39 protein-coding genes are annotated in these 49291 nt (G+C 46.8%); 1 reads left to right on the top strand and 38 read right to left on the bottom strand.

Annotation, left to right across the window (positions count from 1 at the left end):
* Positions 1-337: 337 nt before the first annotated feature.
* From ETC05_RS15595 to ETC05_RS15585, 3 genes are read right to left on the bottom strand one after another with little or no spacing between them, the layout of a single operon-like run.
* On the bottom strand, positions 338-1876 hold the full coding sequence (locus ETC05_RS15595) for a cellulase family glycosylhydrolase (RefSeq protein ID WP_202807095.1): 1539 nt from the start codon (positions 1874-1876) through the stop codon (positions 338-340).
* A gap of 8 nt (positions 1877-1884) precedes the next feature.
* Entirely contained in the window at positions 1885-2547 is a 663-nt protein-coding gene (locus ETC05_RS15590; RefSeq protein ID WP_031409246.1) for an SGNH/GDSL hydrolase family protein, read from the bottom strand.
* 21 nt (positions 2548-2568) lie between these two features.
* The gene (locus ETC05_RS15585; protein ID WP_031409244.1) at positions 2569-3363 is read right to left on the bottom strand and encodes a Nif3-like dinuclear metal center hexameric protein; all 795 of its coding nucleotides are present in this window, start codon (positions 3361-3363) and stop codon (positions 2569-2571) included.
* A gap of 566 nt (positions 3364-3929) precedes the next feature.
* Between ETC05_RS15585 and ETC05_RS15580 the strand changes: the two genes are divergently transcribed.
* On the top strand, positions 3930-5153 hold the full coding sequence (locus ETC05_RS15580; RefSeq protein ID WP_171661384.1) for an endo-1,4-beta-xylanase: 1224 nt from the start codon (positions 3930-3932) through the stop codon (positions 5151-5153).
* Positions 5154-5521: 368 nt separating this feature from the next.
* Here the strand turns inward: ETC05_RS15580 and ETC05_RS15575 are convergent, their stop codons facing one another.
* From ETC05_RS15575 to mmsA, 35 genes are all read right to left on the bottom strand, one after another.
* Positions 5522-6163, bottom strand: a complete 642-nt coding sequence (locus tag ETC05_RS15575; protein WP_033012676.1) for a YesL family protein — start codon at positions 6161-6163, stop codon at positions 5522-5524.
* An 80-nt stretch (positions 6164-6243) separates the two neighbouring features.
* Positions 6244-7089 carry an SDR family oxidoreductase gene (locus ETC05_RS15570; RefSeq protein ID WP_031409238.1) on the bottom strand — a complete coding sequence of 282 codons (846 nt, stop codon included), beginning with the start codon at positions 7087-7089 and terminating at the stop codon, positions 6244-6246.
* A complete protein-coding gene (gene uxuA, locus ETC05_RS15565) occupies positions 7065-8180 on the bottom strand; it encodes a mannonate dehydratase (RefSeq protein ID WP_031409236.1) in 1116 nt (371 codons plus the stop codon). The genes ETC05_RS15570 and uxuA overlap by 25 nt, the downstream gene beginning before the upstream one ends.
* Positions 8181-8199: 19 nt before the next feature.
* Positions 8200-9603 carry a glucuronate isomerase gene (gene uxaC / locus ETC05_RS15560; protein WP_171661383.1) on the bottom strand — a complete coding sequence of 468 codons (1404 nt, stop codon included), beginning with the start codon at positions 9601-9603 and terminating at the stop codon, positions 8200-8202.
* 400 nt (positions 9604-10003) lie between these two features.
* Positions 10004-10702, bottom strand: coding sequence for a GntR family transcriptional regulator (locus ETC05_RS15555; RefSeq protein ID WP_031409232.1), 699 nt, complete (start codon positions 10700-10702; stop codon positions 10004-10006).
* Positions 10703-10795: 93 nt separating this feature from the next.
* Positions 10796-11470 carry a bifunctional 4-hydroxy-2-oxoglutarate aldolase/2-dehydro-3-deoxy-phosphogluconate aldolase gene (locus ETC05_RS15550; RefSeq protein WP_033012552.1) on the bottom strand — a complete coding sequence of 225 codons (675 nt, stop codon included), beginning with the start codon at positions 11468-11470 and terminating at the stop codon, positions 10796-10798.
* A gap of 23 nt (positions 11471-11493) precedes the next feature.
* Complete coding sequence (locus ETC05_RS15545) at positions 11494-12447, bottom strand: sugar kinase (protein WP_171661382.1); 954 nt, start codon at positions 12445-12447, stop codon at positions 11494-11496.
* Positions 12448-12476: 29 nt separating this feature from the next.
* The gene (locus ETC05_RS15540) at positions 12477-13991 is read right to left on the bottom strand and encodes a GH39 family glycosyl hydrolase (protein WP_171661381.1); all 1515 of its coding nucleotides are present in this window, start codon (positions 13989-13991) and stop codon (positions 12477-12479) included.
* 14 nt (positions 13992-14005) lie between these two features.
* Positions 14006-16060, bottom strand: a complete 2055-nt coding sequence (locus ETC05_RS15535; RefSeq protein WP_044743641.1) for an alpha-glucuronidase family glycosyl hydrolase — start codon at positions 16058-16060, stop codon at positions 14006-14008.
* A 15-nt stretch (positions 16061-16075) separates the two neighbouring features.
* On the bottom strand, positions 16076-16966 hold the full coding sequence (locus tag ETC05_RS15530; RefSeq protein WP_031409223.1) for a carbohydrate ABC transporter permease: 891 nt from the start codon (positions 16964-16966) through the stop codon (positions 16076-16078).
* A 14-nt stretch (positions 16967-16980) separates the two neighbouring features.
* Positions 16981-17928 (bottom strand): ABC transporter permease, encoded by a 948-nt coding sequence (locus ETC05_RS15525; RefSeq protein WP_171661380.1) that lies wholly within the window; start codon positions 17926-17928, stop codon positions 16981-16983.
* Between the two features lie 106 nt (positions 17929-18034).
* Positions 18035-19678, bottom strand: coding sequence for an extracellular solute-binding protein (locus tag ETC05_RS15520; RefSeq protein WP_171661379.1), 1644 nt, complete (start codon positions 19676-19678; stop codon positions 18035-18037).
* Positions 19679-20539: 861 nt separating this feature from the next.
* Positions 20540-21535: an endo-1,4-beta-xylanase gene (locus ETC05_RS15515; protein WP_031409217.1), complete on the bottom strand. Its 996-nt coding sequence runs from the start codon at positions 21533-21535 to the stop codon at positions 20540-20542.
* Positions 21536-21537: 2 nt separating this feature from the next.
* On the bottom strand, positions 21538-23655 hold the full coding sequence (locus ETC05_RS15510; protein WP_031409215.1) for a glycoside hydrolase family 52 protein: 2118 nt from the start codon (positions 23653-23655) through the stop codon (positions 21538-21540).
* A 49-nt stretch (positions 23656-23704) separates the two neighbouring features.
* A complete protein-coding gene (locus tag ETC05_RS15505) occupies positions 23705-24319 on the bottom strand; it encodes a polysaccharide deacetylase family protein (RefSeq protein ID WP_084177502.1) in 615 nt (204 codons plus the stop codon).
* Positions 24320-24350: 31 nt separating this feature from the next.
* Positions 24351-25400, bottom strand: coding sequence for an aldose epimerase family protein (locus tag ETC05_RS15500; RefSeq protein WP_031409211.1), 1050 nt, complete (start codon positions 25398-25400; stop codon positions 24351-24353).
* Between the two features lie 265 nt (positions 25401-25665).
* Positions 25666-26532, bottom strand: a complete 867-nt coding sequence (locus tag ETC05_RS15495; RefSeq protein WP_031409209.1) for a carbohydrate ABC transporter permease — start codon at positions 26530-26532, stop codon at positions 25666-25668.
* A gap of 14 nt (positions 26533-26546) precedes the next feature.
* Complete coding sequence (locus ETC05_RS15490) at positions 26547-27416, bottom strand: carbohydrate ABC transporter permease (protein WP_031409207.1); 870 nt, start codon at positions 27414-27416, stop codon at positions 26547-26549.
* 70 nt (positions 27417-27486) lie between these two features.
* Positions 27487-28812, bottom strand: a complete 1326-nt coding sequence (locus ETC05_RS15485; protein ID WP_031409205.1) for an extracellular solute-binding protein — start codon at positions 28810-28812, stop codon at positions 27487-27489.
* Between the two features lie 104 nt (positions 28813-28916).
* Entirely contained in the window at positions 28917-29696 is a 780-nt protein-coding gene (locus tag ETC05_RS15480; RefSeq protein WP_031409204.1) for a response regulator transcription factor, read from the bottom strand.
* A complete protein-coding gene (locus ETC05_RS15475; RefSeq protein WP_171661378.1) occupies positions 29689-31425 on the bottom strand; it encodes a sensor histidine kinase in 1737 nt (578 codons plus the stop codon). The genes ETC05_RS15480 and ETC05_RS15475 overlap by 8 nt, the downstream gene beginning before the upstream one ends.
* 158 nt (positions 31426-31583) lie before the next feature.
* Positions 31584-32798: a sn-glycerol-1-phosphate dehydrogenase gene (locus ETC05_RS15470; RefSeq protein ID WP_031409200.1), complete on the bottom strand. Its 1215-nt coding sequence runs from the start codon at positions 32796-32798 to the stop codon at positions 31584-31586.
* Entirely contained in the window at positions 32795-33595 is an 801-nt protein-coding gene (locus ETC05_RS15465; RefSeq protein ID WP_031409198.1) for an HAD-IIA family hydrolase, read from the bottom strand. The genes ETC05_RS15470 and ETC05_RS15465 overlap by 4 nt, the downstream gene beginning before the upstream one ends.
* A gap of 25 nt (positions 33596-33620) precedes the next feature.
* Complete coding sequence (locus tag ETC05_RS15460; RefSeq protein WP_171661377.1) at positions 33621-34673, bottom strand: aldose epimerase family protein; 1053 nt, start codon at positions 34671-34673, stop codon at positions 33621-33623.
* Positions 34674-34688: 15 nt separating this feature from the next.
* Positions 34689-35684, bottom strand: coding sequence for a Gfo/Idh/MocA family protein (locus tag ETC05_RS15455; protein ID WP_171661376.1), 996 nt, complete (start codon positions 35682-35684; stop codon positions 34689-34691).
* Between the two features lie 62 nt (positions 35685-35746).
* Positions 35747-37255: an arabinosylfuranosidase ArfA gene (gene arfA / locus ETC05_RS15450; protein ID WP_031409191.1), complete on the bottom strand. Its 1509-nt coding sequence runs from the start codon at positions 37253-37255 to the stop codon at positions 35747-35749.
* Between the two features lie 27 nt (positions 37256-37282).
* Entirely contained in the window at positions 37283-38128 is an 846-nt protein-coding gene (locus ETC05_RS15445; protein ID WP_031409189.1) for a carbohydrate ABC transporter permease, read from the bottom strand.
* Between the two features lie 3 nt (positions 38129-38131).
* The gene (locus tag ETC05_RS15440) at positions 38132-39040 is read right to left on the bottom strand and encodes a carbohydrate ABC transporter permease (protein ID WP_031409187.1); all 909 of its coding nucleotides are present in this window, start codon (positions 39038-39040) and stop codon (positions 38132-38134) included.
* A gap of 147 nt (positions 39041-39187) precedes the next feature.
* Complete coding sequence (locus ETC05_RS15435; protein ID WP_171661375.1) at positions 39188-40498, bottom strand: ABC transporter substrate-binding protein; 1311 nt, start codon at positions 40496-40498, stop codon at positions 39188-39190.
* A gap of 456 nt (positions 40499-40954) precedes the next feature.
* Complete coding sequence (gene araA / locus ETC05_RS15430) at positions 40955-42445, bottom strand: L-arabinose isomerase (RefSeq protein ID WP_031409180.1); 1491 nt, start codon at positions 42443-42445, stop codon at positions 40955-40957.
* A gap of 16 nt (positions 42446-42461) precedes the next feature.
* The gene (locus tag ETC05_RS15425; protein WP_031409179.1) at positions 42462-44156 is read right to left on the bottom strand and encodes a ribulokinase; all 1695 of its coding nucleotides are present in this window, start codon (positions 44154-44156) and stop codon (positions 42462-42464) included.
* A gap of 15 nt (positions 44157-44171) precedes the next feature.
* Entirely contained in the window at positions 44172-44858 is a 687-nt protein-coding gene (gene araD / locus ETC05_RS15420; protein WP_031409177.1) for an L-ribulose-5-phosphate 4-epimerase, read from the bottom strand.
* Between the two features lie 92 nt (positions 44859-44950).
* The gene (locus tag ETC05_RS15415) at positions 44951-46045 is read right to left on the bottom strand and encodes a GntR family transcriptional regulator (protein ID WP_031409175.1); all 1095 of its coding nucleotides are present in this window, start codon (positions 46043-46045) and stop codon (positions 44951-44953) included.
* Positions 46046-46347: 302 nt separating this feature from the next.
* The gene (mmsB, locus tag ETC05_RS15410) at positions 46348-47571 is read right to left on the bottom strand and encodes a multiple monosaccharide ABC transporter permease (protein ID WP_031409173.1); all 1224 of its coding nucleotides are present in this window, start codon (positions 47569-47571) and stop codon (positions 46348-46350) included.
* 1 nt (position 47572) lies between these two features.
* Positions 47573-49114: a multiple monosaccharide ABC transporter ATP-binding protein gene (mmsA, locus tag ETC05_RS15405; protein ID WP_031409171.1), complete on the bottom strand. Its 1542-nt coding sequence runs from the start codon at positions 49112-49114 to the stop codon at positions 47573-47575.
* Between the last annotated feature and the right edge of the window lie 177 nt (positions 49115-49291).

Genomic DNA, 49291 nt, shown 5'->3' with positions numbered 1-49291 from the left:
AATAATGTGCAAATGTTCGGAAATAATCTGCAAAACCTGGAATAATTCGCAAAGATTTTGCACATTATTTCCGAATCCGTCCGAAATAATTTGAAAAAGGGATTCTGAAATAATGTGCTAATTTACAGCCATCACCCCCCGTCAGAGCCCCTCTCACCGAACATCTTACAAGGATTCAAACTAATCTTGTTTTCTAAGAGGCTGGTGATTTAAGGGGAAATACTGCTCTCCAACAATGTTTCTCAAACTAAAAAACCTTGCAACGTCATCATTTCATTCCTTGTGATTTCTCACCAATCGAGAGAATCTGTTGTTTTTCACCGGCCTTCTAAGTTATTTATGAATGAGAAACAGAGCGACTAGTGTACTTCGTTAATACCTGTAATAAACCCTCGTTGACCTTGCAGTTTTTAAATGCAAATGACTGCATAATCTCGTCAATTTTTTCCTCCGATAAACCTTTAAAAAGTTTGGCGTACGCCGGCTGAATCAATGCCCCGGTATACACTGTTAAAACGGCTTGAGAGAGGCAAGCAACGTTATGACTATGCACAATATCAGGGTCTCCAATCACTTCTTCTAGATGGGACGCCAATTCTTCAACCGCCTTTCTTGCTTTAAAGCCCGGAAGCCAAACCATCCAATCATCCGTATTTAATGCATGCTTCAGCTTAATAATCGGAGCGATCCGTTGCATATACTCTGATTCCGGATCAAGAGTGACGAGTCCCATTACCCCGACATCTTTATATGTCCATGTCGTCCAATGCGCTCCAAACTCTTCGAAAATACTAATTTGGTCGTCCATGGCCCGCAAACGGTCAGGAATTTCATTGGCCGGCCCATTATACACGGAACCAAACTCCCCTATCCAAAGCGGAACATGGTATTTTTCAGCAAACTTTGTGCCTTGGTGATTTTTAAACTCCTGCCTTTGTACTTCTTTATCCCAATATTTTCCTCCTGTGACACGGGCATTTTTTGCATCCGCCACCCCTGGATACGGCCCTGGCCCAAATCCTGCCGCCGTATAATTATGGCTACTATAAACGAGATTATCCGTAAACGGTGCTTCCAATCCCTCGAATAAAGTAGAATATCTATCACCTTCAAGAAAAATAATATGGTCTGGATCGATATTGCGCACAGCCTCGACTGCCCGCCGGTAAATACGGTTGATCCTGTCCCAATCTGGCTTGTAATTGTTAAAAAAAGTATGCGGATAATCCCCGTGGGGCGTATTCACGCAAGGTTCATTCATCAAGTTATAACCAGCAATCACCGCTCTTCCCCGATAACGGCGTGCGAACTCCTCCCATAATGCGACAAACCGGTCTTGGTACGTTCGGTCATGCCAAAACAGACTATGGCGAATATCATTATCTGAATGCCAGTGGGTATTTTGATATCCTTGAACAGCATGGAGATCTAAAATCACATATAACTCATGCTTCTCACACAAGTTGATGATGTGATCCAAACGTTCAAATCCGCTTTCCTTGTAAGTAAACGGGCGTTCGTCATCCTCAAAATGCCGATAATTCAATGGCAGACGAATAACATTGGCCCCCCAGCTCTTAATAAACCGGATATCGTCTTCTCCAAAGAAGTAGTGTTGCATTCTCTCAAACAAAAATTCAGCCTTCCCTTTTCCAATGACTTCAGCAACCGTATAGCGCAATGCATGCTCTGAACCGGTATAGCCATTAATAAAATCCTCCATATTCATCCAACCGCCGATACAAGTACCTCTTAATTGCACAGGATTTCCTTTTTGATCAGTAATCTTATTTTTAGTAACCTTAAGCATTTCCATATGTACCCCATCCTTTCTTCCACTTTTGCTTATTTTTTCATCGGACTGGTGTTCATCCAACCTTCATTTCATCCATTGGATCTGTTCCAATCAAAATCGACGGCCTTCAAAAACGCTCTTGCTAGAATCATATGTCCCGCAACAGACGGGTGAACGCGATCCCAAGCCAATGCCGCCGGATAAAGAGTCTTTAATACCTCGTTAAAAGCAGCCTGGGTATCGACGAATATACTGTTTGTCTCTTCGGCAATTTGTTTGACAACGAGACCGTACTCGTCCATGGTCCGGCGCATCGGATCGTGCTCATTCCCTTCGATATAAAACGGGGTCATAAGGATGATTCCCGTAACGTGCGGCTTCGTCTCCATCACAAGGCTGCGGAGCGTTTCTTCGTACTCATCCACGTACACATGTTTTTCTTTAATGAATGGTAAATCGTACTGCCGCCAAACATCGTTAATCCCAATCATGATTGATACCCAGTCCGGCTTTTGGGCAATCACATCCTCCTGCCATCTTGCTTTCAAATCCCGAACCGTATTGCCGCTGATTCCTTTATTGACAACCCGAATCCCAAGTTCCGGATAAACGGCTTGCAAAAGACCGTTGACATAGGATACATATCCTGTGCCTAACGCGCCGAATAATCCCTCCCCCTCTGGCTTGGCGCGATCGCAGTCCGTTATCGAGTCGCCAATAAACAACAGCTTCTGCCCTTTGCCAAGGATCATGTTTCTTTCCTCCTTCAATGATTACAAAAAATGAAAAATTGGTTTTTCCGAGAGAAAATACACAGGAATGGCCGGAAACATGGCCCTTAGCTTCTCAGCCAAGTATCTCATACCAGGCTCCTCGCTTTCTGCATGCCCTAACACTACCAATACGTGTTGCCTCCCTTGCTGTACGGCGTCTCGAACGTATTCCGGCGTTTCCCATTCAGGTCCTTCACCATAAATAATCGCGTCAAGCTTCTCTTTTTCAAACAACGGAATCGCCAACGATCCGTGGCCACGATAGCCGGCCAGCAGCGCGACACGCGTACATAAGGCCGAGATGTCCCCCGCAACCCTTATGAATGAAATGCCTAATCTTTCCTTTATTGTGCTGACCATCTCCGTAGCCGCCATCCTAGGAATTGTCAACATCGCAGCCGTCGGTTCGTATTTAGAAACATACGACTCCCACCCCAAAGCCCGGACTAAACCATCCACGATCCCGTCAGGCTGGTAGCGATGCCAGTAGTCGTGAAAACGATAAATCGCGATGCCTGACTCACGGATTAGGCGAACTTTTTCTTGATACACCGGGTCGTTTTTTACCGTTTCATCATGGTCAAGGTGACTATAAAACAACCCTTCATGAGTAATGAGAAGATTGGCTCCCATTCGGACAGCTTGCTCAATGACGCGATACGTAGGCATGAAACTGACGGCGATCCCCCTCACTTCCGTGCCCGGATCCCCATATTTAAGCGTATCTACTGTAGAGGAAAGGCGCTCTGCACCGGCTGTCAATCGTTCTATCACCGTTTGAACCGTAACAGTCATCGCTCTATTCCTTTCTGAAATTTGAATTCCTTCAATCGCTTGGGTTCGCTAAGTATGTTTACCCTATAAACTAATTTTATAAAGAATTTTTCAAACTTTCAAGCGTCTTTCTGCTACAGGAGGAACATCAATCCTTATTCCTGTCAGAATCCAGCTTTCCACACCATCGACGTCATGGTTCATATTCCTCTTCCTTCAAAGGTTGATGGCTGAATAAGCGAGCCCCACCGTCTTGATTTCTTTCTGAAAAACCTTCCTAGTAGGTCCTGCTCTTCCTCCCTGGCGTGAAGCGGTGAATCAACAGAGCGGATTTACCCAGACATGAAAATGACCGCTTCCGTTTTGACAATAATAAAAAAACTTAGTATATTTAATGTATAAACCAAGTTGGTGTTGTTAAAATAAAATCAGGTCAACCTCTCGACAACCATCGATCTTCTCGCGCAATCCGGCACTTATCTCGCTACGTTGACCACTAACAAAGAAAGGGAGTGGTAAGCGCTTTCTGTTTGTTCATGTCGTTTTGCGATGAATACTATAGAAAAAGTTAAGGAGGAGACCTGATCGTGTGGAAACCATCACGGAAAGCGATGATCGTTGGATTCTCGTTTATGCTGCTGCTTCCTTTGGGGATGACGAATGTATTGGCAAAAACGGAACCATCATACGCTAAAACGCCGCGAATCAGCGCATTGCACGCCCCTCAATTGGATCAGCGCTACAAAGATTCCTTCACTATTGGGGCGGCCGTTGAACCTTATCAGTTGCAAAACGAAAAAGACGTCCAAATGCTGAAACGCCATTTTAACAGCATTGTCGCTGAGAACGTTATGAAACCGATCAACATCCAACCCGAAGAAGGAAAATTCAATTTTGCTGAGGCGGATCAAATCGTCCGATTTGCTAAAAAACATCATATGGATATCCGCTTCCACACCCTCGTTTGGCATAGCCAAGTACCGCAATGGTTCTTTCTTGACAAGGAAGGCAAGCCGATGGTCAATGAAACGGACCCGGCAAAGCGCGAACAAAATAAACAGCTGTTACTGAAACGGCTCGAAACCCATATTAAAACGATTGTCGAACGGTATAAAGACGACATCAAATATTGGGATGTCGTGAACGAGGTAGTCGGGGATGATGGAAAATTGCGCAATTCCCCGTGGTATCAAATCGCCGGCATCGATTATATCAAGGTAGCATTCCAAACGGCGAGAACATATGGCGGCAACAAGATTAAACTGTACATCAACGATTACAATACCGAAGTGGAACCGAAGCGAAGCGCTCTTTATAACTTAGTGAAACAATTAAAAGAAGAAGGCGTTCCCATTGACGGGATTGGCCACCAGTCCCACATCCAAATTGGCTGGCCTTCTGAAGAAGAAATCGAAAAAACGATCAACATGTTTGCCGATCTAGGGTTAGACAATCAAATTACGGAGCTGGATGTGAGCATGTACGGCTGGCCGCCGCGCGCCTACCCGTCGTATGACGCCATTCCGGAACAAAAGTTTTTGGACCAAGCGGCTCGCTATGACCGATTGTTTAAGCTGTATGAAAAACTTGGCGATAAAATCAGCAACGTCACCTTCTGGGGCATCGCCGACAACCATACGTGGCTCGATAGTCGAGCAGATGTTTACTATGACGCTGACGGCAATGTGGTGGTAGACCCGAAAGCCCCGTACACGAGCGTGGAAAAAGGGAAAGGAAAAGACGCGCCGTTTCTGTTCGACCCCGAATACCACGTAAAACCTGCGTATTGGGCCATTATCGATCATAAGTGAGACTGATCGAAAAGGAAAGAGAGGGAGGTCGAAAGTAACGATCCCCTCTCTGTTTCTGTTTCAAGAAAGGTAGTATCTTTATTCCCTTAGCTCTTCGCTAAAAATTGTACTTGACAAGAAAATGAAAACCACATTCTTCTTTTTCACCAATTAATTCCTCACGCAATATGATGAGGTTTGTCTTTACAAGCCAAGTACATCCTTTGGCGAAACCATTCCCCTGTAAAAAAATCGACCTTTCTCCAAATCGGATTTTCATACGTGTCAAACCGGTTCGTTATGGCAACGCGCATTTCACCGACGGATGAGGTGAGTTTCCTCCTTTTCGCTGCAGGTCGCCTTGATCTGCCCATTTCACACGCATCATTTTATTTTCCTTGTTGCCACATTTCCTGCTTTTCCTCCATTTTTCGAAATACGCGCAATGCAGTGCCCATCACGACCAAAGCCATCGTGCTGATGCTGAAAAACGGAATCAGCCCAGGAATATACATGAGGACGAACAACAGAATTCCGAGGCCAATCAACATGACAAGTGTCATAAGCGGATTGGCCATTCCGATCAACAAAGCATACTTCATATATTGCCAGAAACGCAATTCGTAATGGACATAAAGCGGAAACACATACAACAATACAACGGTATAAAAAAGAAAAACGACGAGCAAGGCTACAGAAAATGGAAATTTCCATTCCGGCGAAACATGAGCGAGATAAAGCATATCAACGTAAAAAATATACCCCATTGCCAAAAGAAACAAACCGATCCGATTGGCTCGCCAAAATTCGCGCTTATACGTGCGGGCGAACGTTTTCAACACAGGAATCTCTGTATCGTGAAAAAATATCCATTTCCTTATAACGGTAAATAGCGCCACTGTCGCAGGAGCAATCCCGAAGATCACCAGCCCGATAATAGTAAAAAAAATCCACAACAAGTTAACGTATGCGAGCCTTGTCACCCATTCGCACGCCCGATAAAGCTTCCCGTCCAACAGACCAGTGCGCATCATTCATCACCTTTAATTTTTTTGCTAAAATCAGTATAACATAAGACGAAAAAAGAAGGGAGACTTTGTTTATTCTCCCTTCAAACTCCGGCATAAGCTAAAAATCCTCCGTCAACTGGGATCACAGTGCCGGTGACGAACCCGCTTGTTTGATCATCGACAAGCCAAAGAAGCGTTCCTAACAAATCTTCTGGTCTACCTAGCCGCCCCATTGGCGTATGCGCCAAGATTTTTTTTGTCCGCTCGCTATACGATCCATCGGGCTGCTTGAGCAAATGTTCGTTTTGCTTCGTCAAAAAGAACCCGGGGGCAATGGCGTTGACGCGAACCCCGACTTCGGCCACGTGCACGGCGAGCCATTTGGTGAAGTTTTCAATCCCCGCTTTGGCTGCGCTGTACGCCGGCACTTTCGTCATCGGGCGCGGGGCGCTCATCGAAGAAATATTGATAATCGTTCCTCCCCTACCGACCATCTGTTTCAGAAATTGCTGCGTCGGAATGATCGTCCCAAGAATATTGACGTCAAAAACATAAGAAAACCCTTCCGTGGTTAAGTCAAAAAATGTTGTTACTTCTTGATTTTCAAGATCAGCCATCTCTAACGTTTCCTTTGTGGTGATCCCCTGTGGATGGTTGCCACCCGCTCCGTTAATTAAAACATCGCAAGGTCCGTATACTTCCGCTACCGTTTCCGCCGCCCGCCTAACACGTTCAACATCGAGTACGTCACACGAAATAGCCAACGCCTCTCCCCCTTGTTCAACAATCTCATTCTTGACTTTTTCCGCTTTCTCCAATGTTCGATTCAAGATCACTACTTTCATCCCTTGACGGGCCAGCTCTTTTGCCATGCAGCTGCATAACACTCCGCCTCCGCCTGTGACAACCGCCACTTTTCCCTTTAGACTTGGATGGATGGGGAGCATGCTTTCTCTCCTTCCCGCTTTCTTTTCTCATTTTCTAAACTGTCCCAAATCCCGAGCAAATACATAATGCCGAGTGCCCGGTCATACAACCCGTAGCCGGGACGCGCTTGTTCCCCCCAAATCATCCGGCCGTGATCGGGACGGATGTATCCTCGAAAATTCGCTTCATGCAACGCTTTGACGATCTCACATATATTTAATGAACCGTCACAGCTCCGATGGGACGTTTCCTCAAAATCGCCGTTTTCATGAATCTCGATATTGCGTACATGAGCAAACGGCACGCGATCCATACGTAAAAAGTAGCGGAAAATCTCGGAAACATCATTGTCCGGATTGGCTCCAAGCGAACCGGAGCATAACGTTAACCCATTCGCCGGGCTGTCGACCAAGCGAACAATCCGATCTAAATTTTCCTTATTCGTCGCAATCCGCGGCAGCCCGAACACCGACCATGGAGGATCATCGGGGTGAAGCGCCATTCGAACGCCGCATTCTTCCGCGACCGGAATAATGTGCTCCAAGAAGTAACGCAAATGATCAAACAAATCGTCCTCTGTCACTCCTTTATAGAGGGCAAAAAGCGGTTTAATCGTTTTCAACCGTTCTGGCTCCCATCCCGGAAGCAAAAATCCATTTGCTCCATTTTCGATGCGTCGGATCATCTCCTCCGGAGCAATTTGTTCAATTTTTCGCTTCTCGTAGGCGAGCACTGTCGATCCGTCAGGACGCCTTTTCGCCAAATCGGAACGCGTCCAATCGAAAATGGGCATAAAATTATAACAAATCACTTTCACCCCAGCTTTCGCCAAGTTGCGGATCGTTTGTTTATAGTTTTCGATATACCGCTGCCGCGAAGGCAGGCCGAGTTTAATATCTTCATGAACGTTGACACTCTCAATAACCTCAAGGTGAAAGCCTTTTTCGTTCACTTGCCGTTTCAATTCCACTATGTCTTCTAGCGGCCATACTTCCCCGACCGGGATGTGATACAACGCCCCGACAATCCCTTCGACTCCGGGAATCTGGCGAATATGATCTAATGAAACCGTATCATAATCCTTGCCGAACCAACGAAACGTCATTCTCATGACACGTTCGATCCCCCATTCACACCAAATCAAAGTATTGTTTCGCATTGAAATAACAAATGTCTTGAACGATTTTTCCTAAAAACTCGTAATCTTGCGGAACCTCCCCTTTTTCAATCCAAGCCCCGATCTCATTGCATAAAATCCGGCGAAAATATTCATGGCGCACATAAGATAGGAAGCTTCTTGAGTCGGTCAACATCCCAACGAATGTGCTGAATAGGCCGACATTCGCTAGATCGCGAAGATGGCGAATGATGCCATCCCGATGGTCGTTAAACCACCAAGCTGCCCCAAATTGGACGTTCCCTTTTATTCCTTCGGCGGGAAAGTTGCCAATCGTTGACGCGACAATATAGTTGTAAGCGGGGTTTAATGTATACAAAATCGTTTTCGGCAACTGCCCTTCATATTCCAATCGATTCAGAAAAGCATTTAACGGCCGGGCCAGGAAAAAGTCGTTAATTGAATCGTATCCTGTATTCGGCCCCAACTGTTGAAACCGCTTTTGGTTTGTATTCCGAATCGAGCCTATATGGAGCTGCATCACCCACCCAAGAGAATGATATAAACGCGCTAAGAAACATAACGTGAACGTTTGATATTTTTCGTTCTCTTCTTGACTGAGAGCAAACCCCTCTTTTCTTTTTTGAAAAATGGCACTCGCCTCATCCAAGGTACATTCAGCGTACGGCATCGATTCGAGACCGTGATCGGCTATCCGACACCCTGAATCATGAAAATAGTAAACCCGGTTTTCGAGTGCTTGCAATAGGTGGCCATAACTGTCGATCGCCAGCCCGGCCGCTTCCCCTAGCTTGCTTACGTAATCGAAGAAGGACGAACGGTTAATCTCAAACACAGCATCAGGCCGAAATGATGGCACAACTTTCACCGAAAACGACGGGTCTTGGGCGATTTTTCGATGATCCATTAGGTCATCGAGTGGATCATCCGTTGTTCCGATCCATTCCACATTCGATTGAAGAATGAAAGAACGGGCCGAATACCCTTCTTGCTGGAGCAATTCGTTGCAATGAGTCCATATGTCCTTCCACGTTCGCTCGCTAAGCAAGGCATCAACTTGGAAATAGCGTTTTAATTCTAAATGCGTCCAATGATAGAGCGGGTTTCCGATGCAATACGGCACCGTTTTCGCCCATGCCTGAAATTTCTCCTCAGGCGAAGTGCTTCCGGTAATGTATTTTTCCTCCACCCCGAGCGCGCGCATCGCTCGCCATTTGTAATGATCTCCCTCAAGCCAAAGCTCTGTCATGTCGTGAAATCGTCGGTCCTCGGCAATCTCCTTCGCGCTTAAATGGCAATGATAATCAATGATCGGCAACCTTTTGGCATAGTCATGGTACAACACTTCGGCATGTTTGTTTTGCAACAGAAAATGGTCGTGAATGAATGCTGCCAAGAATCCGTTCCTCCTTCCTGTCCCTATATGCTCGGCACCGCGTTCGATCATCAGGAGAAAGAGCGGCCGTATCGATCGTTCGCACGCAAGGAACATCCTGTTGTTGGCAGTCAGATGAAGCTGCTTTGTTCTCACGTCAATGGTTTCGTTTAAGGGAGTATGCCGCTTCCAGTATCATTTCTCAAAGAAAACAATCCTGTAGCATCGGCCCTTCGGTGCACGCGTTCCCCATCGTTCAAGGGAAGCAGCGGTTTTTCGTCAGCCCTTTAGAGGGGCGGTGATTTCGTACAAAATACTTCTATTCCACCTATTTCTCCGTTAGAAAAGACTGGCGAAATCAACCTTCTTTTTTGACGAAATGCCACTGATTTGCTCGTGGCAGGCGTTTTTCACCGGCCTTTTAGACAAAATAATGAGGGTATTGCCTTTTCAGCACGTCTTTTTCAATCTCGACAAGACGCAAATGCTCCTCCATTACCTGTCGCACTTTTTCCGCCTCTTTATCCGCAATCAGACGGTAAATTTGTTTATGATGAGAAATAATAATGCTCCAATCCAAATTCGCGGACAACCGCAGCACACGCAAACGATTAAAATGTCCGTTGAGACTTTGGACCATCTTCCATGAACGCGACATCCGACAACCATCATAAATGAGTTGGTGAAATCGCTCGTCAAGTTCAAACAGCTCGAGAGAATTTCCTTTCTCGGCGCATAGCTCTTGCATCGCAATGTTTTTTTCCAACTCGAACAACTGGTCTTGACGAAACGTTTGACACGCCAGAGCCGCCACTTCCTTTTCAACAATTTCTCGAATAAACCTGCCTTCTTCCACGTGCTCCAAATTGATGCGTGAAACAATGGTGCCGCTTTGCGGAATGATATCAAGCAATTCTTCTTGCGCCAACTTTAAAAACGCCTCTCTGACTGGAGTGCGGCTAATATGCAGTTGTTCTGCGATTTCTTTCTCCGAAATTTTCGTGCCCGGTTCAAGCTCGAGACGCAAAATTTTTTCCTTTAGCATTTCATACAACTGATCGCGGGCCGATCCTCTGATCGAGCTTTTAATCTGTTGACTTTGTTGGGCGGTAAACATCATCGTTTCATTCTCCTTTTTGATCCAATATCCTCGTATGTCAGTGATAGATAAAATCGATGATTTCATTTTTTACCTATAGTAGTAAAAAAATAATTACTTTCCAAGTTTCCCACTACTTCCTCCTTTAGCGTTCTTTCTTCTTTCTGTCTGCACGGCCGAAACCCACTGGGCAGCGCGGGCGGCCACTTCTTCCCATTGCTCTTCGCTTACGCCACCCTTAGAGGGGACCAACGCATTTCCGACCCCCACAGCATCCACTCCCGCGTTGATATACTCTACAACCGTTTTGAACTGAATCCCCCCTGTGGCTATCAAGGGAATATGGGCAAGCGGCTCTTTTAAGCTGCGAATATAGCTCGGTCCAAATACATGGGCAGGGAACACTTTTACCATATCAGCACCATGTTGAAAAGCCGTGACGATTTCAGTTGGGGTTAATCCGCCAGCAATCATGACAACGTGGTGTTGCTTTGCAACCTCTATAACATCAATCGTGAGAGAGGGGGAGACGATAAATTGCGCCCCAGCAGCAATGGCCTGCCGAGCTGTTTCGGCATCCAGCACCGTTCCTGCCCCGATGACCATTCCCTTGCATTCGTACACCGCTCTTTCTAGAGCCTCGAGCGCTCGATCGGTTTCCATCGTAATTTCCAGAATCGGAATCCCTCCTCGTTGCAGCGCAGAAGCGATCGGAAGAATCCGATCTGGTGTCGCACCGCGGACCACGGGAACGATGCCGATGTCTTTGATCATTGCCAATGCATTCATCGAGATTTGCTCCTCCTTCACTCCTACCGAATCACATCTTCCCCTTGTTGTCCCATTAATCGTTCTACCTCATCTCGTTCAGGCATGCCTTCCGCATCTCCTTCAACCATCGTTGCCAGTGCTCCAACGGCATTCGCCCGTCGAACCGCTTCGGTCAAGGGAAGACCATCAAGCAATCCTGATAACAAACCAGCCGCAAATCCATCCCCCGCGCCAACAGGATCCACCACCTGTCCCACAGGGAACCCTGGCACATATTCGTGGTAGGTGTTCGTAAAATAATGCGCCCCACTGGCTCCTAACTTGATGACCACAAGAGATGCACCCGCAGTCAACAGCTGGTTTCCCCACTCTTCCACCGATTGGTCGCCAAGCAAAAACGCAGCTTCGGCAGCCCCGGGGAGAATGATATCCGCTTGAGCGGCGAGCTGAAGAAGCACCTCTCGCGCTTCCTCCACTTTAGGCCACAGCTTCAACCGGACATTCGGGTCAAAGACAATGTTCACTCCGTGGCGGCGAGCCATGGCCATGGCCGCAACGATCGTTTCATAACAATCCCTGCTAAGCGCCGGAGTAATTCCGGTAATATGCAAATACTTCGCCTTCGCGATATATTCCTCATCCAAATCATTAGGGGTTAACCGGCTTGCCGCCGATCCTTGGCGATAGTAATACACCCTCGTATCGCCCGGACGCCTTTTTTCCTTAAAGTAAATACCGGTTGGCGCCTTCGGATCCGTTTTCACTCGGCTGACATCCACGCCTTCTCCTTGCAGGAAAGACAAAATCGCTTTCCCAAACTCATCGTCTCCCACTTTGCTCATCCAACCGACACGGTGGCCTAAGCGGGCAAGGCCGACGGCCACATTCGCTTCCGCACCGCCGATTCGTCGTGTAAAAGTGAGCGCCTGCCTCATAAATCCACCGCCGATCGGTGTAAATACGGCCATCGCTTCCCCCATCGTGACGACGTCCATCTGATCCCTCCATTGCAACGATTTGTATATTATTCGGAAGAGTACGCTGTCATTTCACTATCATCTAAACCGACATAGGTGCTTGTTTCATCGCGAACGTGTTCAATCTCAATTAACGTCACTTCATTTTTGGATAGAGCGATAGATAAGTGAATCATGCCATCCATTGCCTTTTTTTGCTCTGTCGAGACATGAGGACGCGCAACTTGTCGCAACGTTTCCACCGCTTGCCGGTTTGGAAAGCGAGGCCGTCCCATCTGCTTCCAAACCCTCCAAGGGTTTCCGTACTGCTCATTCACCGTTTGTTGTTTGACAAACGCTACGGAAAACGGAACGGGAATGACTAGCTGCATCTCTTCGACCCATTCCTCCCCTTTCTCCATGACTAAGTTCCATAGCACAGCAGCGATCGACCCGTCTTTTCGCTTTGTCACGATCATGTTCGAATCGCGATAAAGCAACTCTTCACCGAGAGCTTGAAAGAACGTGAATGCATGAAAGGTTGGTTTTGGAATCGAATGAAGCGCCACTAAACCGAATCCGCCGTGGAATAATGCTTTCGGCACATCCATCTCCTCAAACACATCGCTAAACGTCCAATACGAAAACGAGTCAACGTAATCTCCCCCTTCGCTCAAAATGCGAGCGATGTATGCGGCATTGAGCGCCGTGTCATGAATCGGGTTGATCGGACTGTATGACGTATTATATTCCGTAATATGCAAAGGCAAATGCGGAAAAGGAGACTGGCGAATCAGCTGGCGCACCGCTTTGAATTGCTCTAGCATATCTTCAGGCGGCTCCAACTCTTGATAGTAATACTCAAACGTTTTCTTATGCGGGGCTTTCGACGTATAAGCATGTCGGCTGACAAAATCCACCGGCACTTTCCGTTCAGCGCAGAAGCAAAGAAAGTCCGTAATCCATTCATCGCTTCCTCCACAAATGGCCGGTCCCCCTACTTGCAGATGTGGATCGACGCTTTTTACCGCTCTCGCTGTTATTTCATAAAGCTTGAAATACTCTTCCTTATCCGCATCCTTCCAAAAGTTTACCAAATTAGGCTCGTTCCATACTTCAAACGGCCATGTCCGTACTTCCTCAATTCCGTACCGCTCTACAAAATGGGAAACGACTGCCACAATGAGATCTCGCCATTTGTCATAATCTTTTGGTGGGGTAACATTGCCTTTCCAATAAAAAACGGTTTGGTCTCCTGACGCAAGCGCATAGGGCATAAATCCGAGCTCAACAAATGGACGAATGTTCAAAGCTAGATACGAATCGAAAATCCGATCGATATACGTAAAGTTATAAAACGGCCTCATTTCCCCGTCGATTTCGACTTCCCGGTAAATTCCGACATCATCGGAAAGCAGCCCGTGACCGCGGATGTATTGAAATCCGATCTTCTCTTGCACGAGCTTTAAATGATCGAGATACTCTTTTTGCAAGGCGAGGCCAAGCCGCCCAGTGCCAACGCAAAATTTCCAGTTCTTTTTAAACTGCTCTTTCCCGTTGGCAGGCACGTGGATCACTTTCATGAATTCTCCCCCATTCATCGATAAATTTTCCGGCCATATTGATCATCGATCCCTGACTTTCGATAAAAATACGTATTAATGACATCGCGCCACTCTTTGGCATGTTCCACTTGCATCGTCAACCGTTCCAATACATCTTGGTACCGTTTCGCGTCCATTTTCCCCTCCAGCTGTTCCCAACATTTCTTTAACTGTTCCGCCTGCTCAACCCCTTCAAAATGCGTATTGTAAATGTGTTGAATCACTGTTTCTCCAGAGTGCAGCCGATGCGTGTACGGAACGTGATGGAAAAATAAAAGCAGCTCATCAGGACACGTATCTAGCGATTCATACATCGCCGCATTCTCCGGAAAATATTGCGCCGTATATCCGGTCCCTGTCGCAACTGTCCGATCCACTCCGATTCCATCACGGTCAGCATAGTGGTACGTTCCCCAGTGCGAGTATTCATATCCGTCCACATTTGGCCCGTAATGGTGCCCCGGGTTCACCATCCAACCAACACCGAGCGGAGAGGTGTAATTTTCATAGATGTTCCAAGAAGCAAGAAGCATCCAACAGATCGTCGCAATCACGTCTGGATCGTCCCCAAACGTTTGCGCAATCCATTCGCGGGCAATCTCTTCGGCAGACAAATCCGGATTCCAAGCGAGCCGCCCAAATCCGTACAAGTTCGCTTGCGCCAATGTATGCCCGGTCCAGTTTGGGTCATTTCCAATATTGGACACTCCCGCCATCCCGCTATATTGATAGCCAAATAGTGAGCCGCCAATGACCTTTTTTACTTCCGATCCTTTTCCTTTCGCATACGTATCAAAATCGAGCACTTCTTTCCACTGCGGGATCAAGAAACATAAATGTTTTTGTTGCCCCGTGTATTCTTGAGTAATTTGCACTTCCATCATTTGATTCGTTTTCGGCATGGCCCCGAACAACGGAGAAACCGGCTCCCTTACTTGAAAATCCATGGGACCGTTCTTAATTTGCAAGACGACATTCTCACGAAACTGTCCATCGAGCGGTTTGAAGTGATCATACGCCGCTTTGGCCCGATCGGTCGTTCGATCACGCCAGTCTTGCTGACAGTTATATACGAAACATCTCCAAACAACGAGGCCGCCAAACGGCGCCAACGCCTCTGCCAACATATTGGCCCCTTCCGCATGACTGCGTCCATAGGTGAACGGGCCGGGGCGAAACTCGGAATCGGCCTTAACGACGAAGCCGCCAAAATCAGGGATGTAACGGTAAATCCGCGCCACCGTCTCCTTCCACCACCGCTGTACATCCCGATCAAGCGGATCCGCGGTCGAAAGCCCCCCAATTTCTACAGGGCTGGCATAGTTAATGCTCAAAAACAATTTGATGCCATACATTCGAAAAATATCAGCCACTTGCGCCACTTCCGGCAAAAACTCTTCCGTAATTAATTTGGTTTCCAGTTTGTGAACATTCACATTATTGATCGAAATGGCATTGATACCAACCGAGGCAAGCAACCGAGCATAGTCTTTGATCCGCTGTTTTTGTTTCACAAACTGACCGTCGACAAAGAAAATGGATTGTCCGGCATATCCGCGTTCAATGCTGCCGTCCATGTTGTCCCAATGATTGATCATGCGCAATTTATTGCTTGGCTGCTCGACGATCGATACATCGTCCACATTCTCTTTCATCTGCAATAGACGGAGGAAATGAAACACCGCATACAAAACACCTTTGTCTGTCCGCCCGACGATGTAGATGCGTGATTGCCCATTACGGACGTCGGAGCGGATGACATATCCTTCTGGATGAATAATCGTTGCCCTTTCCCTGTCGCGCGATTGATGTTTCAACTCCTCATCGTCAAATGTGCCAAGCCAAATGAAGCTTGTTTGTTTCGCCTCCCGCACCACTTGCGGCTCACAACCAAACATCGATATGATGCCAGTTCGTAACTCTTCGACTGCAGCACCGAAGATCGGAGACTCTCCTTTTGCTACGATCGTTGTAAACAGCGATTGATTATCTTCATACTGATCATTTTTCGCATATCTTAGCCAGCAAGGTTCGTATTCCGTTACCATGTTCACTTCCCCCTCTTATTCCTTTTCCGCCCCTAAGACAATCCCTTTGACGAAAAACTTTTGCACAAACGGATAAACGATCAGCATCGGCAACGCTGCGATAAAAATTTGCGCGGCTTTTACCGTCCGTTCAGACAAATTTTGCAACGTTTCTGCGTCAACACTCATTTTGGTAAAATCTTGTTGGACAATAATCGTTTGCAAGAAAGTCGACAACGGGTAATGCTTAACATCGGACATATAAATCATCCCGTCAAACCATGAATTCCAATGGAATACCATCGTAAACAGCGAAATCGTCGCAATCGCTGGAACAGAAATCGGTAAATAAATTTTCCAAAAAATCGTAAAGTGATTTGCTCCGTCCATCAAAGCAGCTTCCTCAAGCGATTTGGGCACTGAAGTACGGAAAAAATTCACAAGCAAGATTAAGTTGAACGAACTGACGGCAGACGGCAAAATAAGCGCCCAAATCGTATCCGTCAACCCAAGCTTTGTCACAACCATATAGGTCGGTACAAGCCCGCCATGGAACAGCATCGTAAAAACGAAAAACCACATATAAATTTTTCGTCCGCGAAATGCCTTGTCACTTTTGGACAACGGATAGGCTGCACACAACATAACGGCCATGGAAATGGCTGTCCCTAATACGACCCGTAAAAACGAATTCCAGAGAGAGCGCAAAAAGTTTTCGTTTCCAATCGTTTTTTCGTACGCATCTAGCGTAAAATCGACAGGCCAAAACCCGACCAAATTGGCCGTTGCTGCTGCGCTGCCGCTAAAAGAAACAGCTAAAATATGAATAAGAGGCAAAATACAAAGCAACGCAGCAACCGTTAAAAAGGTATAGTTAAAAATAGTAAATATTTTGTAGGACAAGCTTTTTTGATAATGATGATTCATATGCCTCCCCTCCCTTAAAAGATTTTATAGTTGGCATACTTATAAGCAAGGCGATATCCTATCACCACTAAAATAAAGCTAATGATCGATTTAAATAACCCAACGGCCGTCGCATAGCTAAAATCCCCGTTTAAAAGACCAACGCGGTAAACGTACGTGTCAATAATATCGCCCGTTTTGTAAACAAGGGGGTTATACAAGTTTAAAATTTGGTCAAACCCAGCATTTAAAATGTTTCCTAACGATAAAGTCCCCACAACGATAATAATCGGCAACATGGAAGGCAACGTAATGTAAATGGTTTGCTGCCAGCGATTCGCCCCATCCACAATGGCGGCTTCATACAACGACGGATTGATTGAAGTAAGAGCAGCTAAAAACACGATCGTATTGAATCCACATTCTTTCCAAATATCAGTCACGACAACGACTGTGCGAAACCAATCATTATCACCGAGAAAGAAAATCGGTTGTACACCAAACAAGGATAAAAAACGATTGACAATTCCCCCTTCAGGCGAAAGCATATCAATCAAAATTCCCCCAAGAATGACCCAGGATAAAAAATGTGGTAAATATACTATCGTTTGAACTGTTCGTTTAAACTTCATCATATACACTTCATTGAGCAGCAATGCAAAGGTCAGTGGCACCCCAAGATTAAAGATGATCTTAAGAGTAGAAATAACCAACGTATTCCATATGACTTGTCGGGCATCTTCATATTCGAACATGGTCTTAAAGTGTTCGAAGCCAACCCAAGGTGAATGTAAAAATCCGAGCCATGGCTCATAATCTTGAAACGCCATCACCAATCCAAACATTGGAATGTACTGAAAAATGAATACAATAGCAAGGGCTGGAAGCAACATCGCATGCAACTGCCACGTTCCTCTTCTTTTCGGCGTTTTTTGTACTTCAAGGGCGGCCGTTTGCTTTTTTACATTCACGGCGGACTGCATCGGTTCTCCCCCTTTCAACTTCTCAGCACCATCATTTGTGAAAAAGACAGGTGCGGACATCGGTGGTTTACGGTCTGTATTCCGTCCGCACCATGATCAAAAACAGTTACTTCGCCTTCTTTACTGATTGATACCATTCATTTACTTCTTTTGTAATCTCTTTACCGCCAGATTCTTCCCATTTTTTCACGAATTCGTCAAATGCACTAAGAGGAGCCCGACCATAAATAATGTTAGCGAACGTCTCCCGCTCCATTTTCGTCAAAAATTCCCCTCTTTTTTGCATCGTCTTCGTTGGAGGTCCTGTAAATTCATTTTCAATACGGTATTGATTTTGTTCATTGACAATTGTAGCCGCTTTCATAAATGATTCGCCTAGAGCTACAATGCGTGTATACTCATAGGCGTTTTTCGGTTGACGTTTCGTTGTATACAATTCTTCTACAAGATCATAAAGCATATACGGAACCGTCGGAATCGCCTCAGTGATGAAATAAGCACCCGGGTCTATCCTTCCACCTGGAATTTGTTTGTCGTCATAAACAGGTTTTCCATCCTTTAGAACATAATCGTATCCCTCAGCCAACCCATATTTAAAATATTTCGAGTCGTTGTACACATAAGCATAAGCTTCATCTAAGTATTGGAAAAATTTATCCATATGTTTAAAATCCTTACTAAACAAGAACATGCCGGTCACTAATCCCTCACCGCGTCGACCAATTTTTCCGTCCGGACCGCTCGGTAGCGGATACGGCTCAACTACGGCTCCCGGATTATTTTTCAATGCGTCCGTGATCGGCCAACCAGCTGCCCAAGGCGGAGCAGAAATAATCCCGGACTTCCCAGCAACAAAACTTTCAATGGCCGTTTGTTCATCTAAAATACCTACTTCTTTATCCAAGTACCCCTTTTTATACCATTCGTTCAATTTTTCTAGAGCCTTTTTCATAGACGGTTGAACGGAACCATAGACCAAAGAACCGTCTTCTCCTTTTGACCATGAGCCTGGCACATAATCGCCGTAAGCACCGAAAATAAAGCTGCCATCCGCCAGCCATGTCGCCAAGCCATTTTTGCTTGCCAACGTTAAGCCGATTGTATCCTTTTTTCCGTTTCCATCCGGGTCTTTGTTGACAAACGCATCCATAATTTTTTCAAGATCTTCAATCGTTTTTGGTGGCTGGAGTCCTAACTTATCAAGCCAATCTTTGCGAATCCAAAGCAAGGAGTCTGAACCATTTCCTCCAGAAAAACGCGGAATTCCATAACGTTTTCCGTCGACCGTAGCCGGATAAAACGCTTCGGGAAATTGCTCATAAATTTTCTTCAATCTCGGTGACGCATATTTCTCAATGGCCTCATCGACAGACATCACTTTTCCTGAACGAATTAAATCATTGATTAATTGTCCATCTGATACTTTGAATACATCAGGCAGTTTTTGACCGGAAGATAGGGCTAGGCGAATTTTATTGTGGTATTGCTCATCGTTCGGAGCTGTCCATAGTGTTTTCCATTTAATCCCTAGCTCTTTTTCCGACCACCGTGTAATCGGGTTGTTATTAAGATCTTCTCCGTCTCGAAATTTTGTATCATCTTTTAGCGTACGCACGGTTGTAATCGTGACTTTTCCATCTTTTGATTCACTAGATCCGCCGGATGAAGCGGATTCATTGTCTGTACATCCCGCAAGCATGCTAGCTGCCAACACAGTTGCCGTTAAAGTAGCAAACACCTTTTTTAACACCTTTCTCCCTCCAATCCCATTTTCTTGATCCCCCTTGCTCACAACCACCGTAAGGAAAGCAATCTCGGTCTCTCTTTAAATAAATCCCCCCTTTCAGGTCTGGAAGGTAAGCGATTTCAAATAAAAAATTTATAAATTTAGCCGAAACCTCTACTTTCCTGCGGTCTGTTTCAAATGGAGGAGGATAGCAGCCACTTTCCTTTTTGATGAATCGTACGCCCACCAAAAGAACCCTCGTTTTTCACTACTTTCTCTCTTTGGCTATACAAATTCGATTATCAATCATAAAATTACCATTCTAATATACTAGTTTGAAAATACTACGTTGCAATAAAGAATTCCTGATTGTTCGTTTCGGTTTTCATCCAAGTACAGGCTTGATCGGACCGAACGAGGCGGTTGATCAGTGGGATGAAAAACAAAATTTCAACTATATAGGTTGTAATAAAGAATTTCCGATCTCCATGTCCCGTCTTTATCACCTGACAAGCTGGCACGGTGACAAGAAGAGCGAACAATACCATGGAAAACAAAATGGCAACTTATATAGTTCAAAAAGCAAATGCACAATCTTACACGATATTTGCTTACTAGTAATACTAGTATACTAGTTTTTATCTTCATTATAAAGAAAACCCTTCCTATATTCAATACTTTTCTGAAAGTTTTTTATTATAATGGAAGAGGGGGAGAGCTAAGCTCTATTTTCCCCTCTTCACTATATGTTTAGGGGACAGGTGATTGACTCGCGCAACCGCTTCCCGGAATCGTTTCTCAAGTAGAAAAACCTTGGCAGCACCAGCCCCTATTTTCGTCCCTTCGCCCATCGATCAAGGAAAACAGCGGTTTTTCACCAACCTTTTACATATTCACCACCCGCCAAAAAGCCGGTTTGGGGTTGTGTTGTTCATCGAACAAAAGGGGCCAATTTTTTCTTCCTTGCACAGGGAAATGGTCAAGCCACGTGTGGTCATCGGCAATTCCCCAAAACGTGACATTTTGAATGACATCACGATATTCCTTGAAGAGAGAGAAAATTTGCTCGTACCGCTCTGCCTGCCGTTCGACCATTTCGTTTGTAGGAGCAGCCAAGTCCTTTCGATGATCGTCAAATTCAAACATCGATATATCAAGTTCGGTAATATGGAGAATGACTCCGACAGACGCATATCGCTCAATCGCCGCGCGAATTTCATCAAGCGTCGGGCGGTTCAGGCTCCAGTGCGCCTGCATGCCGATGCCGTGAATGGGAATTCCTTTGTCACGCAAAGATTTTACTAGTGTGTAAATTTTCTCGCGTTTTTCCGGAAAACATTCATTATAGTCGTTGTAAAACAGCAACGCCTCTGGGTCTGCTTCATGGGCATAAAGAAACGCCTGCTGAATAAAATCATCGCCGATGATTTGTCGCCACGTTGAGGAGCGCAGCCATTCGCTCCCCTCATCGGCGACCGCTTCGTTGACGACATCCCAACAATAGACTTTCCCTTTGTATCGCTGTACAACCGTGGAGATATGAGATTTCATCCGTTCCAGCAACACATCTCTGCCGACGAAATGCCCTTGGCTGTCTTGAAACACCCAGCTCGGGGTTTGGTTATGCCATACGAGCGTATGTCCGCGAACGGCCATGTGATGAGAACGGGCGAAGTCGATGATTTGATCGGCGATGTCGAACGTAAACCGCCCCTCCTCTGGCTGAAGATGTTCAAACTTCATATGGTTTTCGGCGGTAAGGCTGTTTACATGGCGGATCAACAGCGATTGTTGGGCTTCTAGCGTCACTGGATTGACTGCTGCCCCGATGCGAAAATCATTGGCAAACACTTCGCGAAGGGACGGGATGGATGAGCACATCGTTATTCTCCCTCCTCAAGCCACAAAATACTTGTCACGCCGCGCGGGTAATATTTGCTGCCGGTAATTTCACCCGCGATGATTTGATCACTCCAGCTCCAAATGGATAATGTCGGATGGGTGAGCCAAGCGACATGGGCGGCATCGGCCCGTTTGCCTTGTTCATCCCATTCCCAGCCTAAAATATGACGGGCAATGAACTGACATAGGTAAATTTTGCTTAACCAAGAGTTGTTGCTCGTTGAAGAAATTTTCCAGCCTCCATCCGGGAACAGGCAAATTCCTTCCCGCAACACGTATTGCAAATGGTTGCGCAACGCTTGAATATATGCTCCAAAGCGTCCGTTTTCGTCCAAGGCCTCATGGCAATTGGTGAAATAAGGGAACACAAGTCCCTCAATGGCGGGAATGATTTTTGAGTCGTTTCCTTCTCCCATGACCGCCGGAATATACCCGTCATCGGTTACATGGCTGACGATCGTCGCGGCGCATTTTTCCGCCTGCTCTCCCGCCAGTGCGGCCAATTCTTCCTTGCCGACATCACGGAACAATTTCTCAAGCGCTACATAGGCCGCCCAACATTTACCTGCTAAATATAAATTGTTGCGGGCTTGGCCGAGGGAAACGTCCAAACTGTCATATGTCGTAATTTCCGCCCCGCCCATCGTGCGGGTGCTGTCGAGTCCCATTACGCCATTTCGTTGTTCCGGATCGGGATGATCGCGGCGAACCATGCTTTCTAGGCATTGCTCCAAAATAGCAAGCCGCTTGTCGCGCCATGCCCAGTCTTTCGTTTGTTCAATGTACACCGCCGCGCAAAGCACCCAGTTGACAAGCTGTTCGTGCGTCATGTGCGAGAAGCAGCCGCTAATGCCATACAGCTCGTATGACGAGTAGTGCGGGCGCGAGAACGTATTGGCTACTCCCATGTCGTGAGTAAAACTGATGCCGCCCGGATATTCTGTCTCTTCTCCCGGAAAACGAACGCGATCCTCGTAACTGTAGCGCTCGACGTACAAATCGAGAACATTTTTGACCGTCCATGGATTCAGTTTCAGTTCAAAAAAGAGTTGGTCAACGGTCAAATCAAACGTATTCATCATCCGGTACTCGCCTTCGTTGACCACCCAAATCGGTTTCCCCTCGTGCTCTAACAGCTGCGTATTGCCGTAGTAGCTGCGAATGGCGTGCGCCATCATAAATGTTTGATCATCGGACAGCCATTCTTTTTCAATCAGCTTATTGGAACGGAACGATTGCTCCTTCAATACTTCCGCCTGCTCCAGGGCATAAAGGCCGACTTCCTCAATATTTTGAAAGAAACGGGTATAAAAATAGGAAGCATCCATTCCCGCCGTCACGTACCCGCCTCGGTAAAAACAAACCGCAAATTGATAAGTTTTCTTTTCGCCTGCCAGCACATCGACAATTAAGGCGCCCACTTTGCCAAGCCCAAACGTCCAGTTTTCTTCCAGCTGTGCCGTTAAAATATCTTCCATGCTAAAATGCAACGCGGAGCGAACATCCTCGTCTTTGGAAACGATGCCAACCATTCGCCCTTGCCCAACCCCGCGCAGTTGCGGGCATGTGTCATCGATCCGCCGCATCGAAGTATACGGATCGGTGCCTTCGAACCCGAAAAACGCCCGCCGGGCCTTTGTTCCATTTGTATTATCAATCGTCATCTCCACGATGACAGCTGGAACCAACGCCAGCTTGAGTTCTTCCTCGTCCGCGGTTTCCGGATCTGGCACCGCTTTTACAGGAGAATAAATCGTAAACGTTAAATCTCCAGCCTTCCATGTATCTGTGGCCACATGAAATTCACGTTGAATCGCCTCTTTGGCAAATGGGATTAGAATGTTCGGTTTTTGCGGATTCGGGTCGGGATTTTCGATGTCATACCGTTTGCTTTCATCTTCTTCGTCTGTTTCCAAAAACGGAAGGACATGATATAAGCCCGATTCATGTAACGATTCGACACCAATCAATACGTTTTGCCGCGGGGGACGGGCGAGTTCAAGATCCAATCCCCCGCTTTTTCCTGGAAACCCTAATGTAAAGCTGGCAAACGCTCCAACCGGTGAGTGGTGGGCGTTGAAAAATTGATTGGTTGGCATGAATCACTCACTCTCCCTTTTTCACTATGCACATCATCAGATTAGAACATCAGCCGCTTCCGCCCTGCAGTTCCAGCAATTCGCTGACCGTAGCCAGCTTGTACCCTTGCGCATGCAACTCGGCTGCAAGGATACGGACGGCTTCGATCGTTTGTGAGCGATCCCCAAATCCATCATGAAAAAGGAGGATGCTCCCGTTTTTTATATGGCCGCGAGTCTTTCGAACAATATAATCAACGCCCGGTTGCTCCCAGTCTCGCGCATCGGTATTGAGCGCGCCGATCATTTGGTAGCCGAAATGACTGCAGAGCGAAACGACCGTTTCGTTATAGTTAAGATAAGGAGGACGGAAGACAGCGGCCTTTGTACCGGTCATCTCAGCGATGATCGCATCCGCCTTCCCGATTTCTTGTAAAATTTCGTCTTTCGGCACGGAAGTCAGATTGGCATGAGAATACGTATGGTTGCCGATTTCATGGCCTTGTGCCTCGACGGTTTCCACCACTTCTGGATACTTTTCCATATGACTGCCAATCATAAAAAAGGTAGCCTTTCCGGATACCTTTTCCAATATTTCTAAAACGTCAAATGTATAAACTGGATTCGGGCCGTCATCAAACGTTATGGCAACCACTTTATGAGGCGTCTCAACACATTCAATCATCTTCGGCTGCAACATGATCTTCTCCCTCTCTTTATTCGGCGATGCCAAACCGATAGACCGTCGTTGATACCCGCTCCTTGCCAGCCGGCAATACGATCGAGGGAAACTGCGGATGATGAATCGCATCCGGCAACCCTTGCGTTTCTAAGCAAATGCCGAGATGTTTCCGCGACGGCACGCCGCCTACATCCATTCCTTCCGGCAACTGGTTCGATGTGTACACGACCACGCCGACTTCGTCCGTCTCCACCGTCAACGTTCGTCCGCTCTCTCGGTCGGCAAGAACGATTTCCTTGTCATGATGCCGGTCGAGCCAAAACGGATGGTCATAGCCCCCGCCGACGAGTTCGATTTGCGGATGCCCGGATGCAACCGCCTCCCGGATCATCTTTCCGTGCCGCAAGTCAAACGGCGTGCCGGCGACATCCAAGACGCGCCCGGTCGGAATCAGTTGCTCATTTAGCTCGAGCACACGCGAGCTTTGGATCGTCAGCGCATGGTCCAAAATATCCCGCTTGCCGTTGCCGCTCAAGTTAAAATACGTATGATTCGTCACGTTGAGCAGCGTCGTTTTGTCCGAACGGGCTCGGTACGTCACCGTCCATTCGTTGTCATTGTTCAGCCAGTACGCCACTTGCACTTCCAAAGTTCCCGGATACCCTTCCTCCCCGTCCGGGCTTGTGTACGAAAAAACGACGCCGACCGCATCATCGCGTTGAACGGTCTCAGCCTGCCAAAGCACGTGATGGAAGCCATTCGGACCACCGTGCAGATGGTTGTTGTTTTCGTTTTTCGCCAATTGATACGTGATTCCATCGAGTTCGAAGCTCGCCCCGCAAATGCGCCCCGCCACGCGGCCGATGACCGCGCCAAAGTACGGCGCGTTTTCGATATACGGTTCAAACCGGTCAAACCCGAGCACGACATTTTCGATGTTGCCGTTTCGGTCAGGAACTAGCAGTTTTGTCACGATGCATCCGTAGTTTGTCGCCGACAGTTCCATGCCATATTCATTTGTCAACGTGAATAACAGAACCTCTTTTCCGTTGAAGCGAGACCATGGTTTTGTTGCAATCCGCACTCCTCTCCCCCCTTCCAAAATGACGAACATGTTTGATTCATTTTTATCATACTACGTTCTAAATAGTTTGTATATAACACAAACAAACAAATCTATCAACCAGCCAAAGCGCAAAACATTCATGAGCAACCATTGCTTCTCACCCCGAGCATAAACATGACGCTTTTCACAGACAAGAACCATGAGAAACGGTTGGCCTGGTTCTCATCCGGCGATGAACATCACCGCTCACCGATGTGATTGTCGCGCCAAAGGGTGAAGAACATCACCCTTTTACCGAACCAGCCACGAGTCCTTCAATAATTCGATCGCTCAAGAATAAATACACAATCAAGATCGGCAAAATGCTGATTACCAAAGTCGCGCCGATCGCGCCCCAGTCAGTGAGATATTGACCGACAAAATTGTTGACTCCGACTGTGATCGTTTTCCATTTTTCCGAACTGATGAACGTGTTGACAAACACAAACTCATTCCAATTGTAAATCATGTTGATAATCGCGGTAGTAGCGAGAACAGGCGTCGTCATTGGCAAGGTGATGCGGAAAAAAATGCGATGAACAGAGCAGCCATCCATTACTGCTGCTTCCTCGATTTCCCGCGGCAATGACTGATAAAATCCTAACAAAATCATAATCGTAATCGGCAAATTGAATGTCGTATAGGAGAGAATAATCGAAATCGGATTATCGATCAAATTGATTTTATTGTAAATATTAAACAATGGGATGAGTGTCGAATGAAGCGGAATCATGTAAGCAATCATAAACAAGGCCAACACCGCGCCTTTGAATTTCCACTCCATTCTCGTCAAGGCAAAAGTGACAAAGCTGGCTAAAATCAACGTCAATACAACAGCAACAATCGTATACCAGACACTATTGAAAAAGTATTGGTTAATCCCCCCATCAAACCACGCATTGATATAATTTTCCCACCGCGGAGATTTCGGCAAAGCGAACGGAGACATTCCAAATACTTCTTGATTCGTTTTCAACGACAGCAAGAATAGCCATACTAACGGGTATAATTGAAGAAGCGCGACAGCGATCAATACAGCATAAAGAATCGCTATTGCTATTCGCCGTAAAGGAGAACGATGTTCGGTATTTGCGATGTTTGCTTCTCTCATGGTCAATTCTCCTTTTATCCCTGATTTACTCTCAACATTTTTTGAATCACCCATGTCGCTCCCATGCTAAGGATCAGCAACCCAAACCCGATGGCACTTCCATACCCAAAGTTGAACTTCCCAAACGCTTCTTTATACATATAAGAAGCAATGACTTCCGTAGCATGCCCCGGGCCGCCTCCGGTCATGACGTAAATCAAATCAAAATATTTCAAAGACCCCACAACGGCTAGAATCACCAATACTTTTAACACTCCAGAAATAAGAGGCACTTTAATTTTATAGGCGATTTGAAAAGCATTGGCGCCATCGATTCTTGCCGCCTCAATCAATTCTTGAGGTACATTGATCAAAGCGGCATACATGATGATGATGTAAAATCCCGCATACTGCCAAACAATCGGAATGAACACCGAATACAACGCCATCTGAGGATCGGCCAACCAAAGCGGAGTTTCCTTTACCCCTATCATCGATAACAAGCTGTTGATCAATCCGTTCATCGGATCAAAAATCTTCATCCAAAGCTGAGCAATGGCGACCGACGACATGAGCATCGGGATAATGTAAATTTTTCGAAACAGATTCGCTCCCTTCAGCTTGCTGGCCAATAGTAAAGAAACGATTAAATAGCCGATCAAGCTGAGAACGGAAAATAACGCCAACAAGACGGAGTGCCATGTGCTTTCCCAAAACAGTTGATCATGGACCAGCTTTTTATAATTTTCCAGGCCGATGAACTTCATCTGGCCTACCCCGCTCCAATCCATCAGTCCATAATATCCCGTCAGCACAATCGGGATATAAATTAAAAACAAGACGAGAAGAAGCGACGGCAGAACATAAAGAATTATGGCTGTTTTATTGGACATGACGTTTTTCATTGCTGATAACTCCTTCTTTGCAAATAAGGGGGCATAGGTTACCACTGATGCCCCCAAAGTGCGCATTTTTTTATTTATTGGCTTCCTCAGCCAGCGCTTCATCATGCTGTTTTGCAAATTCTTCTGGAGTGATTTGTTTCCCAAACAAGGCTGTCATTAAGTCATGATGCAGTTCGGAAACATTCGGGCTCGCTTGGGTGTCAAACCAAGTCGTAATGTTGGTGGCGTTATTGATGTCATGCAACACATCCAGATACATTTTCGGCACGTTCAATCCTTCCGTATTCACCTTCGTGGCCGGTAAAATTCCTGCGCCTTCCACTGAGCGTTTGCCCCATTCTTTGACAAGGTACACCGCGAAGTCTTTCGCTTGTTCCTTATGCTTGGAATTTTCCGCAACAAACGCGCCTAAGCCAGGACCACCGACATAGCTGTTGATATCCGTGCCTTTTCCGCCTTCATACAGCGGGAATTTAAAGTAACCGACTTTGTCTTTAAACTCTTGCGGGACATCCGGGCTGGTCGTAAAGTTGGGCAACTCCCATGTCGCCGTTAGGAACATAGCCGCTTTTTCGTTGAGGAAATAGCCTTTGGCATCGTCATTGGAGAAGGCTGTATTTCCTTTCACAAAAAAGCCCATGTCAACAAGGTTTTGAACTTCTTTTGCCGCTTTGACAATAGCTGGATCGGACATTTTCACTTTTCCTTGAATGACATCCGTCAAAATCGTCGGGCCGCCGATCCGGTCAGCAAGGTACATAAACCACATCGATGCCGGCCACCCGTCTTTCGAACCAACCGTTGCCGGAATCACTCCATGCTTGATCAACGTTTTTCCGATGTTTTTCAAATCTTCGAACGTTTTCGGTTCTTGAAGGCCATATTTTTTGAAAATCTCTTTGTTGTAGAAAATGTACGTAATATTCATCTCCATTGGAAGCGCATACGATTTGCCGTTAAAGGTATACGCTTCTACCGTTCCAGGTACGAACTGGTCTTTAAATTCTTTTTCGATTATATCATTTAGTGGCGCAAATTGTCCGCCGGTCGCGTACGGCTCAGCGAAGCCGTTAGACCATGTCAGTCCTACGTCAGGCAATTCATTCGAGGCAGCCAGCACTTTCAATTTATCTCGATATTGATCCGGGTTCAGCACTTCCACATCAATGACGACATTCGGATGTTTCGCTTCATAATCTTTAATAATCTCTTCCACCAGATTGTAGTAAGCGGTCGAACTGCCTTTGGGCCAATCGTGCATGAACTTCAAATGGATTTTCCCGTCTCCGGATTTCCCTCCGTTAGCAGAATCACTAGACGAAGAAGAACAACCGGACAACGCCAATCCTGCCATCAACATCAACAAAGCCAGCCATGTGAACGCTTTCTTTTTCACAAACTGTACCCCCTTCTCTGTTCTTTGCTTGCAAATACAGTCTACCATCATCGCGAAAGGGGAAAAAGGCAACAACCATTAGGAAAAGTACCAGTATTTTTAGATTATTTTTCTTTTTGCCTTTTTCGATAGCTGCTTGGAGTCATCCCCTCCATTTCCTTAAACAGTTGAATAAAATATTTCGCGGTTCTGTAACCGCACTCTTCGGCAATTTCCGCGACCGGGATATCCGTCGTCACGAGCAGCTCCTTGGCCCGTTGCATCCTTCTTCTTGTGAGATATTCACTGAATGTAAGCTTCATCTGTTCCTTAAACAGCGTGCTGAAATAGCTTGGATTGAGATGGACATGCTCCGCCACCTCTTTTAGTGATAGATCGTCTTTGAGATGTTGATCAATAAACTGGAGGGCCTCGCGAATCGGCTCGCGAGTTGGAGAATGGCGGTCAAGAGCATTGATCAGTTTATCGTCAACCAGCTGTTTCATTACCCGTTCTCTTTCTCTTTGTTCGGAAATTTGGATCGCTCTTTCTACCGCTTCAAATAATTCGCTTTTCTTTACTGGTTTTAACAAATAGTTTAGCACCCCAAGGCTGATGGCTTTTTGTGCATAGTCGAAATCGGGGTAAGCAGAGATGATGATCACCGCCGGAGAATCATCGTTTTTCCTCAGCACTTCCAGCACATCAAGCCCCGTGATTTCAGGCATCCGGATGTCGGTCAATAACACATGCACCCGCTCTTGCCGCAAAATGGCAAGCGCTTCTTGACCGTTGTCAGCCGTGATAATTCGATGCTTGCCAGCGCCCCATTTTTCCAACAACCGTTTCATTCCTTCTCGCGCCCTTGGTTCATCATCGACAACTAAAATCGTTTTCTCATACATTTTTTTCACCTCCATTAATAGGAATTTGGATCGTGACTTTTGTGCCCTTGTTTTTCCAGCTGTCAATCGTTAGGCCAGTGTTCGTTTCGTCCCGATAATAAAGTTGAAGGCGCTTTTTGACATTATACAAAGCCATTCCTTTTCCTTTTTTAGACACCAGGCCCCCTGTATCCACAGCCTGTTTCACCGCCTTGAGCGTTTCTTCGTCCATCCCGGCTCCATCATCTTCCACAATGATCTCAAGATGACGATCCAAACCAGGCTTGACAGTGACCGTAATCGTACAAGGAGACGATCGGTTTTCCAATCCGTGGACGACCGCGTTTTCCACTAACGGTTGAATGATTAACTTTGGAATCCGTACTTGCTCCCATTCCTTTGACAGCCATAGCTTCCATTTGATCCGATCACCAAAACGGAATTTGACAATCTCCATATAATTTTCGATGTGGCAAAACTCCTCTTTCAATGTGACCCAGTCGTCGTTCGCATGCCGGCTGATCGTATAGCGAAACAGCTCTGACATGGAAACAACGACATCGGCCAGCTCTTCTTCCCCTTTTTCTTCTAATGACCATCGCAACGACTCCAGCGTGTTGTATAAGAAGTGGGGATTGATTTGGGCCTGAAGCGCTTTCAATTCACTTTGGCTGCGAACGATCTCTTTTTGATACACCATCTTCATCAAGTGATTCGTCTCTTTTACCAATTGGTTATAGGTGCTGTTCAGCTCTCTGATTTCATTGACTGTAACCATTTGCGGGTCAACAGCTAATAACCGTTCATTCGCCAGCCGCATCGTTTTGGTCAATTGAACAATCGGACGTGTAATAACGGTTGACAGAAGCAATGAACATAAAAAGTAAACAAGCATCCCGATGATGCCGGCGAAAATGATCCCTAGCCGAATCCCGTTCATTCCCTTGGTCAGAGCGCTGACAGGAGTCAATATGAAAACGGTGAATCCTTTGTTGGAAGACTGTTTTGTCACCATATATTCGATTTGATTCATGATCGTTGCTGTCCGCTCGTTTAACGAAGATAGATCGATGGAGTGGGGAGTGTTCGAAAAAATCATTTTCCCTTCCGGATCGGAAACGAAGACGTATTGCCCCGTGTTCACCTCAGTAATTGAAAAATATGGTTTATAAATGCGGACAAGCAAGTACCCCCCGTTGACAAACTGGCGCTCCATTAACGTAATGCGGCGAATCGCCAAATAAAACTGAGAATTCCGCGGATCTTCTCCGATCCAAACGAGCCTTCCTTTGGCCCGATCGGCTTCATAAATCCATTTGACATTGAGGCGTTCAAACATCTTCATCGAACTGTCTAAAGGAAACACTTGCTTCAAATCTTCTGTATAGAGTTCAACGGAGTAAATGCCTTCAGAGTTGGCTTGGATATTATTGACCACACTTTTTAGCCTTTGCAATTCCGGAAACGTCACTTTCTCTCCCGAATGGATTCGCTCAAACAATCGCTGGACTTCTCGATTGGTCATCATAAACTTTGTCGCTGTATTCAGCTGTTCAAACAGTGAATCGATTCGGCCGCTCGTTTCCATCGCTGTCTGCTTGATTTGGCTTTCCGCGTTATGGCGAATCAACAAGGACACTTGCTTGAGGGTGATCATGCTGACGAGAGACAGCACAATCACCATGACAAATAGGAATACGACCAAGATTTGATTTCGCAGCGTGTTCCATTTTTTTAAGTAGCTGAGCATGGCCTGTACCTTCCTACTATGAAAAAGAATATGTGAAAGAAACACCTCTTTCATTAACTAGTATAGTAGTTTCTAAATAATTTGTATAGCACACAAACAAAGGGAGTCAAAACAAAAGCTGGTCGTCTGCGGCTCGTAAGCCGTCCGACCAGCCCCCTTCATTCCCTCAACAGACATTCGTTTAAACAATAGAGCATCGTGAAACGATTCGGGCGCAACCGATGGGCTTCTTTCAAACCACGCTCTACTAGCCAGTGGTCGATACCGAGCTGTTGTGGCGCAACCGCCCCATCTACTCTCTCTACCATTGAGCGAAGACGCTCTGGGGACGGCAATGATTCAAGCAGCTCCCGAATAGAAGCGGTATGCGCTTTGAGCCGTTCCCATATCGTTTCGTCCATGGACTTTCGGCATTTTTCTAATTCACTTAACAAAGGCCAAAAGACACGTTGATAGTGCTCCACAATGATCGGAGTCGATACTCCCACTTTTGCGCCATGGAGCACTTGCCGTTTGTTCTGGCGCAAAAATTCCATTTCCCAATAGTGGGAAAGGTGGTGTTCAGCGCCCGAAGCGGGGTACGATTGACCCATGAGCAACATGGCGATGCCCGACTGCAACAGCGCATCCATTAATACACGAATTCCTTGTTCACCGCCATCGGCAATGTCATCGAGGTGATCGACACACGTTTGCAACGACTGTTCTGTCAACTGATGGACGAATGGGCAATACGGCTCATCCATCATCCAATGGGCAAACTGCCAGTCGGCCAATGACGTATACTTCGCCAGCATATCACCAAACCCAGCAGCGATCATCGCTTTCGGCGCATTCCGCAACACTTCAATATCGGCAAACACTGCAATCGGCGCCTGTGCTTGAATGGTTTTTTTCACCCCGCGAATGATGAGCGGAGCACCCATGGATGTAAATCCATCGACCGATGGAGCAGTAGGAACCGAAATAAACGGAACTTTCATTTTATAACTGCCAAAACGGGTAATGTCGTGAATCGTTCCCGCCCCTACGGCAATGAACGCATCGACATCGTCCGGTGTTCCTAGCAGCACTTGCACGATGGCACGCTCATCGGCGATGACATCCCCATTTTCATCCGGTTGCACGAAGCATACCTTGCAGCGAATCGATTCATTTTCCAGCTCATCACACAATGATTGTCCCGCCGCCGCAAACGTCCGCGCGTCGGCCACCACAGCCACTTTCTTATATCGCTTGTACTGCAAATAAGCTGCCAGCCGTTTGAACGCCTCATGGCTCACGACAATTTGTTCAATCGGAATATCATAATGACGATGCCCGCACTGACATTGCTTGGCTAATGAAACGATGCCGTCCAATGTTTGATTCACTGCATGATCTCCTTCCCTAAGCGGATGATGTCACCAATCGAGTCCAACACATAATCGGGCCGTTCCTTGGCCCGCAATGCGTCAAGCTGACTCCGCTTTGTATTACCGGTCAACACAAGAGCAGTCTTCATCCCATGCATCCGCCCCATGCGAAGATCTGACTCCACACTGTCACCAATGATGAGACAACGGTGAGGCGGCACTTGCAGCTGGCACAAGGCCGCTTCCGCCATAAAGCAAGAAGGCTTACCTAACACGATTTCCACTGTTCGGGCTGTCGCCGCTTCAATCGCCCCGACCATCCCCGCTACATCAATGGCATTCCCATGTTCACTCGGAAACGTTTTATCGATATTGGTCGCCATGATGCGCGCTCCATGCCAAACCGCGCGAAAGGCCAAATCTAACTCTCGATAGGTCACGGTCTCATGCAACGTGATAACGAGAAAGTCCGCTTCCTCCGGCACGGCTGCCAATCGAACGTGGTGGAGGCGCAACTCTTCGCGCAGCCCCTCATCCCCCAGCGTCCAAACTTGACAGAGCGGATAGTGTTGGCGCAAAAATTGCGCCGTGACCGTCGAAGATAAAAGAATCTCCTCCTCTGCCACAGCCACCCCGAATCGTGTAAACTGTTCATAGCACATGCGCCGCGACCAATTGCCGCGATTGCTGACGAACACGATTCGTTTTCCAAGAGAGCGGAGGTAGGCAACCGCCTCCTCCGCCTGCGGAATGAGTTCATTTCCCCTCCATATCGTCCCATCAAGATCAATCAACACCCCTGCGATTTCCTCCATCAAGGGCAATCCACCTCCCATCCGTCTATGATGTCCGCACGCCAAACCGATAGACCGTCGTTGATACCCGCTCCTTGTCAGCCGGCAATACGATCGAGGGAAACTGCGGATGGTGAACCGCATCCGGCAACCCTTGCGTTTCTAAGCAAATGCCGAGATGTTTCCGCGACGGCACGCCGCCTACATCCATTCCTTCCGGCAGCTGGTTCGATGTGTACACGACCACGCCGACTTCGTCCGTCTCCACCGTCAACGTTCGTCCGCTCTCTTGGTCGGAAAGAACAATTTCCTTGTCATGATGCCGGTCGAGCCAAAACGGATGGTCATAGCCCCCGCCGACGAGTTCGATTTGCGGGTGTCCGGATTCAACCGCCTCCCGGATCATCTTTCCGTGCCGCAAATCAAACGGCGTGCCGGCGACATCCAAGACGCGGCCTGTCGGAATCAGTTCTTCGTTTAGTTCGAGCACACGCGAGCTTTGGATCGTCAGCGTATGGTCCAAAATATCCCGCTTGCCGTTGCCGCTTAAGTTAAAATACGTATGATTCGTCACGTTGAGCAACGTCGTTTTGTCCGAACGGGCTCGGTACGTCACCGTCCATTCGTTGTCATTGTTCAGCCAGTACGCCACTTGCACTTCCAAAGTTCCCGGATACCCTTCCTCTCCGTCCGGGCTCGTGTACGAAAAAACGACGCCGACCGCATCATCACGTTGAACGGTCTCAGCCCGCCAAAGCACGCGGTGGAAGCCATTCGGTCCCCCATGCAGGTGGTTGTTGTTTTCGTTTTTCGCCAGTTGATACGCGATGCCTTCGAGTTCAAAGCTCGCCCCGCGAATGCGCCCCGCCACGCGGCCAATGACCGCGCCAAAGTACGGCGCGTTTTCAATATACGGCTCAAACCGGTCGAACCCGAGCACGACATTTTCGATGTTGCCGTTTCGGTCAGGAACGCATAGCCTCGTGACAACACATCCATAGTTCATCGCCGACAATTCTACGCCGTGATCATTGGTCAATGTAAACAAAAGCACGTCTTTTCCGTTATATCCAGCCCATTTCTCATATGTCACTTTCATGTTGCTTCCCCTTCCTTATAACCTTACGATGTTTCCCGTCTTCATCGATGTGCGGCAAGCGTCGAGCGCCCGCGCTTGTTTGATCATGCGCTCTGGCGAATACAACAGCGGTGTGCCTTCAAGAACAGCGAGCGAGAAGTGCTCGATTTGCAGCGCGTATTGATCGCCTGACACCGTTTCCTCATGCTCGCTTCCATCAGCCGTTACGATCGTAATCCGCCCCTCACCGCCATCGACATCCGGCCGATACGCCCGCGAGACAACGATTTTTCCCTTCGTGCCCACCACTTCGTATTCGTTCTGAAAGAGCATGTCAAAACTGCACGTGAACTGCGCAAGCACACCGTTTTCCATCCTCATCCAACCATTCGTCGTTACATCGACCGAACGGTGCGGATCAAAATGGGATTGAACAAATAATTCGATTGGTTCGACGCCAAGGATGTGTCTTGTTGAGTGCACGCAATAGCAGCCGACATCGAACAAGCTTCCCCCGCCAAGCTCAGGGTTCATGCGGATATTCGTTTCCCGGTCTTGCAAATAAAAAGAGAAATGGGCACGCATGTACGTGATGTCACCGATCTCACCGGCAGCGAGAAGCTGTTTGACGCGCCCATGCTGCGGATGAAACTGATACATGAACGCTTCCATGAATAAAACATCGTTTCTCTCGCACGCCTCGATCATGCGTCGGACATCCTCTTCACATAAGGCAGCCGGTTTTTCGCAAAGCACATGTTTTTTCTTCTGTGCCGCTTTGATCGTCCATTCCGCGTGCAGGCTGTTCGGAAGGGGAATGTACACCGCGTCGACGTCCGGGTCATCAATCAGCTGTCCGTAGCTGTCATACGCCTTCGGAATGCCGAGCCCCCGCGCCGCTTCGCTGGCCTTCCCCCTTTCACTGGCGATCGCCACGACTTCGGCGCGATCCGTCCGGCGAATGGCTGGAATCATCACGTCTTTGGCGATGGCCGCTGTACTCATAATACCAAAGCGAACTTTACGCCCCATGTTTCGTCTCTCCTTCCCGTTTTCAAAGGGAGAGGCTGGCCATCAGACCAGCCTTCATTTCCTTATCGTTTTCCTAAACGAATCACATTCCACGATAACTTCGACAACGTCGCCGACACTTTCCCGCCGGACAGTTGAGCATCGCCGTTGCGGTGCGGAACGACCGGGGAAGATTGCGCGGAATTCGTTTGTTTCACGTTTTCATGTTCCAATACGATATGTTCAATAACGCGATAATCGTCAAAATGGCGGACATCGCATTCAAGCAATAACGAATCGTCCATATCACGGTTGACCGCAAAAATCGTCACTTCTTCTTTTTCTTCATTGTAAACAGCGATCGACTCTAAATACGGAACATCTGTGAAGTCTTTGCTGTCGTATTTCGGGCTTGAAATAACTGGGTGCAACGCCACCCCTCTGCCGTAAACCGAGGCATGCATAAACGGATAGTAAATGGTTTGCTTCCATGCCGGCCCGTTCGGTTCCGTCATGATCGGTGCAATGACATTCACTAACTGAGCCAAGCAGGCGATTTTCACCCGATCGGCATGTTTCATGAGCGTAATGAGCATGCAGCCGACAAGAAGCGCATCTTCAAAGTTATAAATATCCTCCAACAAAGGCGGCGCGACGGTCCACGGTTCAATTTGCTTATCCGCCTCATTCGAGTGGTACCATACGTTCCATTCATCAAACGAAAGATGAATCGTCTTCTTGCTTCGTTTTTTCGCCTTCACGTAATCAGCAATGGCCACAACCGAACGGATAAAATCATCCATTTCCAGCGACAGCGCCAAATAATTCGCCGTGTCATTATCTCGATTTCCAAAGTATTGATGGAGGGAAATATAATCGACATGCTCATACGTGTGATCAAGAACCGTCGCTTCCCATTCCGCAAACGTCGGCATATTTCTGCCTGAACTTCCGCACGCAACAAGTTCAATGGTCGGATCTACCCATTTCATCACTTTGGCCGCTTCACAAGCGATTCGTCCGTACTCAACGGCCGTCTTGTGGCCAATTTGCCACGGACCGTCCATCTCATTGCCTAGACACCATGTTTTAATTTTATGCGGCTCTTTATAGCCGTGGGAAATGCGCAAATCGCTGTAATACGAGCCCGACGGGTGGTTGCAATATTCAACCAAGTTGCGTGCCGCATCAATGCCGCGCGTCCCTAAGTTGACGGCCATATTCACTTCGGCTCCGACCATCTTGGCCCAATCGACAAATTCATTCAAGCCAATTTCATTCGTTTCCACTGACTTCCATGCCAAATCAAGCCGCCGCGGCCGCTTTTCTTTTGGCCCGACTCCGTCCTCCCAGTTGTAACCGGACACAAAATTCCCGCCCGGATAACGGATAATCGGCACTTGCAGCTCTTTGACCAGCTCGATGACATCTTGCCGGAAGCCATTTTCATCGGCCTGCGGATGGCCGGGCTCATAAATCCCTCCGTATACGGCACGGCCGAGATGTTCGATAAACGAGCCATAGATGCGTTTGTCGATTTCGGCGATTTTGAAATCTTTTTCGATGATCATGGTTGCTTTTTTCATCCCCATATCACTCATACCCCCTTCTATAGTCGATTACCCTTTCACTCCTCCAACCGTTAAACCAGAAATAAAGTAACGTTGGAAGAACATGAATAATACAATAATCGGAAGAATCGTTAACAGAGATCCCGAAATTAAAATATCATAGTTATTGCCATAAGGAGTTAACAACCCAGATAAACCGATTGGCAAGGTGAACATATCCTCCGTTCGTAGAATAATTGTCGGCCATAGAAAGCTATTCCAGTAACCCATTGCCTGTAAAATAGCCATCGCTCCAAACGCGGGCTTCATCAACGGAACCATAATGCTGAAAAAAATTCTAAATTCCGAACACCCATCTATTCTAGCTGCATCAAGCAATTCCTTCGGCAACCCTAACGCGTATTGTCTAAAAAAGAAAATAGCGATAGGGGCTACCATGGTAGGAACAATAACTCCCCAGTATGTGTTAATCATTTTGAAGGACACCATCAATTTGTATAAAGGTAACATCAAAATTTCAGTCGGAATCATCATGACAGTCAAGACAAGAATAAAAATTACATTTCTGCCCTTGAAATTGTATACTGCCAACGCATATCCAACCATAGAGGAAAATAGTAAAGATAACACAGTTCCGACCGCAGTAATAATCAAACTATTTTTATACCAAGTCAGATATTTTGCCCCTTCTTGGAAGAGGTAAATGTAGTTCTTGAATGACAGCAAATGTGCCTGTAATTTTAAATTTAACCCATATCTAAGCAGCTCCGTAGACGGCTTAAAGGATGCCAGTAATAACGCAAAAAACGGGAAGAGTGCGACAACAGCAAAAAGCGACAACATTAATACGACTACCGCCTTTGCAACTGGGTGAATTTTTGCTGTCTCTGTCATTCTCTATCCCTCCTTCCTGAAGGCTCCGGTAACCTTCAACTGAATAATATTAATAACAAATACGATGATTAGCAGCACAATCCCGACAGCAGAACCGAATCCCATATCATTGTTCATAAAGCCTTCTTGGTAAATATAACCTACTAAAGTAAGTCCAATATCACCAGGAGACTGATTTTGCCAAAACACAAAACTCTCCTCGTACATTCTAAACCCGCCAAAAATACTAATCGTTAACACATAAATTACCACTGGCTTTAAAAGTGGAAGTGTAATATAAAAAAACTTCCTAAATGCCCCAGCTCCGTCCATTTCTGCCGACTCATAAAGTTCCTTTGGGATATTTTGCAACCCCGAGAGAAAATACAAAATATTCACCCCTAGCCACTTCCAAGACGCTAAAAATACCATTAAAAACATTCCCGTTCCCCAATGCATTGTCCACTGCTGGGGCGGCAGCCCTAGCCATTTCAAAAGCGTATTCGCAGGAGCTGATTCCAACTCCCCGAAGATTAAACGGAACACTACACCAACTACGATAGTAGAAGTTAGAGCTGGTATAAAATAGGCAGAGCGAAAAAAATTACGTCCCGGTATAGCCTTAGAATTCAAGATGACCGCTAGCACTAAAGGAAGCGGGATCAGAATAATTAGTGTCCAAATAGTGTAAATTGTTGTATTACGCAAGGCTGCATAAAAATGCGGATTGAGTAATTTTTTGTAATTTTCTACCCCAATAAATTTTGTTTCTCCAGGTAATACTTCTTGAAAACTCATTATGATCGTCGAAATGGAAGGATAAAGGAAAAATAGTAAAAAGGACAGGATAAACGGTGATACAAAAATATACGGAGCAGCCTTTTGAGAAAAAATAATCCCGTTTCCTGTTCGTTTCCGGGGTACTGTTTGCATTGAGTAGACTGGTTTATTTTCCACCGCGATACCCCTCCCGATTTAATCGTTGTATCATCCCCGAGCCAAAAAACATAGAGTGGTGAGGGGAGACGTCGTGCCGCGGCATCAATCAAATCCCCCCTCTATCATTCAAGCTACTCCTGTTTATTGTTTTCTCATTTCATCTGCCACTTTTTTCAGAGCTTGCTCTGGGGACATGCTCTTTTCTTTTAAAACCTTGTACAAAACTGTTTGGACCACTAACTCATTCATTTTTGGAGTGTTTTCAGTCACTGTCGGCGAATTGATTTCGTCTTTCACACTCATAAGAACATCGAAAATATAATCTCCAAAGTATTCTGTATATTTATTCGGCTCTTTCAGCGCAGGATCACTCCAAACATCCCAACGAATCGGATCAAATCCAAGCTGTTTCCAAATTTGGATGTTAGCTTCCTTAGATAATTTAGCAAACGCTAAAAACTCCTTCGCCAGCTCTACATTCTTACATTGGTTAGTGATAGCGGTTCCAGTGCCGCCCATGCCTGCCGACCGCTTTCCATCTGCCGTCCATTTTGGCATCGGTTTAATGATTATTTTCCCTTTTAAATCTGGCATGTAGTCGGTAAACCGCACCATGTACCACATCGGCATCACAACAGATGCAGCCCCGCCTTTATTCATAAACCCATAATATTCTTCTGCATGATGGTTCCCACCCGGAGCAGCTATAGCAATTTTTTCATCTAACAGTTGTTTCAAAAATGTTAATGTTTTTATGTTGATATCTTTATCTAAAATTACCTTTCCGTCCTTATCGTAAAAATCAGATCCTTGTTGTACAACTAGGGGCCAGTAAGTCCATGGACCGTCTGTTTCAATTGTCATCATCGGCTTTCCTGTAGCGCTAACTACCTTCTTACCTGCCTCTCTAAAATCATCCCATGTAACGATTTCGTCGGGATTTACCCCTGCTTTATCCAATAATTCTTTATTATAGTAAATGACGGTCGCACCGACGTGAAAATCAATTCCATAGTACTTTCCATCTTTAGAGTAGATATCGAATCTTGATTGAATAGCTTTGTCTTTTACGGGGTCTATAATGTCATTTAACTCTACTAACTGCGGTTTTCCTTTTAAATAGTTGGAGAAACGAGAAATCTCAATATCTACAATGTCCGGCGCTCCTACTCCGGATTGCAAAGATAAAAGCAGTTTGTTATGCATGTCATCATACGGATAAGTGGTAGTTTCTAGCTGAATCTTTTTGTCAGGGTGTGTTTTATTCCACTCATCAGCCATAAACTCGAAAAACTTTGCATGTTGCTCTCCAAATGTCCATAATGTCAGTTTAGTGGCACCATTTGCGCCTTTGCTCGATTGACCAGAATTGCTTGAGTCACCTGAACAACCAGCTAAAAACGTTGATACAGCCATAAATAAGACTAGTAGCAATAAAGACCACTTTTTCATCGGTTTACCTCCCCCCTGATTTCAAGCGCGGGTCAACTACTGTTTACGCCATGTTGCTACTATCGTTGAAAACGCTTTTAAAACTAACCACCTCTCCTCCCTAGTTTATTTCAAATCCTTTTTATAAGGATTCGAAAACAATTTGGCCTTACAAATATTATGTTTTAGCCTGACCGTGTTTTATATTGTACGTATAACTTTTAACTTCATTGTACCATTGTGTATATTTTTTTCAATAAAAAATTTAAAAAAATTAAGAAATATTTTTATCCAAGTTAAATTGATGCCAAAAGTTGTCCATATAACTGCCCTTGCGTTGATTACTTTGCTTACACATTCAAGATCACCTCCTCTGTTAAATTGCCAACTTTTATATATGATAAAAACCAAGGACATGAGCCCTCCTTCCAGCCCATGTCCTTGGTGTCGTGCCGTATGGATTTGCACGCTTACACCTTACCGTCCCCGCCAGAATACTTCATTCCATCTTAGTTCGTTCTTGAATGAGGAGACGGACGTATGTTCATTGATCACGACGCATTCAATGCCGGTCATTTCCGCAAAGTCTTGCAATTGTTCTGTTGTAACCGCAAATGAGAAACACGTATGGTGGGCGCCGCCGGCTAAAATCCATGCTTCGGCCGAATCGCGCAACGACGGGCGCGGTTTCCATAAAATGCGGGCGACCGGCAATTTCGGCATGTCGTGTTCTGGTTTCACCGCATCGACTTCATTGACAATGAGACGGAAGCGGTGCCCTAAATCAATCAGGGAAGCATTGACCGCCGCGCCCTCGCCGCCGTCAAACACGAGGCGGGCTGGATCTTCTTTTCCGCCAATCGAAAGCGGATGAACTTCGATGCGCGGCCGCGTTGCCGCGATCGTCGGACATACTTCGAGCATATGAGCGCCGAGAATCAGTTCGTTGCCAGGCTCAAAGTGGTACGTGTAGTCTTCCATGAACGACGTCCCTTTGCCATCGGCCATCACTTTCATCAACCGGACGAGGGCGGCCGTTTTCCAATCGCCTTCGCCGCCGAATCCATATCCTTCTGCCATGAGCCGTTGAACCGCAAGTCCTGGGAGTTGCTTCATGCCATGCAAATCCTCGAACGTCGTCGTAAAGGCGGTGAAGTTGCCATCTTGCAAAAAGGCTTTTAACCCAAGCTCGATCCGAGCCTGCTCACGGATGGACTCGCGAACCGGTCCATCTTGACGGCCGGCAGGCACCATGTCATACAGTTCGGCGTATTCATCAAGCAGTTCGTTAATGCTTTGTTCAGAAACATCGCGAATCGATTGCACCAAATCCCCAACACCATAACCGTTGACCGACCAACCGAATTGAATTTGCGCTCCCACTTTGTCCCCTTCCGTTACCGCCACTTCGCGCATGTTATCGCCGAAACGGGCCACTTTGAGCTGGCGGCTTTCCGCAAAGGCGACGGCCGTCCGCATCCATTTCGCCAGCCGCTCGCGGACTTCTGGGTCTTCCCAATGACCAACGACCACTTTCCGGGCCACTCCCATTCTCGCACCGATAAATCCGTATTCCCGGTCACCGTGAGCCGATTGGTTTAAGTTCATAAAGTCCATATCGATGCTGTCCCATGGAATATCACGGTTAAACTGCGTATGAAGATGCAATAACGGTTTTCGCAACTCCAACAGGCCGCCAATCCACATCTTCGCTGGCGAGAACGTATGCATCCAAGTAATGACTCCGGCGCATCGTTCGCTCGCATTCGCCTCCAGGCAAACGCGCCGGATTTCCTCTGGCGTCGTCACGACTGATTTGAAAACGAATGGGAACGGAAACACCGAATCGCGATTCCATTCATTGACCATGATTCTTGAATGTTCTTGGACTTGTTTTAACGCTTCTTCTCCGTACAAGTGCTGGCTTCCTGTCACAAACCAAAATTCATAAGGCCGTAATGATAACATGATTGCCCCTCCCGATTCACGATAAAGTTATTGATTCTTTCGCCGCCCTTGCGGTTTCTTTCCAATGTTTAAGCCGCTTCATCACATCGTTTTCCCCGCGGCCGAAGTAGTCGTGCAGTTTCGAATATTCTCGATACAGCTGTTCATAAATGGCGACATTCTCCGGAATCGGTTTGAACGTCTCTTCACGCACTTTCCCCATGTTTCGTGCCGCTTCCACAATGGATTCATAACCGCCGTTTTCTTTGCCGGCCGCAACCGCTGCGAACATGGCAGCCCCGACTGCCGGGGTTTGCTTGGACGCCGCAATTTTAATCTCACGGTTGGTCACATCAGCATAAATTTGCATGAGCAACTTGTTTTTTTGCGGCAATCCGCCGCACGCGTACAGTTCATCTACGTTGACACCGTTTTCAACAAAGGCATCGATAATTTTGCGCGTGCCGAAGGCCGTTGCTTCAAGCAATGCGCGGTAAATCTCTTCTGGTTTCGTCAGCAACGTATAGCCGATGATCAGCCCGGTTAAATCGGTGTCGACCAATACGGAACGGTTCCCGTTCCACCAGTCTAACGCGAGCAGTCCGGTTTCCCCCGGCCGATAGGCAGCGGCTCGCTTTTCCAGCCACTCATGGACACTAACTCCCTCTTTTTCCGCCGCTTCTTTCACATAGGCCGGAACACCTTGTTCAACATACCAAGCGAAAATGTCGCCCACCGCTGACTGCCCGGCTTCATAGCCGAAATATCCCGGAATGATGCCATCCTCGACAACGCCGCACATTCCTTCCACATACTTTTCTTCCGTACCAAGCAACATATGGCAGATCGATGTGCCCATCGCCATCACCAGTTTGCCTGGTTCAACGACCCCGACACCCGGTACGGCCGCATGGGCATCGACATTGCCGACGGCAACGGCGGTTCCCGGAAGGAGGCCCATCATGGCCGCCATTTCCTTCGTCAGCACCCCTGCTCTTGTGCCGAGCGGAACGATCGAGCCGCGCAGTTTCGTTTCTGTTAAGTGTTCCAGCCGCGGGTCGAGCGCCCGGAAAAACTCCTTGCTCGGATAGCCGTCTTGTTTATGCCAAATCGACTTATAACCGGCCGTGCAGCTGTTGCGCACCAGTTGACCGGTCATTTTGAAGATCACCCAGTCGGTTGCCTCTAAAAAGAGATCGGTTTGGTCGTAAATATCCGGCGCTTCGTTCAGAATCTGCCAAATTTTCGCAATCATCCATTCGGATGAAATTTTACCGCCGTATCTCGGCAAAAACGCTTCGCCCCGTTTGGCGGCGATTTCATTGAGCAAGTTTGCCTCATCCTGAGCGGCATGGTGCTTCCACAATTTCACCCAGCTGTGTGGGCGATGTTTAAACTCCGGTTTCAAGCAAAGCGGCTCGCCGGAAGCATCGACCGGCAGCATCGTGCAAGCGGTAAAATCGATCCCAACCCCGATCACATCCGCCGGGTTGACCCCTGACTTTTGCAATACAGCTGGAACGGCGGTCGCCAACACTTCGATATAATCGCCCGGGTGCTGCAGTGCCCAGTCTGGTTCTAGTTGTACGTTCGATTCCGGCAACACTTCATCAATGACTCCGTGAGGGTACGGGGTGACATGGTCCGCAATTTCGTTTCCTTCCAGATCAACAAGAACGGCGCGTCCCGATTCCGTCCCATAGTCGATGCCGATGACATACTTTTTCCCCATCGCAGTCTCCCTCCCTTATTGGCCATAGTAAGCGTTTACGCCATGCTTGCGTAAATAATGGCGGTCAAGCAGCGACTGGCTGATCGGCTGTGCATTTGGATTGAGCATGTACGTTCTTGCCGCCATTTTCGCCACTTCTTCCAAAACGACAGCATTGTGGACGGCATTGGCCGGATCTTTGCCCCAAGCAAATGGTCCATGGCCATGCACCAAAACACCCGGTACTTGCAACGGGTCGAGAAACCGGAACGTTTCGGTGATCACTTTGCCGGTTTCAAGTTCGTACGCCCCTTGAATTTCCTCGCTGGTCATCGGCCGGGTGCACGGAATTTCGCCATAAAAATAGTCAGCATGCGTCGTCCCCAACGCTGGAATCCCTCTCCCGGCCTGTGCCCAAACAGTCGCCCAAGTCGAATGGGTATGGACAATTCCGCCGATTCCTGGAAATTGTTTATACAGCCAGAGATGGGTCGGAGTGTCCGACGACGGTTTTAAGGCTCCTTCTACCACGTTGCCGTTTAAGTCCACAACCACCATATCATCGATGGTCAGTTTGTCATACGCCACCCCGCTTGGCTTAATGACAACCAACCCGCGCTCCCGGTCAATCCCGCTCACATTTCCCCACGTAAACGTCACGAGGCGGTATTGCGGAAGCTGCAGATTGGCCTCCCATACTGATCGTTTCAGCTCCTCAAGCATGGCCTCCACTCCCTATGAAAAATCTCCTCACCTCCATTATAATATTGTACGTACAATTTTTCTATACTTTTTGTAAAAATACGAACATATTTTTATATTCCTTTTGTAGAGTTACGGATGATTAACTCAGGCTTATAAATCATATCTCCGATTTTTTCAGCGGCCGGCTGCTCGATCATTTGAATCAACAACCGCGCCGCTTCGATCCCCATTTCCGTTTTTGGATGGCGAATCGTTGTCAACTTCACTTCCGTCGCTGTCGCAAACGTCGAATCATCGAATCCGACAATCGAAATGTCATCAGGAACCGATAATCCTTGTTGGCGAATGACATCAAGAAGCAAAATCGCCAGCTCATCATTGTAGCAAACAAACGCTGTCGGCCGCTCCTCTTTCGGCCGTTGCAAAAACTCCCGCGCCACCTCAAGCGGTCTGGTCGTTTTCTCCTCGGTTGTGTAGGATAGAAGATACTCCGTCGCCACGGGCACCTCGTGTTGCTGATGGGCACGAATAAACCCCCGCAAACGATCCACCCCTTGCAAATCGTCCGTTTTAAAGAAACCAGCGATTCGGCGATGGCCTAAACGAATGAGGTGATCCGTCAATAAAAACCCGCCTTCTTCGTCATCCATTTTCACGCATGGACAGCTCACTTCCAAATAGCGGGCGTTGATCATCACATACGGAATATGGTGGTTGTTGAGCGACAAGTAGTAGCCTAAATTAGGGTTTCCTTGCGCGCTTTTCGTCGGCTCGATGATCAGCCCGCTCAACGGCTCTCGAATCATCTCCTCAAGCCGTTCTTTTTCTCTCTGTTTATCGTTATTTGTGCTCGCCAACAAAAGGCGGTACCCTTTTTCCCGCAACGTCTCTTCCGCACCGCGTACAATATGAGGGAAAATATAATCGGAGATATAGGTCGTCACGATCCCGATCGTTTTCGTGTCAACCTGTTCTTTCGGCTTCGGCCGGGACACAAATGTGCCGCTCCCTTGGATTTTGTACAGCCATCCTTCCTTCTCAAGCTCACCGAGCGCCTGCCGAACCGTATGGCGACTTAACTGAAACTGATTGGCGATTTCATGCTCAGTCGGAATTTTCTCATCCGGCTTTACCTTGCCTGAAACAATCCATGATAAAATTTCTTGCTTTAATTGCGCATATTTGGGCAGCGTTTTCTCCTTCATAGTCCACCTCAACGATAAAATAATGAGATATAAATTAATTTTATTATAGCAGTTTTTATTTGTCCGTATCATTGTGCTAAGAGCAGACGGCGGAAAATATATGAGGTGCCTGTACACGCCCTTTTTCGAACGAAAGAGAACAAGGGGAGAAAACGCTCCAACCTCCAAAACCACTTGAAATGTGACTCGACATACGGATCATATGAACCGATCGAACTCTTTTCGAGCATAAAAGCCTTTTGTCCGCCTTTTGACCATTTGACAAAAAAGCCAAGCAATGCGCTTGGCCCTTCGCTCTTGCATTAAGCGGCTTTGTTTTTGTTGTAAATATCAAAAGCGACAGCAATAAGCAATACAAGCCCTTTAATGGCCTGTTGCCAGTCAATCCCCAACCCTAACAACGACATGCCATTGTTCATCACACCCATCACAAGACCGCCGATAATCGCTCCCCCGATCGTGCCAACACCACCATAAGCGGATGCGCCTCCGATAAAGCATGCCGCAATGGCATCGAGTTCAAACAAGTTTCCTGCTTTTGGCGTCGCGGCATTAAGACGGGCGGCAAAAATCAGCCCGGACAAGGCAGCCAGCACACCCATGTTAACAAACACCCAAAATGTGACGCGTTTCGTTTTAATGCCGGACAATTGCGCAGCCTTCTCATTACCACCAATCGCATAAATATGGCGGCCGACGACCGTCCGATTCGCCACAAAGGAATAAATGATAATCAACGCGGCCAAAATCACCAAAATCGTCGGGATTCCTTCGTACGTGGCTAAAATATAAGTGAAAATCATGATCACAGCGGCGATCGCAGCGAGTTTCAACGCAAACATCGGCGCAGGAACGACGGCAAACCCATATTTCTTCTGGTTGTTTCGTTTTCTCCATTCCAGTGCAATAAACAAGAGGGAAGCAGCAACACCGATCACGATCGTGAACAGATGAATCGCTCCGCCATGAAATACGTCTGGGAGAAATCCAGAGCTCATGTTTTGAAATGTTTTCGGAAACGGAGCGATCGACTGTCCTTCCAAAATAACCATTGTCAACCCCCGAAACAGCAACATCCCTGCCAATGTAACAATGAACGATGGGATTTTTACGTACGCCACCCAAAAACCTTGCCACGCACCAATCAAGGCCCCGAGTAATAAACAAATGAGCATTGTCAACCACACTGATGTCTGGTGCTGAACCATCAGAATGCCGGCCAATGCCCCGACAAAAGCCGCGACCGATCCGACAGACAAGTCAATATGTCCAGTGATAATGACAAGCATCATGCCGACAGCCAGCACCAAAATATAACTGTTTTGCAAAATTAAGTTCGTAATATTCAATGGCCGCAACAAAATGCCCCCAGTTAACACTTGGAACAATAACATAATCAAAATGAGAGCGATCACCATGCTGGAACTTCTCATATTATTTTTGATCAACTGACCGAACGATAACCGTTGATTTTCTACAGATTGCCCCGAGGAATGATGCACTGCTTTCCGCATTGGTGCTTCCATTTTATGCTCCCTCCTGAATCGCTGTTTTCGTCATGAGCCTCATCAGTTTTTCTTGGGTCGCTTCTTCCCGTGGCACCTCGCCAGTGATTCTCCCTTCACTCATCACATAAATTCGATCGCACATGCCAAGAATTTCCGGAAGCTCGGACGAGATCATTAAAATGCCTTTCCCTGCATCGGCTAGCTGCTGAATGATTGTGTAAATTTCATATTTCGCGCCGACGTCAATTCCCCGTGTCGGTTCGTCAAGAATCAAAATATCGGGCTCAGCGAAAATCCACTTGCTCAGCACCACTTTTTGCTGATTTCCCCCACTAAGGGCTTCTACTTTTTGAAATACGCTTGGCGTTTTAATTTTGAATTGGTCACGAAATCGCTCCGACTCAACAATTTCTTGATTTTCATCAACGACCAAATGACTCGAGATTTTACTTAAACGTGAAAGGGTAATGTTTTTCCTGATATCTTCCATTAAGATAAGCCCGTTCCCTTTGCGGTCTTCTGTTACATAAGCAATTCCATTAGCAATGGCCTTGCTGACATCACTGACATCGATTTTGGACCCGTTTTTCCATACTTCGCCACTGATTTTCTTTCCGTATGACCGACCAAAGATGCTCATGGCCAATTCCGTTCGTCCCGCCCCCATGAGGCCAGCGATCCCGACAATTTCTCCTCTACGAATCGACAGATTGACGTCATCAATCACCTTGCGCTCGGAGTAAACGGGGTGATACACCGTCCAATTTTTCACTTCAAATATGACTTCGCCGATCTTCGGTGTTCTTGTCGGATAACGATTGGTTAAGTCGCGCCCAACCATTCCACGGATAATCCGGTCTTCGGTCACTTCATCATGTTTCATATCCAACGTTTCAATCGTTTTTCCATCCCGTAAAATCGTGATCGAATCAGCGACTTTAGCAATTTCATTTAATTTATGGGAAATAATAATGGCCGATAAGCCCTGTTGTTTCAATTCCAAAAGCAAATTCAGCAAGTTTTCGCTGTCATCTTCATTCAAAGCCGCTGTCGGCTCATCCAAAATAAGCAATTTGACTTCTTTGGCCAATGCCTTCGCGATTTCCACAAGTTGCTGCTTGCCGACACCAAGTTGGCCGACCGGTGTATGCGGTGACTCCTCTAATCCGACTTTCTGCAGCAGTTTTTTTGTTTGAGCAATCGTTTCATTCCAGTTAATGATGCCTTTTTTCGCTCGTTCATTCCCTAAAAAAATATTTTCGGCAATAGATAAATACGGAATCAAGGCCAACTCTTGATGAATGATAACAATTCCTAACTGTTCGCTCTGTTTAATATCTTTAAATCTACATACTTCACCTTTAAATAAAATTTCTCCGTCATACGTGCCGTACGGATAAACACCGCTCAACACTTTCATTAATGTCGATTTTCCTGCCCCGTTTTCTCCACAAAGCGCGTGAATTTCTCCTTCCCGCACCTTTAAGTTCACATTATCAAGCGCTTTTACTCCAGGAAATTGCTTCGTAATCCCCCTCATTTCTAAAATAAATTCAGCCATCTTCTGTTGCACCCCTTGTCAGAGAGTTACGGATATAAGGGGTTGCAGATCCCCCGAGTTCGACAGTGACTAGGCAAACAAAATGCCTCTAATCCCTTGATACCAAAGGGCTCAGAGGCATTTGGGCATACTTCGGGCGTGTATCTAGGTGCGAGGATGGATGCCTAGAATCTTCGG

It is taken from the genome of Geobacillus sp. BMUD (genome assembly GCF_013096845.1).
In the GTDB taxonomy this organism is placed as follows: Bacteria; Bacillota; Bacilli; order Bacillales; family Anoxybacillaceae; genus Geobacillus; species Geobacillus vulcani.
This window is presented reverse-complemented; position numbering and strand designations above follow the sequence as displayed.

Bases quoted from the DNA above. Each gene is read 5' to 3' on its own strand.
- ETC05_RS15590 (WP_031409246.1), bottom strand. From the start codon at position 2,547: ATGATCCTTGGCAAAGGGCAGAAGCTGTTGTTTATTGGCGACTCGATA.
- ETC05_RS15585 (WP_031409244.1), bottom strand. From the start codon at position 3,363: ATGACTGTTACGGTTCAAACGGTGATAGAACGATTGACAGCCGGTGCA.
- ETC05_RS15575 (WP_033012676.1), bottom strand. From the start codon at position 6,163: ATGCGCACTGGTCTGTTGGACGGGAAGCTTTATCGGGCGTGCGAATGG.
- ETC05_RS15570 (WP_031409238.1), bottom strand. From the start codon at position 7,089: ATGCTCCCCATCCATCCAAGTCTAAAGGGAAAAGTGGCGGTTGTCACA.
- uxuA (WP_031409236.1), bottom strand. From the start codon at position 8,180: ATGAGAATGACGTTTCGTTGGTTCGGCAAGGATTATGATACGGTTTCA.
- ETC05_RS15555 (WP_031409232.1), bottom strand. From the start codon at position 10,702: ATGATGTTTACCGCCCAACAAAGTCAACAGATTAAAAGCTCGATCAGA.
- ETC05_RS15550 (WP_033012552.1), bottom strand. From the start codon at position 11,470: ATGAATGCATTGGCAATGATCAAAGACATCGGCATCGTTCCCGTGGTC.
- ETC05_RS15545 (WP_171661382.1), bottom strand. From the start codon at position 12,447: ATGGACGTCGTCACGATGGGGGAAGCGATGGCCGTATTTACACCGATC.
- ETC05_RS15540 (WP_171661381.1), bottom strand. From the start codon at position 13,991: ATGAAAGTGATCCACGTGCCTGCCAACGGGAAAGAGCAGTTTAAAAAG.
- ETC05_RS15535 (WP_044743641.1), bottom strand. From the start codon at position 16,060: ATGGTAACGGAATACGAACCTTGCTGGCTAAGATATGCGAAAAATGAT.
- ETC05_RS15530 (WP_031409223.1), bottom strand. From the start codon at position 16,966: ATGAATCATCATTATCAAAAAAGCTTGTCCTACAAAATATTTACTATT.
- ETC05_RS15525 (WP_171661380.1), bottom strand. From the start codon at position 17,928: ATGCAGTCCGCCGTGAATGTAAAAAAGCAAACGGCCGCCCTTGAAGTA.
- ETC05_RS15515 (WP_031409217.1), bottom strand. From the start codon at position 21,535: ATGTGCTCATCCATCCCGTCCCTTCGCGAAGTGTTTGCCAATGATTTT.
- ETC05_RS15510 (WP_031409215.1), bottom strand. From the start codon at position 23,655: ATGCCAACCAATCAATTTTTCAACGCCCACCACTCACCGGTTGGAGCG.
- ETC05_RS15505 (WP_084177502.1), bottom strand. From the start codon at position 24,319: ATGATTGAATGTGTTGAGACGCCTCATAAAGTGGTTGCCATAACGTTT.
- ETC05_RS15495 (WP_031409209.1), bottom strand. From the start codon at position 26,532: ATGAGAGAAGCAAACATCGCAAATACCGAACATCGTTCTCCTTTACGG.
- ETC05_RS15490 (WP_031409207.1), bottom strand. From the start codon at position 27,416: ATGAAAAACGTCATGTCCAATAAAACAGCCATAATTCTTTATGTTCTG.
- ETC05_RS15480 (WP_031409204.1), bottom strand. From the start codon at position 29,696: ATGTATGAGAAAACGATTTTAGTTGTCGATGATGAACCAAGGGCGCGA.
- ETC05_RS15475 (WP_171661378.1), bottom strand. From the start codon at position 31,425: ATGCTCAGCTACTTAAAAAAATGGAACACGCTGCGAAATCAAATCTTG.
- ETC05_RS15465 (WP_031409198.1), bottom strand. From the start codon at position 33,595: ATGGAGGAAATCGCAGGGGTGTTGATTGATCTTGATGGGACGATATGG.
- ETC05_RS15460 (WP_171661377.1), bottom strand. From the start codon at position 34,673: ATGAAAGTGACATATGAGAAATGGGCTGGATATAACGGAAAAGACGTG.
- ETC05_RS15455 (WP_171661376.1), bottom strand. From the start codon at position 35,684: ATGGGGCGTAAAGTTCGCTTTGGTATTATGAGTACAGCGGCCATCGCC.
- arfA (WP_031409191.1), bottom strand. From the start codon at position 37,255: ATGGGGATGAAAAAAGCAACCATGATCATCGAAAAAGATTTCAAAATC.
- ETC05_RS15445 (WP_031409189.1), bottom strand. From the start codon at position 38,128: ATGACAGAGACAGCAAAAATTCACCCAGTTGCAAAGGCGGTAGTCGTA.
- ETC05_RS15440 (WP_031409187.1), bottom strand. From the start codon at position 39,040: ATGCAAACAGTACCCCGGAAACGAACAGGAAACGGGATTATTTTTTCT.
- ETC05_RS15435 (WP_171661375.1), bottom strand. From the start codon at position 40,498: ATGAAAAAGTGGTCTTTATTGCTACTAGTCTTATTTATGGCTGTATCA.
- araA (WP_031409180.1), bottom strand. From the start codon at position 42,445: ATGTTATCATTACGGCCTTATGAATTTTGGTTTGTGACAGGAAGCCAG.
- ETC05_RS15425 (WP_031409179.1), bottom strand. From the start codon at position 44,156: ATGGGGAAAAAGTATGTCATCGGCATCGACTATGGGACGGAATCGGGA.
- araD (WP_031409177.1), bottom strand. From the start codon at position 44,858: ATGCTTGAGGAGCTGAAACGATCAGTATGGGAGGCCAATCTGCAGCTT.
- ETC05_RS15415 (WP_031409175.1), bottom strand. From the start codon at position 46,045: ATGAAGGAGAAAACGCTGCCCAAATATGCGCAATTAAAGCAAGAAATT.
- mmsB (WP_031409173.1), bottom strand. From the start codon at position 47,571: ATGGAAGCACCAATGCGGAAAGCAGTGCATCATTCCTCGGGGCAATCT.
- mmsA (WP_031409171.1), bottom strand. From the start codon at position 49,114: ATGGCTGAATTTATTTTAGAAATGAGGGGGATTACGAAGCAATTTCCT.